General features: G+C 66.5%; 55 protein-coding genes, 2 tRNA genes and 1 pseudogene (2 of these 58 only partly in view). 42 read left to right on the forward strand and 16 right to left on the reverse strand.

Translation table 11 applies throughout. The features are described from left to right. From ACFXHA_RS01965 to ACFXHA_RS01975, 3 genes are all read left to right on the forward strand, one after another. Positions 1–316 carry the 3' portion of a PPOX class F420-dependent oxidoreductase gene (locus tag ACFXHA_RS01965; protein WP_379352138.1) on the forward strand. The gene continues 164 nt to the left of window position 1, outside the view, so 316 of the gene's 480 nt are visible here — the last part of the coding sequence; its start codon lies beyond the left edge, outside the window; the stop codon is at positions 314–316. Positions 317–422: 106 nt separating this feature from the next. Then, the gene (locus tag ACFXHA_RS01970; RefSeq protein WP_379352139.1) at positions 423–815 is read left to right on the forward strand and encodes a hypothetical protein; all 393 of its coding nucleotides are present in this window, start codon (positions 423–425) and stop codon (positions 813–815) included. A 90-nt stretch (positions 816–905) separates the two neighbouring features. Beyond that, positions 906–1541: a TetR/AcrR family transcriptional regulator gene (locus ACFXHA_RS01975; protein WP_379352140.1), complete on the forward strand. Its 636-nt coding sequence runs from the start codon at positions 906–908 to the stop codon at positions 1539–1541. A 31-nt stretch (positions 1542–1572) separates the two neighbouring features. Here the strand turns inward: ACFXHA_RS01975 and ACFXHA_RS01980 are convergent, their stop codons facing one another. Then, entirely contained in the window at positions 1573–1959 is a 387-nt protein-coding gene (locus tag ACFXHA_RS01980; protein WP_379352141.1) for a hypothetical protein, read from the reverse strand. 58 nt (positions 1960–2017) lie between these two features. Between ACFXHA_RS01980 and ACFXHA_RS01985 the strand changes: the two genes are divergently transcribed. From ACFXHA_RS01985 to ACFXHA_RS02035, 11 genes are all read left to right on the forward strand, one after another. Next, a complete protein-coding gene (locus ACFXHA_RS01985) occupies positions 2018–2623 on the forward strand; it encodes a class I SAM-dependent methyltransferase (protein WP_379352142.1) in 606 nt (201 codons plus the stop codon). Between the two features lie 87 nt (positions 2624–2710). Beyond that, positions 2711–4045: an alpha/beta hydrolase domain-containing protein gene (locus tag ACFXHA_RS01990; protein ID WP_379352143.1), complete on the forward strand. Its 1335-nt coding sequence runs from the start codon at positions 2711–2713 to the stop codon at positions 4043–4045. A gap of 314 nt (positions 4046–4359) precedes the next feature. After that, on the forward strand, positions 4360–5670 hold the full coding sequence (locus ACFXHA_RS01995; RefSeq protein ID WP_379352144.1) for a DegT/DnrJ/EryC1/StrS family aminotransferase: 1311 nt from the start codon (positions 4360–4362) through the stop codon (positions 5668–5670). After that, positions 5667–6839 carry an MFS transporter gene (locus ACFXHA_RS02000; protein ID WP_379352145.1) on the forward strand — a complete coding sequence of 391 codons (1173 nt, stop codon included), beginning with the start codon at positions 5667–5669 and terminating at the stop codon, positions 6837–6839. Before ACFXHA_RS01995 ends, ACFXHA_RS02000 begins: the two co-directional genes overlap by 4 nt. Then, positions 6836–7777, forward strand: coding sequence for a sulfotransferase (locus ACFXHA_RS02005; RefSeq protein ID WP_379352146.1), 942 nt, complete (start codon positions 6836–6838; stop codon positions 7775–7777). Before ACFXHA_RS02000 ends, ACFXHA_RS02005 begins: the two co-directional genes overlap by 4 nt. An 18-nt stretch (positions 7778–7795) precedes the next feature. Continuing rightward, a complete protein-coding gene (locus tag ACFXHA_RS02010) occupies positions 7796–8605 on the forward strand; it encodes an SDR family NAD(P)-dependent oxidoreductase (RefSeq protein WP_379352147.1) in 810 nt (269 codons plus the stop codon). Continuing rightward, on the forward strand, positions 8599–9474 hold the full coding sequence (locus ACFXHA_RS02015; RefSeq protein WP_379352148.1) for a family 3 encapsulin nanocompartment shell protein: 876 nt from the start codon (positions 8599–8601) through the stop codon (positions 9472–9474). The genes ACFXHA_RS02010 and ACFXHA_RS02015 overlap by 7 nt, the downstream gene beginning before the upstream one ends. 9 nt (positions 9475–9483) lie before the next feature. Then, entirely contained in the window at positions 9484–10773 is a 1290-nt protein-coding gene (locus ACFXHA_RS02020) for an NAD(P)/FAD-dependent oxidoreductase (RefSeq protein ID WP_379352149.1), read from the forward strand. 12 nt (positions 10774–10785) lie between these two features. Then, complete coding sequence (locus ACFXHA_RS02025) at positions 10786–11505, forward strand: aspartate/glutamate racemase family protein (protein ID WP_379352150.1); 720 nt, start codon at positions 10786–10788, stop codon at positions 11503–11505. A 390-nt stretch (positions 11506–11895) separates the two neighbouring features. Next, positions 11896–12921, forward strand: coding sequence for a hypothetical protein (locus ACFXHA_RS02030; RefSeq protein ID WP_379352151.1), 1026 nt, complete (start codon positions 11896–11898; stop codon positions 12919–12921). Between the two features lie 24 nt (positions 12922–12945). Beyond that, entirely contained in the window at positions 12946–13686 is a 741-nt protein-coding gene (locus ACFXHA_RS02035) for a nitroreductase family protein (RefSeq protein WP_379352152.1), read from the forward strand. 16 nt (positions 13687–13702) lie between these two features. On the opposite strand, the gene ACFXHA_RS02040 is transcribed toward ACFXHA_RS02035, so the two are convergent. Then, the gene (locus ACFXHA_RS02040) at positions 13703–14203 is read right to left on the reverse strand and encodes a hypothetical protein (RefSeq protein ID WP_379352153.1); all 501 of its coding nucleotides are present in this window, start codon (positions 14201–14203) and stop codon (positions 13703–13705) included. On the opposite strand from ACFXHA_RS02040, the gene ACFXHA_RS02045 reads away from it, so the two are divergent. From ACFXHA_RS02045 to ACFXHA_RS02070, 6 genes and pseudogenes are all read left to right on the forward strand, one after another. Then, on the forward strand, positions 14197–14799 hold the full coding sequence (locus tag ACFXHA_RS02045; RefSeq protein ID WP_379352154.1) for a TetR/AcrR family transcriptional regulator: 603 nt from the start codon (positions 14197–14199) through the stop codon (positions 14797–14799). The genes ACFXHA_RS02040 and ACFXHA_RS02045 overlap by 7 nt on opposite strands. A 797-nt stretch (positions 14800–15596) precedes the next feature. Then, positions 15597–16244 carry an MspA family porin gene (locus tag ACFXHA_RS02050; protein WP_379352155.1) on the forward strand — a complete coding sequence of 216 codons (648 nt, stop codon included), beginning with the start codon at positions 15597–15599 and terminating at the stop codon, positions 16242–16244. Between the two features lie 124 nt (positions 16245–16368). Next, the gene (locus ACFXHA_RS02055) at positions 16369–16587 is read left to right on the forward strand and encodes a hypothetical protein (RefSeq protein WP_379352156.1); all 219 of its coding nucleotides are present in this window, start codon (positions 16369–16371) and stop codon (positions 16585–16587) included. Between the two features lie 611 nt (positions 16588–17198). Further along, entirely contained in the window at positions 17199–17888 is a 690-nt protein-coding gene (locus ACFXHA_RS02060) for a hypothetical protein (RefSeq protein WP_379352157.1), read from the forward strand. Positions 17889–17915: 27 nt separating this feature from the next. Then, positions 17916–18551, forward strand: a complete 636-nt coding sequence (locus ACFXHA_RS02065) for a hypothetical protein (protein ID WP_379352158.1) — start codon at positions 17916–17918, stop codon at positions 18549–18551. Positions 18552–18696: 145 nt separating this feature from the next. Then, positions 18697–18810, forward strand: a pseudogene (locus tag ACFXHA_RS02070) (cytochrome P450); the annotation flags it as partial. A gap of 186 nt (positions 18811–18996) precedes the next feature. Here ACFXHA_RS02070 and ACFXHA_RS02075 read toward each other — a convergent pair. The 3 genes from ACFXHA_RS02075 to ACFXHA_RS02085 form a co-directional block, all read right to left on the reverse strand. Beyond that, positions 18997–19081 (reverse strand) — tRNA-Leu (locus ACFXHA_RS02075). Positions 19082–19174: 93 nt separating this feature from the next. Further along, positions 19175–19486, reverse strand: coding sequence for a hypothetical protein (locus ACFXHA_RS02080; protein ID WP_379352159.1), 312 nt, complete (start codon positions 19484–19486; stop codon positions 19175–19177). A 131-nt stretch (positions 19487–19617) separates the two neighbouring features. Continuing rightward, entirely contained in the window at positions 19618–20373 is a 756-nt protein-coding gene (locus tag ACFXHA_RS02085) for a tetratricopeptide repeat protein (RefSeq protein WP_379352160.1), read from the reverse strand. A 352-nt stretch (positions 20374–20725) separates the two neighbouring features. Between ACFXHA_RS02085 and mihF the strand changes: the two genes are divergently transcribed. Together mihF and ACFXHA_RS02095 are read left to right on the forward strand one after the other, a co-directional pair. Beyond that, positions 20726–21040, forward strand: coding sequence for an integration host factor, actinobacterial type (gene mihF / locus ACFXHA_RS02090; protein WP_379352161.1), 315 nt, complete (start codon positions 20726–20728; stop codon positions 21038–21040). A 142-nt stretch (positions 21041–21182) separates the two neighbouring features. Then, positions 21183–21267: transfer RNA gene (locus tag ACFXHA_RS02095), tRNA-Leu, on the forward strand. Positions 21268–21329: 62 nt separating this feature from the next. Here ACFXHA_RS02095 and ACFXHA_RS02100 read toward each other — a convergent pair. Next, on the reverse strand, positions 21330–24677 hold the full coding sequence (locus ACFXHA_RS02100) for a molybdopterin-dependent oxidoreductase (RefSeq protein ID WP_379352162.1): 3348 nt from the start codon (positions 24675–24677) through the stop codon (positions 21330–21332). A gap of 187 nt (positions 24678–24864) precedes the next feature. Between ACFXHA_RS02100 and xylA the strand changes: the two genes are divergently transcribed. From xylA to ACFXHA_RS02130, 6 genes are all read left to right on the forward strand, one after another. Then, the gene (gene xylA, locus ACFXHA_RS02105; protein WP_379352163.1) at positions 24865–26043 is read left to right on the forward strand and encodes a xylose isomerase; all 1179 of its coding nucleotides are present in this window, start codon (positions 24865–24867) and stop codon (positions 26041–26043) included. A gap of 4 nt (positions 26044–26047) precedes the next feature. Next, positions 26048–27439 (forward strand): xylulokinase, encoded by a 1392-nt coding sequence (locus ACFXHA_RS02110; protein ID WP_379352164.1) that lies wholly within the window; start codon positions 26048–26050, stop codon positions 27437–27439. Further along, on the forward strand, positions 27436–28635 hold the full coding sequence (locus tag ACFXHA_RS02115) for an ROK family protein (protein ID WP_379352165.1): 1200 nt from the start codon (positions 27436–27438) through the stop codon (positions 28633–28635). Before ACFXHA_RS02110 ends, ACFXHA_RS02115 begins: the two co-directional genes overlap by 4 nt. Positions 28636–28699: 64 nt before the next feature. After that, positions 28700–29488, forward strand: coding sequence for a maleylpyruvate isomerase family mycothiol-dependent enzyme (locus tag ACFXHA_RS02120; RefSeq protein WP_379352166.1), 789 nt, complete (start codon positions 28700–28702; stop codon positions 29486–29488). A gap of 90 nt (positions 29489–29578) precedes the next feature. Next, a complete protein-coding gene (locus ACFXHA_RS02125) occupies positions 29579–30481 on the forward strand; it encodes an alpha/beta fold hydrolase (RefSeq protein ID WP_379352167.1) in 903 nt (300 codons plus the stop codon). Then, a complete protein-coding gene (locus ACFXHA_RS02130) occupies positions 30478–31623 on the forward strand; it encodes a low temperature requirement protein A (protein WP_379352168.1) in 1146 nt (381 codons plus the stop codon). Before ACFXHA_RS02125 ends, ACFXHA_RS02130 begins: the two co-directional genes overlap by 4 nt. Before the next feature lie 7 nt (positions 31624–31630). Here ACFXHA_RS02130 and ACFXHA_RS02135 read toward each other — a convergent pair whose 3' ends face one another. After that, positions 31631–32452: an alpha/beta fold hydrolase gene (locus tag ACFXHA_RS02135; RefSeq protein WP_379352169.1), complete on the reverse strand. Its 822-nt coding sequence runs from the start codon at positions 32450–32452 to the stop codon at positions 31631–31633. A gap of 153 nt (positions 32453–32605) precedes the next feature. Here ACFXHA_RS02135 and ACFXHA_RS02140 point away from each other — a divergent pair, with 153 nt between their 5' ends. Further along, entirely contained in the window at positions 32606–33469 is an 864-nt protein-coding gene (locus ACFXHA_RS02140) for a heme-binding protein (protein WP_379352170.1), read from the forward strand. A 108-nt stretch (positions 33470–33577) separates the two neighbouring features. After that, entirely contained in the window at positions 33578–34114 is a 537-nt protein-coding gene (locus ACFXHA_RS02145) for a hypothetical protein (protein WP_379352171.1), read from the forward strand. Here the strand turns inward: ACFXHA_RS02145 and ACFXHA_RS02150 are convergent. After that, the gene (locus ACFXHA_RS02150) at positions 34099–34686 is read right to left on the reverse strand and encodes a dihydrofolate reductase family protein (RefSeq protein WP_379352172.1); all 588 of its coding nucleotides are present in this window, start codon (positions 34684–34686) and stop codon (positions 34099–34101) included. The genes ACFXHA_RS02145 and ACFXHA_RS02150 overlap by 16 nt on opposite strands. A gap of 160 nt (positions 34687–34846) precedes the next feature. Here ACFXHA_RS02150 and ACFXHA_RS02155 point away from each other — a divergent pair, with 160 nt between their 5' ends. Next, positions 34847–35824: a sigma-70 family RNA polymerase sigma factor gene (locus tag ACFXHA_RS02155; protein WP_379352173.1), complete on the forward strand. Its 978-nt coding sequence runs from the start codon at positions 34847–34849 to the stop codon at positions 35822–35824. Here the strand turns inward: ACFXHA_RS02155 and ACFXHA_RS02160 are convergent. After that, entirely contained in the window at positions 35821–36432 is a 612-nt protein-coding gene (locus ACFXHA_RS02160) for a TetR/AcrR family transcriptional regulator (protein ID WP_379352174.1), read from the reverse strand. The two genes, ACFXHA_RS02155 and ACFXHA_RS02160, sit on opposite strands and share 4 nt — an antisense overlap. 113 nt (positions 36433–36545) lie before the next feature. On the opposite strand from ACFXHA_RS02160, the gene ACFXHA_RS02165 reads away from it, so the two are divergent. From ACFXHA_RS02165 to ACFXHA_RS02175, 3 genes are read left to right on the forward strand one after another with little or no spacing between them, the layout of a single operon-like run. Beyond that, positions 36546–37520 (forward strand): oxidoreductase, encoded by a 975-nt coding sequence (locus ACFXHA_RS02165; RefSeq protein ID WP_379352175.1) that lies wholly within the window; start codon positions 36546–36548, stop codon positions 37518–37520. Positions 37521–37573: 53 nt separating this feature from the next. After that, complete coding sequence (locus tag ACFXHA_RS02170; protein ID WP_379352176.1) at positions 37574–38194, forward strand: hypothetical protein; 621 nt, start codon at positions 37574–37576, stop codon at positions 38192–38194. A gap of 22 nt (positions 38195–38216) precedes the next feature. After that, on the forward strand, positions 38217–39578 hold the full coding sequence (locus tag ACFXHA_RS02175; RefSeq protein WP_379352177.1) for a cytochrome P450: 1362 nt from the start codon (positions 38217–38219) through the stop codon (positions 39576–39578). A 22-nt stretch (positions 39579–39600) separates the two neighbouring features. Here the strand turns inward: ACFXHA_RS02175 and ACFXHA_RS02180 are convergent, their stop codons facing one another. Continuing rightward, positions 39601–40683 (reverse strand): hypothetical protein, encoded by a 1083-nt coding sequence (locus ACFXHA_RS02180; RefSeq protein WP_379352178.1) that lies wholly within the window; start codon positions 40681–40683, stop codon positions 39601–39603. A gap of 108 nt (positions 40684–40791) precedes the next feature. Here ACFXHA_RS02180 and ACFXHA_RS02185 point away from each other — a divergent pair, with 108 nt between their 5' ends. The 4 genes from ACFXHA_RS02185 (at position 40792) to ACFXHA_RS02200 (ending at position 45179) form a co-directional block, all read left to right on the forward strand. Continuing rightward, positions 40792–42024, forward strand: a complete 1233-nt coding sequence (locus ACFXHA_RS02185; protein WP_379352179.1) for a lipase family protein — start codon at positions 40792–40794, stop codon at positions 42022–42024. A gap of 134 nt (positions 42025–42158) precedes the next feature. Further along, entirely contained in the window at positions 42159–43121 is a 963-nt protein-coding gene (locus ACFXHA_RS02190; RefSeq protein ID WP_379353409.1) for an alpha/beta hydrolase, read from the forward strand. A gap of 122 nt (positions 43122–43243) precedes the next feature. Continuing rightward, positions 43244–44515: a lipase family protein gene (locus ACFXHA_RS02195; RefSeq protein ID WP_379352180.1), complete on the forward strand. Its 1272-nt coding sequence runs from the start codon at positions 43244–43246 to the stop codon at positions 44513–44515. A gap of 118 nt (positions 44516–44633) precedes the next feature. Continuing rightward, entirely contained in the window at positions 44634–45179 is a 546-nt protein-coding gene (locus tag ACFXHA_RS02200) for a hypothetical protein (protein WP_379352181.1), read from the forward strand. On the opposite strand, the gene ACFXHA_RS02205 is transcribed toward ACFXHA_RS02200, so the two are convergent. After that, positions 45126–46739: a PucR family transcriptional regulator gene (locus tag ACFXHA_RS02205; protein WP_379353411.1), complete on the reverse strand. Its 1614-nt coding sequence runs from the start codon at positions 46737–46739 to the stop codon at positions 45126–45128. The genes ACFXHA_RS02200 and ACFXHA_RS02205 overlap by 54 nt on opposite strands. 312 nt (positions 46740–47051) lie before the next feature. Here ACFXHA_RS02205 and pruA point away from each other — a divergent pair, with 312 nt between their 5' ends. Together pruA and ACFXHA_RS02215 are read left to right on the forward strand one after the other, a co-directional pair. Continuing rightward, positions 47052–48710, forward strand: a complete 1659-nt coding sequence (gene pruA, locus ACFXHA_RS02210) for an L-glutamate gamma-semialdehyde dehydrogenase (RefSeq protein ID WP_379352182.1) — start codon at positions 47052–47054, stop codon at positions 48708–48710. Further along, positions 48707–49669: a proline dehydrogenase family protein gene (locus ACFXHA_RS02215; RefSeq protein WP_379353413.1), complete on the forward strand. Its 963-nt coding sequence runs from the start codon at positions 48707–48709 to the stop codon at positions 49667–49669. The genes pruA and ACFXHA_RS02215 overlap by 4 nt, the downstream gene beginning before the upstream one ends. A 24-nt stretch (positions 49670–49693) precedes the next feature. On the opposite strand, the gene hsaA is transcribed toward ACFXHA_RS02215, so the two are convergent. After that, positions 49694–50884 (reverse strand): 3-hydroxy-9,10-secoandrosta-1,3,5(10)-triene-9,17-dione monooxygenase oxygenase subunit, encoded by a 1191-nt coding sequence (gene hsaA / locus ACFXHA_RS02220; protein ID WP_379353415.1) that lies wholly within the window; start codon positions 50882–50884, stop codon positions 49694–49696. Positions 50885–51203: 319 nt separating this feature from the next. On the opposite strand from hsaA, the gene ACFXHA_RS02225 reads away from it, so the two are divergent. Further along, positions 51204–52631 (forward strand): amino acid permease, encoded by a 1428-nt coding sequence (locus tag ACFXHA_RS02225; protein WP_379352183.1) that lies wholly within the window; start codon positions 51204–51206, stop codon positions 52629–52631. Positions 52632–52682: 51 nt separating this feature from the next. Here the strand turns inward: ACFXHA_RS02225 and ACFXHA_RS02230 are convergent, their stop codons facing one another. Both ACFXHA_RS02230 and ACFXHA_RS02235 read right to left on the reverse strand, forming a co-directional pair. Then, positions 52683–53153 carry a hypothetical protein gene (locus tag ACFXHA_RS02230; RefSeq protein ID WP_379352184.1) on the reverse strand — a complete coding sequence of 157 codons (471 nt, stop codon included), beginning with the start codon at positions 53151–53153 and terminating at the stop codon, positions 52683–52685. 141 nt (positions 53154–53294) lie between these two features. Beyond that, on the reverse strand, positions 53295–54668 hold the full coding sequence (locus tag ACFXHA_RS02235) for an FAD-dependent monooxygenase (protein WP_379352185.1): 1374 nt from the start codon (positions 54666–54668) through the stop codon (positions 53295–53297). Positions 54669–54703: 35 nt separating this feature from the next. Between ACFXHA_RS02235 and ACFXHA_RS02240 the strand changes: the two genes are divergently transcribed. Beyond that, positions 54704–55390: a TetR/AcrR family transcriptional regulator gene (locus tag ACFXHA_RS02240; RefSeq protein WP_379352186.1), complete on the forward strand. Its 687-nt coding sequence runs from the start codon at positions 54704–54706 to the stop codon at positions 55388–55390. A gap of 9 nt (positions 55391–55399) precedes the next feature. On the opposite strand, the gene ACFXHA_RS02245 is transcribed toward ACFXHA_RS02240, so the two are convergent. Both ACFXHA_RS02245 and ACFXHA_RS02250 read right to left on the reverse strand, forming a co-directional pair. Further along, positions 55400–56062 (reverse strand): HAD-IA family hydrolase, encoded by a 663-nt coding sequence (locus ACFXHA_RS02245; RefSeq protein WP_379352187.1) that lies wholly within the window; start codon positions 56060–56062, stop codon positions 55400–55402. Positions 56063–56129: 67 nt separating this feature from the next. Next, a protein-coding gene (locus ACFXHA_RS02250) for a mechanosensitive ion channel family protein (RefSeq protein ID WP_379352188.1) crosses the window boundary here: on the reverse strand, positions 56130–56773 show its 3' portion. Its footprint extends 400 nt past the window's final position; only the last 644 of its 1044 coding nucleotides appear in the window; the start codon falls outside the window, past its right edge — the gene reads right to left on this strand; it ends in the stop codon at positions 56130–56132.

Here is a 56773-nt window from a genome sequence, read left to right on the forward strand (position 1 = left end):
GGCGGTGCCTTCGCCGGTTTGGTTCGGGATCGACGGCGAGGGTGCCGCGTATGTCTTCACCGAGCGGAAGTCGGGGAAGGTCAAGCGGATTCGGAACGATTCGCGGGCGTTGATCGCACCATGCAATGCGCGGGGGAGGCCGCTCGGTCCGGCGGTGCGGGCTACCGCGCGGGTGCTGGACGAGTCCGAGTGGCCGCACGCGGAACAGGCCCGCAATTCGATATACCGACTGGTGCCTCGACTCTACGACCGGTTCTTCTTCGGCGGCGTACCGGAGGAGACGGTATACCTGGAAATCACCCCGCGCTCGTCCTGATCGCGAATTCTCGCCGAACAGCTTGCAGCCCTGAGTATTCTGGAACTTTGGCGACCGGATCCGGGACGCCCGGACGGTCGCTCACGTCGATCGGAAGGGGCTGTCGATGCCCGCCCTGCCCTGGTCCGCCGGACTCTACCAACCCCCTGACGGAACTCAGCTGCATGTACTGACCACCAACCTGCCGCTGACCCGCTACCGAGACATCCTCCGATTCCTGCGCTGGACCATCAAGATCCGCACCCAACTGAAATCCACCCCGGGCTGTGCCGGCTACACCATGGACGCACAACCATTCAGCAAAACGTTCTGGACCCTGTCCGCCTGGTCCGACAAGGAAGCCATGGAGGTCTTCGTCCACACCGGCACCCACGCCGCCATGCTGAAAGACATGGCCGGCCGCCTCGGCAACCCCCACTTCGCCGACTCCACAGCAACTCCCGCCGACCTCCCACTGTCCTGGTCCGAGGCCCACGCTCGCATAAAACGCGAGTCCTGACCTTTCGTTAGACCGGCTGCAGGCCATCAAGTGTGACGACAACCGTCGCAATAAGACCGACCGGTCGGACAGTTAGGCTAGATTGTTCACGTGACCACTGACGACGGCAGGAGACTGCGCGGGAACCGCACGCGGGAATCCGTGCTCGAGACGGCGCTCAATGCGGCCTCGATCGATGGATTGAACGGGTTGACGCTGGGTCGCCTTGCTACCGGGCTGGGAATTAGTAAGTCGGCGCTGTTCACCCATTGGCCTGATAAACAGGCACTCCAGCTCGCTGTTGTCGAGCAGGCGGCTCAGCAGTGGGAGGATCGGGTGGCGCGGCCCGCGCTCGAGGGCCGGGCGGGACTGGCCGCACTCTGGGCACTTCAGGAGTCTCGCCAGCAGTTCTACATCGACGCGGTATTGCCGGGCCGCTGTTTCTTCGTCACTACCCAGGCTGAGTTCGACGACCATCCGGGGCCGGTTCAGGACCGCCTGCGCACCCTGCTCGTCGAATGGGAGGCCTTGCAGGTCAACCTGATTCACGCCGGGATCCAGGCGGGGGAACTCCGCCCGGACACACCCGCCGCCGAATTGGCCTTCGAACTCGACGCACTGGGCCAAGCCGTCGTCACCCGTGCGCGCCTACTCGACGCGGACACGACTTTCGCTCATGCCCGCCGCGCCATCCTCGACCGCCTCCGCCATTACGCCCTCCAGCAGGACATCCTGCCCGCGAACTAGAAACGACGGCCCGGAGAAGGTTGCTGGCGCGCTATTTCGGTACGTCACCGCCCAGAATGCGTTGCCATTGTTCGGCGAAGACCGTGGGTAGGTCGGCGCGCGGGGACCGTATTCCGATCTCCGCATATCCACCGCCCCGAACCGGGTGCAGTCTGCCTGTCTTGTTCTTCCACGATTCCCAGCCGACTTTGCGATACCAGTCGCCAGGAAGGAAGGCCGTGCGTCCGGCCCGTCGTGTCTTGTCACGGACGATGAGACCCCGGCCGATGAGCTGCTCTTCGACAGCCTTGTGCTGCTTGGCATTCCAGCCGTTCCACGCCCGAACTTTGCGATCGGTGGGTTTGCGTATCGCGAGCAGTTCACTACCCGCGGGATAGCATTTACTGACGGTGATGCGTAATCGGCTGATACGATCCACAATTGGGCTCGTCGTATCGGATAGACCCTTCCTATCCCCACCGCTGATCGGGACTCTCATGTCCGACCTCGCCAGCCTGCCAACGCGGCCGGGTCCACCGCAGCGTCGTCGAAAGCCTCTGCGACTACCCTCGGCATTTCGGTACTACGAAGTGGAGCTGCCAGGTCGGCTGTCCGACAAGGCTGACCGCCTCACGACCGCCGGTCTCGTTCCGACCTGCGACCGCCGTCCGATCGATGCCGATCTCACCGGCGACTGGCACCAACTCGTCATCGACGCAGGACTGCGTACCGACGAACCGACGCTGTGGTTCGCCGAAGGGCTGATCCAATATCTGCCGAAGGAGCGGGCCCGAAACCTCTTCCACGACATGCACGCGCTGTCGGCCACGGGCTCGGCCGCTTGCGGAGACTTCGTCGACGGCGAGTTCTTCAGCGAGCCCGAACATCACCGAATGCTCAGTCGCATCGCAACCTTGGGACTCAGCATGACCAGCATCGACGATCCCATCCACTGGTTCGCACACGAAGGCTGGTCAGCGCAGATCTTTCGGCCGTCCGACCTGCTGGCAGGATCCCACCCGTTCCTGTCGATACCGATTCCGGAACGTCTCGCAGTACGGCGACCGGGTATCGGATACTTCCTCGCGAAATACCAGCCGTGACATACAAAATCAAACCTCCATCAACCAAGCACTTGTTAGGGTTCGAGGATGGGGCATTTCGGTCCGGTCGCTGGTTCTATCCATATGGTGTCGACGTTCTTCCCGCTGTCGGATGTCGGGTATGTCGCTGAGGAGTACTTCCTGTCCGGCACGGCGGAGTCCTATCGACTGCGTGGTTCGGCTGGTGACGACGGGGTTTGGGCGACCGAGGTGGACGGGAGTGCGCCGTTCACGACGCGGCTCGTGGTTTACCGGCCGGTGGAGGGCTACTCCGGAACGGCCGTCGTGGAATGGCTCAACGCGTCCTCCGGCGCGGATGCGCCGCCGATCTGGCTGTTGGCGCATCGGCAGTTGATCCGGGCTCGGATGGCCTGGGTCGGGGTCACCGCGCAGTATGCGCCGATCCACGGCGGCAGTGTCATGGCCGCGGCCGCGGAGGGGGACGAGAGCTGGAACTCGGTGCTGCTGCCGCCGTTGAAGCAGACGGATCCGGTTCGGTACGCGGATCTTTCGCATCCCGGGGATGGCTACAGCTATGACATCTACCGGCAGTCGGGGGAGTTGGTCGGCAAGCTGCTGAGCGGGACCCGTCAACTCCTCGCAGCGGGGCAGTCTCAGTCCGCGGCCACGCTGGTGACATTCGTGAATGCCATTGCGCCACATGGGTCCCCGTATGACGGGTACCTCATCGACGGGCGGCCGGGTCACCCTGCCACCCTGACCGGCTGGGGGGATCTGGAGGCGCTCGACGGCGGTATCCGGGTGCGTGCGGACTCCGCCGCACCGGTGCTGGTGCTCCAAACCGAAACCGACGTGGTCGGTTTCATGCGCTCGATCGACTCCCGCCAACCTGACTCCGATCGGTTTCGGCTCTGGGAACTGCCCGGCGCCGCGCACGCCGACTCCTACACCGTGGGCGCGTCGTTCACCGACTCGGGCGCCCTGACCCCGGCGGAACTGGTCGAGCGCATGGCGCCGCGCCGCAATCCACTCGGCGTCGATTTCCCCGAGCCGATCAATTCCGGGCCACAGCATCACTATGTCCTGCAACGAGCCATCGCCGCCCTGTCCCGCTGGGCCGAGGGCGGACCCGCTCCGGCACAGGCGGATCGGCTCGAGACATCGGCCGGTGAACTGGTGCTGGACCACCACGGCAACGCGCTGGGCGGCATCCGCACACCCTGGCTCGACGTACCCCTGGCGGTGCTGTCCGGGCTCGGCCAGGAGGGCGGCGGCCCCGCGGTCATGTTCGGTTGCACCCGACCACTTCCCGGACCGCCACCGGACAACTACCTCACCGCATTCCGGGCGGCCACCGACAAAACGGTCGCGGCAGGCTTCCTGCTGGCCGACGACGTCCCGGAGATCCTCGCAGCCGCAGCCGTGAACCACGCATCGAGCACCGAGGATGCATCACGCTAGACGGGTAGTTCAGTTCCGACCCGACCGCGTCAAGCGCGTGACGTAGGCCCAGCTGTCACATTGCTCCGGCCATCGCGTCGGCGGTGGCGAACTGATTCCGGCAACTAGTCAAGACCGAAGATCCGTTGGGGCACAACAGGTTGCGCGATGATCCGTTTCGGACGCGTGACCAAGATTTAACGACATTTCGGGCATGAGTCACGGAAATCGGCGTAGCGTGCCTTGAACATTCACCGAGGTTCCCCGCGATGAGAGCTTCGGCAGGCAAGCTGTCGCAACCGTCGGCCCGGTGTCGGCGAGTAGCCAGAAAAACGATGGCGGACAACGTGATTGATGATTCGACATCTGCCCCGACAACACCTGTCACGCTGGCGCTGTCCGGCGGGGATCCGGTGCGGCGCACCGCTTGGCCCACCTACGACCGGGGCGCGGTGTGCGTCCATCCCGAGGATGAGGAAGCGGCGTTGCGCGCCCTGCGCAGTCACCTCTACTTCCGATACGACCACCGCCCGCATCACGAGACCGAGTGCGCGCAATTCGAGGCGGAGGTGTGCCGCTACTTCGGATCCGGGTACGCGCTGGCCACTTCCAGCGGCACCACCGCCCTGACCCTCGCGGTCATGGCCGCCGGGATCGAACCTGGGAGTCTGATCGCTTGTCCCGGTTTCACTTTCGCCGCTACGCCCAGTTCCATCCTGCTTGCCGGGTGCACGCCGTTCCTAGTTGATGTCGACGAAAACCTGCACCTGGACGTGGCCGATCTGCGTAGCCGGTGGACCCCGCGGATCAAGGCGATCGTGGTGGTCCATATGCGCGGTTTCGCCGGAGACATGGGGGCATTGCTGCATTTCGCCGAAGAGCAGGGGGTACCGGTCTTCGAGGACGCGGTCCCGGCGCTCGGTGCGCAACTGGAGGGGCGCAAACTCGGCACCTTCGGCCTGGCCGGGGCATTCAGCACCCAGTCGGACAAGTCGCTCAACAGTGGCGAGGGCGGCTTCCTGATCACCGATGATGCCACCCTGTTCGCCCGTGCCACAGTACTTTCCGGCGCCTATGAGGGGCGGTTACGGCGGCACTTTCCCGACGGCGACCCGCCGATCCCGACCGATCTGGAGCTGCCGTTGTTCAGCTTCCGGATGGACGAGATCCGGGCCGCGCTGCTGCGGTCCGAACTGGGCCGGCTTCCACTGCGGCTGGCCGCCTTTCGCGAGAACTACGACTATGTCGCCGCGGCGCTGGCCGACCTCGACGGCATTATTGTCCGCAGACCGGTGGCCCCCGGCGCCTATCTCGGCGAGGCATTCATCTTCCGAGTCCTCGACGGCCGCGCGCAGTGGTTCGCGCGGGCGCTGTGCCGCGAGGGCGTCGACGCACGCAATCTCGGCTCGAACGACGACCACAATATTCGCGCCTTCTGGAACTGGCGATTCCTGTTCCGCGGCATGGAAACCGCCGCGATCAAGGCGTCTCTGCCGAACGCGACCCGTTATCTGCAACAGGCGGTGGACATTCCGCTGTCCTCGACCCTGACGCGGGCCGACTGCGACGATCTGATCGCCGCAGTGCGGAAGGTAGCGGCCGTACTCACCGCGGAATCGAATTCCTCGTGGACCGGCCACCGATGACGGCGCACTCCGAGACCGGAACGCTCCCGCGGCTCGCGCTCGCCGCAGTGTTCGGCGGATTGTTCTGCGGCTACCTGGGTCTGTCCGCGGCCATCCCGGTACTGCCGGACCACGTCCGAAACCAGTTCGGTGCGGGCGATCTCACGGTCGGGGTCGTGGTGACGGCCACGGCGCTGACCGCGCTGCTCACCCGGCCGGTCTTCGGCGGACTGGCCGACCGGCACGGCTACCGGTCGGTCATGCGGTTCGGCGCGCTCGCCCTCACCGTCGGCGGGCTGCTGTATTTCCTGCCGCTCGGCCTGGCCGGTCTGATCGCGGTACGGCTGCTGGTCGGCGTGGGCGAGGCCGCACTGTTCACCGCGGGAGCCGCCTGGACCGTCCTGCTCGCACCGCACAATCGGCGCGGGCAATTGATCGGGCTGTACGGCGTCGCTATGTGGGGTGGGATCTCGCTGGGAACGGCGCTCGGCGCTGCGCTGCGGCACTTCGGGATCGATGCGGTCTGGACACTGTGTGCCGCAATGCCTTTCGCCGGTCTTGCGCTGATCAGCATTGTCGCTCCCGAGCCGCAGGTGGCGCGGGCCGGCGGAGGTCGTGGACTGATGCTGCGACCGGCCGCGCTGCCCGGCCTGGCACTGGCACTCGCCGCCGCAGGGTACGTCGGACTGGCCGCGTTCATCATCCGCGACCTGCAGGTGCGTGGAATCGGATCCGGCGCAGTCGTATTGAGTGTCTTCAGCGCGGTCTACGCCGGTACGCGGCTGGTCATCGGGAAGCTGCCGGACCAGCTCGGGCCGCGCCGAGTCGGCACCTGGTCCGGTATCGGCGAGGCGGCCGGGCTGCTGATCGTCGCGTGGTCACCGAATCTGCCGGTGGCGGTGCTCGGCGTCGTCGTCATGGGGGTCGGGTTCTCATTGCTGCACCCGTCGCTGGCGCTGATGGTCATGAACAGCACCGACAGCACCAAACAGGGTGCGGCGCTGGGGGCTTACACCTCGTTCTGGGATCTGGGCCTGTTCGTCTGGGGCCCGGCGACCGGGGCCATCGCGAGCGGATTCGGCTACCCCGCCGTGTATCTCGTCGGCGCGTGCTGCGCGCTCACCGCGGCGGTCATGGCCGGGACGATTCGGCAGCCGGCCGCCCCGCTCGAGAAGGGAGTCGGCGGATGACGAGCGCATCGCCGGTCAAGGTCCTGTGCGTTATCGGATGGTGCCGCAACGGCAGCACCATCCTCGGCAATATCCTCAATGAGATTCCCGGCGTAGTCCATGTCGGGGAATTGCACTTCCTCTGGAAGAACGCGGCGGGCCGCGGCGTGAACGAGCTGTGCGGCTGCGGGCACAAGCTTGTCGACTGCCCGTTGTGGTCCACGATCCTGCCGGTCGGGCGGCCCGCTGGGACCACGCTGGAAGCCCACGCCGACATGGTCATTCGGCGCCAGCTCGGCTATGTCCGGACCAGGCACACCTGGCAGGTACTCGGGCGGGGTCTGCGCAATGGCGAGATCCGCGCACATGCCGACCTGCTGAGCGGGATCTACCGGGCCGTCGCGGAACGCAGCGATTCACGGGTGATCGTCGATACCTCGAAGATGCCGGGGGAGGCGGCTCTGCTGGCACGTATGGACGGCATCACGCCCTATTACGTCCATCTGGTGCGTGATCCGCGCGCCGTGGCCCAATCGTGGAGCAAGCCGAAGGACTACGTGTACGCCATGGGTGCGGGGAAGAGCACCGGCTACTGGACCGGCTTCAATCTCGCGTCGCATGCGATCGCCCGGCGTTATCCGCAACGGTCGATGTTCCTGCGCTACGAGGACTTCATCGCCGAGCCCGCGGCGACGGTCGACTCCCTGCTGCGGTGGTGCGAGATCGACCCGGCGGCCAATCCGATGACCGATCGAACTGTGGAGCTGCACGCCAATCACACGGTCACCGGCAATCCGGACCGTTTCAACACCGGTGTCACCGAGATCCGCCCGACCGACGACTCCTGGCGCAGCGCGCTGCCGGATTCGGCCAAGCGCACTGCCTCGCTGCTGTCCTGGCCGCTCTCGCTCCGGTACGGATACCTCAGCGGGGACCCGCAGGCCAACGGAAGGGGTTGAGCGGCAGTGGATCTCGGATTGACCGATAAGGTCGCACTGGTCGCCGGCGGATCCAGCGGCATCGGGCTGGCGATCGCTCGCGAGCTGGCCGCCGAGGGCGCGCATGTCGCCATCGGCGCGCGCGACCCGGGACGGCTCGCCATCGCCGAGCGGGCGATCAAAGCGGTGGCGCGCGGCCGGATCCATGCCACGCGCGTGGACATCACCGACGCCGCGGCAGTCCACCGCTGGGTCGACGAGGTGGCCGCCGAGTTCGGCGGACTCCATATCGTCGCCGTCAGCGGTGGCACGCCACCGACCGGTAGTGCGGCGACTTTTGCGTCGGTGGCTTACCGGGAGGCGGTCGACACGGTGCTGATGCCCGCGGTCGAACTGGCACTCGCGGCCGTGCCTCACCTGCGTGACGCGCACTGGGGCAGGCTGCTTTTCATAGCCTCGGAAACGGCCGCTGTTCCCATCAGCGGATTGGCCCTGTCCGGCGTGACCAGGGCGGCCCTCGTGCGATTCGCCCAATCACTCGCCGCCGACCTGGGCCCCGACGGCGTCACCGTCAATGTGATCGCACCCAGCGCGACCCGGACACCGCTGCTCGAACGAGTCCTGACGCAGGGATCCACCGACGGGATCGACGATCAGCTCGCGGCCGTCGGCCGGAAGACCGCCGTCGGCCGGGTCGCACTTCCCGACGAAATTGCCGCACTCGCAGCCTTTTTGGCCGGCGAACGGGCGGGCTACATCACCGGCACCGTTCAGCTGATCGACGGCGGCTCGAGCGTGCTCGGCGCGTCCTCATCGCACTACACCGTTTCCCAGGAGGGGACATGTTGAAGGCAGACACCGTCAAACCCACACTGGCGCAGGTCGTCGCCGACCGGAAGCAGGAGATGTCGCCGGGCCGCAGGTTTGTCGAGGCCTGCGCCGAGCACGGGCTGGATGCGGCGGTCGAGTACGACGTGACCATCACCGATTCGCTGACCAGCTCGCGACGCAAACCGCGCAATCCCGCCCGCACTATGCTCAGGACCGTCGACCTGTCGCGCGATCCGCGCCAATTCTATTGGCACGAAAGCGCTCCCGAGGCAGGCGACGCTCCGATCGAGGGTGCCGAGGTCCGACGCGAACTGGCCAGCCGATTCGGCAAATCACCGATTCCGGAGCTGCTCACCACCACGGCGTGGGTGCAGGTCCCGCCGGATCTGTGGAAGGATCCCGAAACCTTCGAGACCTTCATCAACTACCGCCTGATCGTCCGGCTCTGCACCGCCGAGAACGTCACGATCATCAGCGGCGAAGGCGGGCTGCTGAACCTGCCCGGGATCGAAAGGATGACGTCGCCGGGGCCGTTCGCGTCGGCAATCCTGCGCGCCTGCAACGAGATCGAGCAGATGGGCGGCACGGCGGACGGCATGATCATCAATCCGGTGGACTACTACCGCGCGATGGGTACCGGACGGCTGATGGACGATCTGGAACAGAACGGGGTGTTCATCGTCCGGACCCGCCTGGTCGAGCCCGGGTCCGCCATCGTCGGCGATTTCGGGCACGGTGCACAGCTTTTCGACGCCGGACGTTCGGTGATCCGCTTCGCCGAAGCACCCGAAGGGACGTTCACCGAGCCCGGTATCGCACTGAAGGCCGAGATCTACGAGCGGGTCGTGGTCAATCTGCCGACGAACTTCTTCGTCGTCAGCGTCTAGGCCGAAGTCGTGACACCCGAGCGGGAAACCCCCGAGCTCGATGACCCGGACGTCGTAGTCATCGGCGGGGGAGTCGTCGGACTGTGCTGTGCCCAGCAGTTGCGGCGGCGTGGGGCGACGGTCACGGTGCTCGAGCGCGGCGCGCTCGGCGGACCGCAGTCGTGTTCCTACGGCAACACGGGATTCGTCGGCACCCACGGCGCGGCACCGCTGGCCGAACCCGGCATGCGCGCGCTCGCCGTTCCCGGTGTGACCGAACCGGATTCACCCTGGTACATCACACCGTCGGCGGACGCCGAGTTGACGCGCTGGCTGGAGCATTTCCGGCGCGCCTGCTCGGCCGAGGCGGCCGCGTCCGGATTCCGGACGCTGATCGGTATGAAGAAGCGCAGCCTGCAGCTGCTGCTCGAGCTGTGCGCGACCGAGCGCATTGCCGCGACCCTCGCATCCCCGGGCATCGTACTGGCCTTCAAGACCGAGCGGGGTTTCGACGAGGCGAAACGGGGCGTCGAGCAGACCGTCGCCGGCGGTGTGCCACTGCGGGTGCTGGGTCCGGGCGAGCTCGACGAACTCGAGCCGAAGACCGTGTTCGATATCCATGGCGCGCTGTACAACCCGCAGGGCGCGTACCTTCACGTCCCCGAGTTCATCGTCGAGTTCGGCCGCGTCCTCAGAGAGTCGGGCGTGGAGATCCGTGAGCACACCGAGGTCACCGAGTTCGAAGTACGGGATCGAAATGTCCTGCGCCTCAAAACCACTCGTGGCGAGCTGCGTCCCGGCACCGTAGTCATCACCGCGGGCGCATGGTCGGGGGAGTGCGCACGCCTGGCGGGCATCGACCTGATGCTGCAACCCATCAAGGGACACAGCGTGACCGTGGCTATGCCACCGGGCGCGCCCGGTAGGCCGGTCCTGCTGAGCGAGGGCAAGGTGGCGATGGTCGCGCTCGGCGATCGGCTGCGGATCGGCGGGCAACTCGAGCTCACCGGGATGAGCACCGAGGTCTCCGAACATCGAGTGGGGTTGCTGCTGCGTACCGTGCGCGAATACCTTCCCGCACTGGAGGAAACGCCAACTCTGCAGACCTGGAGCGGATTACGGCCGTGCACTCCCGACAGCCTGCCCCTGATCGGTCCCGCGGGCGGTCTCCGCAACGTGCTCATCGCCGCCGGGCACGGCCACATCGGCATGGGACTCGCTCCCGCGAGCGGCGAACTCATCGGCCAGCTGATCGCAGGCGAACAACCACTCACCGACCCGATCCCCTTGCGGCCGAATCGATTCAGCACTTCCACCTGAAACGGCGACGACATGGCAGAACCAGCGGACATCAGGATCGGCGTCCTGTGTCTCGACACCGCTTTCACCAAGTTCCCCGGCCACATCCGCAATCCGGCGACCTTCGACTTCCCGATCACCTACCAGGTCGTCCACGGCGCAACCCCGCGCCGCGTAGTGACCGAAGCGGATCCGACACTGCTCGAACCGTTCATCGACGCGGCCCGAAAACTCGAATCCGAAGGCGTAGCGGCAATCACCACCGCCTGCGGATTCCTCGTCATCTTCCAGCAGCGCCTGGCCGCCGCCGTCCGCATCCCGCTCTACACCTCGAGCCTCATCCAATTACCGATGGTCCACCGCATGCTGGCCGCCTCTCGCCCAGTCGGCCTGCTGGTCGCCGACGAAAACTCCCTCACCCGCCGCCATCTGGCCGCGATCGGCGGCGAGACCGTGCCGATCCGCGTCGCCGGAATGTCCGCCCACCCAGAATTCCGCGAGGTCATCCTCGAAGGCGGCCGCAACAATCTCGACGCCGACCGCCTCGGCCGCGAGGTACTCACCGAGGTCGACCGACTAGCCAACCGCAGCCCCGAGATAGGCGCGCTGATCATCGAATGCACCGATCTGGTGCCCTACCGCCACACCATCCAACAACACCTCGGCATCCCCGTCTTCGACATAGTCACCCTCACCGAAATGGTCCACCGCACCCTCTCCCACCACCCCTTCGACGGCGGCCACAACGTCTGAAGGTTGGGATCGGGTTCAGCCGATCCAATGTCGTCCGCACCTCCGGCGTCGAATTCGGCTGGGCGGTGTTCAGGCTCTGGGAGAGTGCGGGCTACCCGGCCAGACAAGCATGGATCCTTCATGCGCTGGGTCTACTCGGTGATGACACGGTTGCCGAGCAGCTGCGGACGATGATTCAAGCATGGCCGACCGCGGGTGCCAGCACCCGCGCTGCGGACGGACTATCGGTTCTCGCGATGATCGGCAGCGATGTGGCCCTGGACCAGTTGCGAATAATCGCCCGCGAGAGCAAGTCCGGGCCGTTACGTAGACGAGCCACCGAGAAAATACGCGGGGCGAAGCCATTCGCCGTGCCATAGGCTGAGCCTCCGGGGACGAATGGGGGAGCGGATGCGGTGGTCGCTGTGGTGGCGGCGGACGTGGATTGCCGGGCTTACGGTGCTGGTGCTTGTCATCGCTGTGGTTGCGGGAATGGTGGTCGGGCTGCGGCTGGAGTATGCAGGGACGCCGACGGCGCGTACCAGGGGGCGGGACGCACTCTGGCTGGGGCACGAATGGATCGATGGCCGCAAAGACGAAAGTGACGTCGCCGCACTGAAGGCGCAGTTGGCTGACTCCGGCATCAAGGATCTTTACGTCTTCTCCGGTCCGCTCGACTCCGATGGAAGTCTTCCCGACGACCGGCATCCCAATGCGTCATGGTTCGTGGACGCCGTGCACCGCGAGATTCCCAACGCCCGGGTGCAGGCCTGGTTGGGAAACTTTGTCGCGCCGGACTACCCGGACGAATTGCATCTCGACGCCCCCGACGTGCGGGGAAACATTCTCGCGTCCACCGGACAGCTACTGGATCTCGGATTCGACGGCGTGCATTACGATTTCGAGCCGATCCGCTCGGACACCGCCGATTTCCTCACCCTGCTGGACCAAGCCCACGCCCTCACCACGGGCCGCCACGCCCTACTGTCGATCGCCGCTCCCCAAATAGACCCGCTACCTGGATTGCACGCCCCCTATCTCGTGGTAGTCGGACATGAAAAGTGGTGGTCGCAAGCGTATTTCGCCGCGGCGGCACATCGAGTGGATCAAATCGCCGTGATGTCCTACGACACGGGCATGCCCTACCAGTTCATGTACGGCGGCTATGTCGCTCAACAGACCACCCTCGCCCTCCAGGTCACGCCCGCATCCGTCGACTTGCTGATGGGCCTACCGGCCTACCAATGGGACAGCATCGCCCACCACAGCTCAGCGGAAACCGTCGACGTAGCAATCCGAGCCATCCGACTGGGCCTGGGCCGCACCGCTCCCACCCGCCCCGCCTTCGGTGTAGCCATCTTCGTCGACTACACCGCCACCCCCGCGGACTGGGCCGCCTACCGAGCCAATTGGGTGACCACCGCACCGACCAGTTGAACCAGCACGGGAGGATGAAATCCTTTGACCGACACCACGAAACAACCCGTACCCATCGGGGCGGACGCGCCCGTCTTCGAGGTCATGCGCACCATGCGCGCCATGCGCCGACTGAAATCGGACCCCGTCCCCGAGGAACTGCTCACCACTCTCGTCGAGGCCGCGACGTGGGCTCCCAGCGGAAGCAATACCCAAGGCTTCCATTTCGTCGTGGTCACCGACCGTGACCGGATCGCCGCCGTCGCACGACTCTGGGATGTCGTGGCCGGCTACTACTTCGACGGCATCGCCCGCGCCGTGCCACCGGGATCGACCGAGGACGAACACGAGAAGACCCGTCGAGCCCTGCGCTACCAGCGCGAGCACTTCGCCGAAACCCCGGCGTTGATCGTCGCCTGCTACGACCAGGGACCCTACTTGGCGAGGCTGCGTGAACAGGCCCGCCACATCGGCGTCGCCACCGTCCGTCTGGGTCCACGGCGCGCTGCCGCCGTGATGCGCAATACCCCGCGGTTCACCGCAATGGGGGAGGCCGCCAGCATCTACCCCTGCGTCCAGAACCTGCTGCTGGCCGCTCGAACCCTCGGCCTCGGCGCTACCCTCACCACCTGGCACCAGCTCCTGGAATCCGAATTCAAAGCAGCACTGGGCATTCCACGCAGGGTGAAGACCTACGCGATCATCCCCGTCGGGTGGCCGCAAGGACGTCTCGGCCCCGTCAGCCGACGCCCGGCCACCGACATCATCCACCGCGATCACTGGTAGGACGGGCAGCCCGGGCTCAGCGTGCGGGGCCGACGTAGCGCGTGGCGAGGGCCGCGCCGCGCATCAGCCATTTGAAGGCTCTACTCGTCGGTCCCGGCAGCATTCCCGCCAGTTGCACGGCGTCGATGAGGTCGTAGAGAGTCTCACCCTCGTACATGAGGTGGTCTGCGTTGAAGTGGTATCGGTCCACCGCGGTGCACTGGATGAAGGCACCGTTGCCGGGAATGGCGATGGCGTCGTCGGTGTAGAGCTCGTGGTTGTAGCTCATGTCCCGCGCTTGCCAACTCCACCAGTACTTCTTGGCCCAGTCGAGAGTCCACGCGATATCGAAACCGCGCGCGGCATAGAAGGCGATCTTGTGTTCGTATTCGACGAACCATGCCTCGGTCATCGCCGTCAAGGCTGGTTCGTCGAGCACCTCGACCGGGGTCGCGCGGTTGGTCAGGATGCTCGGGATCGGTTGCGACAGACGGGATCGCCGAAGCGCTTGCTGGAACTGGCCGTCGGGGCGTGTCAAGAAGCTATGGCGGACGCAGCTCCGTCGACCGGGCCACCGAACGCCGCGCCCGGCTCATCGATGCGGGATTCTCGATCGTCGGCACCGAAGGTGTTGCGGCACTGGGGATGCGGGCCGTGTGCCGCGAGGCGGGACTGAGCCAGAAGTTCTTCTACGAAAGCTTCACCGACATCGACGAATTGCTGCACGCGGTCTATGCCGCAGCGCTGTCCCGGCTGGAAGGAGTGGTCGCGTCCGCCGTCGGCGCACATGACCTGCCCGCGGTATTCGACGCTGCCGCACGGCTGATGGAGGCAGACCCGCGCGTATGCCGGATCCTGCTGATCGAACCCGTCGCCGACATCCGACTACGCCACCATGTCCGCGAAACCATTCCGGCGATCATGGCAACCGCGTTCGGCGACCTGGTCACCGTGGCACCCGAGGATCCTCAGATCAAAATGCACTTCTCCGCCGTGTTCGGCGCACTGATCTCACTGTTCGTGGAATGGATCGAAGGCAACCTCGGCACCGACCGCGACGCCTTCGTCCGCCACGCCTGCGATGTCACGACCCGACTGATCCCCACGACATTCCCAGCGACACAACGCCTCTGACGCGTCCGAGAAAATCCGGGCCCCAACCCGACCCTTCCCAAAAGACGCGGGTGGTCGTGACTGAAGCTTCAGTCACGACCACCCGCGTACTGCCTGTATCCGGAGGGGGACACGACCACTACGCACACGCCATCAACCGGCAGAAACGGTTTTGTATCGACGGCTAGGTCACGCGATTGCCGCCCTCGGGGCAGCACGTACGGCGTCTGCAACAACCCCGCACACTCATGTTGAGCTGCGGATTTCCGCTGACATTCCTGCCCTGGGATGCGGCGACGAGTGTCGCCCGTCGGCCAGTGTGGCGACGCGCGAGCGAGTGATCCACCGATCCAGGTATCCACTGTTGTTCGGCCATTGCCCAATGACTTTCGGGCCGTGTTGACGGGGTCACACTTGTTCACGAGTTACGGCGAGACCACCCGCAAACTCAACTCTGAATATCCGCCACAGAGTTGCCGAATGCGCTCGGCGAGCGCTTCACGGCATTGATCGCGGGTGGTTCACGGGGACGAATTCCAGGGCTCGCAGTGTCACTGTGGCGTGGATCACCCCCGGGTGATTCCGGTGTGATGATCCAGCCGTTACCTGCGTAAACCCCGGTATGACAGCGGGTTTACACGGCGGTGTGACAGCCCCGAGTGTTCCGTTTCCATCGGGGTTCCAGCTGTAGTTGCCGAGTCGAAGCGGGAACGAGTTTCGAATCTCCTTAACTCATCGCCGACACCATCGACCCCCGCTCGAACCTGCTCAACGCCGCCGGGTTCGGGCGGGTCTTCAAGAAGGGGGAAGGCGAGAACATGGTCGCCACACGCACCGCACTCACCACCGCGCTCACCGCACCCATCGCCGCGGTCCTGCTGGCCTGGGCCTCGGGCACCGCCGGCGCCGACACCGTGCCCGACAAGAACCGCATCGTCGAGACCGACGACGGCTGGCAACTCTCGATCACCAAGACCGCCGAAAACCTCGACCGCTATCCGAACCTCGCCGCCACCATGTTCACCCGCGAAGGGTTCGTCGCCTTGAAAGCCGTAGCCGAGGTCAACGGTGCAGGGCGCCAACCCATCTCGTCCGGCGCCCTCACACTGGGCTACCAGATCGGCTGCCAGGTCGACGTCTCCAGCGGTCTGACCCTCGGTATGGGCTTCTCCATCGGCCCCAACGCCTCGGTCACCATCTCCCAGTTCCCCGGCGTCACGATCGGCGGTCAAGCCTCGATCAACCCCAACATCTCCACCACCCTGCGCCCCGGCTCGATCGCCACCATCGACTTCGGCACCAAACCCCTAGCCACCAACCGCGCCTCCATCACCGCCGACCAGGTCGAAATCAAAATCGACGCCTGCATGGGCCCGGTCACCCTGCGCTCCTACGCCACCGCACGCATCTCCACCCCCACCGCCGACAACACCGTCACCGTCTACGGCGACCCCATCTGGCTGTGAAAGACGCAGTGCCTCAATGCATTAGGCGACAACCCATAGTGAGATCCGCCTAGGAAGGTTGACACCGATGAATGAATCGACCCCCACCACCGTAGGCCACCGAGCCACATCTTCTGTACAACCCGTGAACTCGACCGCTGTCGCGATCGGCGGGCTCGTGCTCGGTGTGCTGCTGTTGGTCATGGCGTTCGCGAACCTGAACCGAATGCCGGGCTGGGCCGACGACTACGGCGCGATTCTTGTGTATCTGGCGTTCTTCGGATACATGTCTGCCGCCGGACGACTCACCTGGTGGGCCATCGATACGCTGCGCGAGCAGATCCAGACTCGCCGGGAACGCTGATGAAATCCCGCATGGAACGTCCCCTCGGTCTCATCCTGGCTACGGCAGCTGTCGGTCTCGGGGTCGGCTTCCTCGCCCTGCCCGTAGCTCCGACGGCAATCGCGTATGGATATGTGCCGTGCGAACAGTGGCAGGCTATGCACCCTGGCTGGCCGTGTATCGATGTGCCGACACCGCCGCCCGGCGGCCCGCCGACGGTGCCGACACTGCCGCCCATGCCTTCACAGACTCCAGGGATGCCGTCGCAGCCTGGTAACGGCGTCGGTGCAGGCGCACTCACCCCGCCCGCTGTACCGCCCGGGAATGGGACACCCATCGTGCCGGTGCCAGGCACCGAAACCTCAGAATCGCCCGGGACCAACAACCAACCGTCGGCTCAGCAGCCGATACCACCGACCGCGCCAGGCTCACCGCTGCCAGCGACCGGCGATGCGGTACCACCACCGAGCACGTATGAATCCACGCCCCCACCGATCGCGACACAGACAGCACCCCTGCCCCCGTCTCCCTCGGAAGCGCCCGCCCCCGATGCGGTGACCTCGCCCAATGCGCCGCAGCAAACCGCGTCCAGCAGCGGCGATGGACCGCGCGATTCACGCCTACCATTGTTGATGACCTTCGCCGTCGCGGCGTTTGGTGCCGGTGGGTTGCTGTTCAACCGCCGATTCGCCAACGGCGGTACTGCCCTGACACCTTCGGCCATTGACGGTCTGCCCGGCGTTCCCCCGCCGATCCCACCCAACCCCAACAACGCGCCGACCGTGACCTCCCGGTTCGACATCACTCGCCTGTATCCGGGTGTCTATGCCCCACCTGGCTGGCTGTCGCGCAACTTTAATGAGAACCCAGGAATTCCGGGCGTCTACAGTCCCGGCACAGGCCCGTTCAGCGGCTACGGCGATACGATACGTCTCGACCCTGACACCACCCCTGGGGCAGTGGGTCCCTGGTCCGGCAACGTTCTCAAGCCGGACCCCATCACAGGCAAGACCGGAATCTCCATTCCCACCGGTGGAAATGGCCCCGACGATCGCAACAACAGCCTCGACATCGATGTCACCAAGCAAGTGCAGCTGCGGATCGTCGGCCTGAAACCGGAGGCCGTCTCGTCCTTCGATCTAAATGGCAACCCGACCCTAGCGGTCACCTACCAACCTATGTATCAGGTGCGAACCGCGTACAGCGGAATCGGCACCATGATCGTGGCGCAACCTACCGAATGGACCGATATCTCAATTGCCGATGTCCAGCAACTCGAACGAATGGGTGCCTTCGTTCCGCAGATTCCCGCAATGCCTTAGTGCAGCAACGTCAGGAGGGAAACAACGATGAACAACCATCGGCCAGGGCCAACTCGCAAAACAGCAGCCGCGCTACGCCTTTGCTTGCTGGTCGCGGCCACAGTCTCCGGGCTTGCTCTGACAGCGTGTGGCGGGCAGTCGTCCAGCTCCACCGATACACCGTCAACAGCTGCCGGGGCGGGCCCGCTTACCGAGGCCACCGCACAGGACCGAATCCGGCAGTACCTCACCGAAACCCTCAACGCACTGCCCCCAGGGGCCGCACTGTCGGCTCCGCCCTCCGAGGTCGACGGCAAGAAACCCGAAGTCGACCTCCGGAACCTACCCGCGGCCCCCTGCGATGGCGACCTCAACAACATCACCGGTCCGAAGAAGGCTCAAGTCTGGTACTGGCTCACCGGCGTCCCAGTCACCAAAACCGCTGACTACTTCAACGACATTGTCCGCATCTGGCGAGACCGATTGTGGAACGTGACACCGATCAAAGCCGGAGAGCAGTCAAACGCCGTCACCACCGACGGCTATCTGCTCGCGGTCATTCTCGGCAAAGCCAGCAACACCGACAGCGAGAATGGTCTCGCCTTGGCCGGAACCTCACCGTGTTTCCCGAACACTGCGACCGGGACGACCACACCCCTACCTGTGACCATCGAGCAGCGTTGACAAATCCACAGGCGGTGGGTTCGCATCCGCTCGGGTAGCTGATACCGGGCAACATGCAACAGCCGGTTCGACAACACCGCGCTGGGCGATTTCTTCGCGGCCCGCCGGAAGTCAATCGGCCGTGCCGATCTGGGCACCCGCGGTGGTGGACGAGGTCCTGCGCTTCGACCCACCCGTCCAGACGACCTGCCGCCGCGCCACCGCCCCCATCCACGTTGCGGGCCAACTCATCCCGGCCGGACACCGCATCATCCTGATGCTCGCCGCCGCCCTACCAAGCCAACACCATCCTGCGGGGCCCGCAGCAACTGCTCGTCACCTACGACCACATCATCGCCTGACGAACGAATCTTCCCTGGGGGAGCACATACCGTGGGGGTTCAATACGGTCACAGAAAAAGAGGCGCGAATTCCTTTGTGCAACAAAGAAATTCGCGCCTCGACGTGTCCGGAGGGGGACTTGAACCCCCACGCCCTAATACGGGCACTAGCACCTCAAGCTAGCGCGTCTGCCATTCCGCCACCCGGACCGGTGATGCTGGACAAGATTAGCGGAGAGGTTGGCGGAAAAGGAAATCGGGGCTTGGCCTGGCGAAATGGGGTGCGCCGGGAGGGGTTTGAGGTCAGTGGAGGATGCCGAGGAGGTTGGCGTTCTTGATGGGGGTGTCCTTGTTGGCTTGGACTTGGCAGAGGCTTTGGACGGCGGCCATGGAGAGGTCTACCTGGGTGCCGGGGGGTTCGTTGTCTTTGCCGGTTTGTTGCTTGATGAATTTGGTGATGGTGACGCGTTGGGTGTCAGCGTTCTGGGCGAGGTAGTCGCTGCACTTGGTGTCGCCGCCCTTGTTGAGGGCCTTCTCGACATCCGAGCAACCGGACAACAGGGTTACGGCGAGCGCGGCGGCCGCAACGGCCGTCCATCGCGCGGACTTCATCATGCGTGCGTTCCTCGTGGGGGTCGTGCGCGGTGGGGTGTCGACCGCGATCGACCGCCACTGTAGATGGGCGCGACCGTTCGGCAATCAGGGCTGGACCCGGAATTCAGGCCGAGGGTATGTGAGTTGGCTCACTATCCGGGGTGGGATTCGGCAGCGCTCGCCGCTCGCCAGACCCTGGCTTCGCTGGAGTTTCCGCGGCGGGTGAGGAGTTCGGCGAGGCCGGCCATGGCGCGAGGATCACCGTGGGAGGCGGCGGTGCGCCACCAGTGTTCGGCTTCCGAGAAATCGCCGCGCCGGTAGCGGACCACGCCCAGATCGTAGGCGGCAGCGAGATGACCGAATTCGGCTGCCTGCGTCCATAATTGGCACGCCTGGTCCTCCTCGCCGCGGCTCTGCATCGCCACCCCGAGCTCGTAGAGTGCGTTCTGATAGCGGCTCGCTTCGGTGGGCGGTTCGGGCGGGGGCGGGGTGAGCGCGAGAGTCAGTTCGACCACGAGTTCGCCGAAATCCGGTGGGCCGACGCCGGTGCTGCAGTGCAGCACGGTCCGGGTGGGTTCGCGGGTGACGAGCAACCCGTAGTTGCCGGCCCAGGACACGATGGCGTCGGTCTCGTCCACCCAGACGGGCGTGAGGGTGATGGCGGCGTCGGCTTCGGTGGGACGCACTTCGAGCTCGATGCCGCCCGTCATGGCGTCGCTCCAGACGTCAACCCCCCTGAGCTGGCGGCCCTCCAGCAACACGTGCCCACGCTCCACCGCGAGCCCGATGCCGAGGCTGCGCACGCCGGAGCGTGGCGAGACCGTGCGCAGGGCGAGACGGACGGTGGTGGGGGAGACGCCGATGGCCTCCGAATGCAGGGGGTAGACCTGAGCTCCGTTCCAGGTCACCGGGTCTGCGCTGGCGTATCGATCCGCTAGGGGTGGTTCGCTCGTGGCCGGTTCGGCGTACGAATACGACCCCTTCATCTGCCCCGCCTCTCGCCGGTGCCGTGTGATGTTCGGGCATACCGTAGTACCGATGCCGCCCGCTGCGTCCCGTATTTGCCAGCTCGGCCATCCCAGCAAACACCTGGTCGCTTGACCTGGGCCGAAAGTGCCCGCCAGCGGGTCCCGATGTCCGTATTTCGCCGGTCGCTCGACGTGTCGGCCACGTCCACGCGGTGTGTCGTACTTGCAGAGACGCCGGTGTCCTGTTGAATCGTCGGCGAAATACCAGCGAACGAGTGAAAGGTAAGGACATATGGCTCTGCCCACCATGACCCCCGAACAACGCTCCGAGGCGCTGGCCAAGGCCGCCGCGGTTCGTAAGGCCCGCTCGGAACTGATCGCGCAGGTCAAGAAGGGGTCGGTCAGCCTCGCCGACGTGCTCAAGCGCGCCGACGCGGAAGACTTGGTCAAGAAGACGAAGGTGGCGGCGGTCATCAAGGCGCTGCCGGGCATCGGCCCGGTGAAGGCGGCCAAGCTGATGGACGAGGCCGAGATCCCCGCGGACCGTCGCATCGGCGGCCTGGGTTCCCGGCAGCGCGCCGCGCTGCTGGAAGCACTGAAGGTCTAAGGATCGGGGGGGTGGCCTGCCGGGTCGCGAAATCGACCCGGCGGCAACCACTCCCACCGCCTTCGTTTGCCCGGCAAACACGCAGGACAACGGCCGATTTGGTCCAGGCGGTCCGATCCGATAACCTTGCTGAGCACCACCGGTCCGGGTGGCGGAATGGCAGACGCGCTAGCTTGAGGTGCTAGTGCCCGTATTAGGGCGTGGGGGTTCAAGTCCCCCTCCGGACACAAGAAGAGGAGCTCTCCCAGAATCTGGGAGAGCTCCTCTTTTTTCGTGGGCCCGGTTGGGTTCAGGCGTCGAGTTCGAGATCGGACGCGGGGACGGCTTGGCAGGTGAGGCAGGAGCCCTCGTCCAGGTGCTCGGTGCCGACGTGGTGGCTGACCTCGCCGGTGTGAACGTGGATTAGGCAGCTCTCGCATTGGCCGACGCGGCAGCCGCTGGGGAGGTCGAGTCCGGCGCGTTCGGCCAGTTGCAGGATGGTGCCGTCCTCGTCGGTCCAGACGAGTTCGCGGTCGGATCGACGGAAGCGGACGGTGTGGCGGTCGTTGCCGGGGCGCGGGGCGCTCGGTTCGGGCGCGGTGAAGCGTTCGGAGAAGATCTCCCACTTGGGTACTCCGCGTGCGCGAAGGTCGGCTGTGACCTCGGTGAGCATGGGTGTCGGGCCGCAGAGGTAGAAGCGGGCGCGGCGGTCGAGCAGACCGGGATCGATATCGGCGGCGGTGAGCCTGCCCCGGATGTCGAAGTCCCGGCCCGGCACGTCGGTGTCGAGGGGTTTGGAGTAGTGCGTGACGATGCGCAGCCGCGGGCCGATCGCGGTAGCCAACTCGCGCAGGCGATCCCGGAACGGGTGGTCTGCGGAATCGCGGACACCGTAGTGCAGCAGCACCTCTGCGACGGTGCCGCCGGTCGCGGCAAGGGTCTCCAGATAGGACAGGAACGGTGTGATGCCGATACCACAGGCGATCAGGACGACCGGGGCGTCGGTGTCGACCGGGATGACGAACGCACCGGCAGGATTGCTGATCTCGAGTCGCTCGCCCACCTTCAAGGTCTCGTGCACGTATCCGGAGAACTGCCCGTCCGGGATTCGGCGCACGGCCAGCCGGTAGCTCTCGCGGCCGTCGACGTCCGCGGGGCCGGTGAGCGAGTAACTGCGCGCGCAGGCCTCCCGGGCCGTCGATCGAACCGTAATGTGCTGTCCGGCAGAGTAATCCGCTAGCGGCTCACCGTCTTCCGGCACCAGGCGCAGGGCTCGGATGCCGGGGCTCACGGCATCGGAGGCCGCGACGCTGAAGGTGCGAGTGCCTTGCCAGGTGTGGTCGTCGGGCGCGGGAGTGACCTCACAGGTGAACGAGCGCAACGGGATCGAGCCGGAGAGCGGGTCGATGCGCTCGTCATCGATCAGCAGGTTGTAGTTGCTCCCAGCGGCTGCGAGCGGGTCCAGGTCGGGTAAGCCCAGGTCAGGAGCGCCCTGCCACCATCCGTATTCGGCGACGACGACGCTCGGGTGCAGGGTTTCGTCGATGCGGGCCCGCATTCGCACGCTCCCGTTGCGGGTGGCGAGTACCACCCGCTGTCCATCCGCGATCCCGCGCTCGGCGGCGGCCTCGGCGCTGAGATCGAGGCGCGGATCGCGGGAGCGGCGACGCAGCGAGCTGATCTGGCGGTCCTGGCTGTGCCGGAAGTATCCGTTCTTCGCACACGTCAGCACCAAGGGGAAGGACGTATCGGGCGCAAGCGGCGCCGTGAATTCGGGCACCGGTGAATAGCCGTGCGCGGCAAGTCTTTCGCTGTAGAACTCGACACGGCGAGTCGGGGTCGCAAAGCCCTTCGCAGCGTACGTGCGATGCTCCTGCGGCAGTGGCACCCGCACCCCGCCGGGCTGCTCGCGCAACTGGTCGACGGTCAGGCCGAGCGGCTGCAATTGGTGGTTCCATCCGGCCTCGACATCTCCGCCGAAGAACAGCTCGCTCATGCCAATTCGGGTGGCGAGGTCGAAGACCACTTCGGTGTCGGAGCGCGATTCCCCTGCCGGCTCGACCACGCGGGTGCGCAGTTGCACATGCTCCTGGGCGCGGTGATCGACCTCGAAGCCGATGCGCAGGGACTCCCGTTCCCATGGGCTGTCGGCCGGGAGCAGAATGTCGGCGTAGCGGGCGGTAGGGTTGTCGAACAGGTCGATGTGCACCTGAAACTCCAACTGTGCCAGCGCCTTCGCGGTGCGGGTCGAGTCAGGCTGGGAGATGAGCAGATTGGATCCGAAGCCGATCAGCGCACGAACCTGATAAGGGTCGTGATCCAGCATCGAACGGCAAAGATCGCGCGCCGTCACCCAGCCATTGGCGGCGGGCCCCAGCGGGCGTTCAGCCAGGCCGAGCGCCTTGTCACGCTGCTGCGGCGGCAGTAGCGCGGCGCGATTCGCGATGTTGTTCGTAGGTTGGGCCGGGAGCACCCTATTGCCGCCGGGCGCATCGAACGAACCGGTCAGCGCGAACAGCGTCGCGATGGCTCGATCCGTCTGCGCCGCGTTCGCATGCTGCCCGATCCCGGTCCAGCCGTAGTAGGACACCGACTCGGCCGCGGCGATTTCATTGGCGAGCGCCGTGATCCGGTGCGGCTCGATCCAGGTCTCCCGCGCCACCCGTTCCAGTGGCCATGCCCGGCATGCCCGTGTGTAATGCTCGAACGCGGGCGCGCACGTGCGAGCACCGTCCCGGGTCGCAATGCGATGCGCGCCGGCCAGCGCGAAACGTTGCGGCGTACTGACAGGGAACCGGGTGTCGTATGGTACTGGCGCGCAATCGATTTCATCCCAGGCGACGTATCCGGTCAGCTCCGGCCAGATCTCCTCGGCCCGCAGGAAGCGTCCGGTGTCCGCACGCACCAGCAGCGGGGCATTGCTCCACGCCCGCACGAACTGCTCGTCGAATCCACCGGTATCGAGCATCTGACCGGCCAGTCCAAGAGCGAGCGCGGCATCGGTGCCCGGTCGCACACGCAGCCAGTGATCCGCGTCCCGGGCGCTGGTGGAGCGTCGCGGGTCGATGACCGCGAGCCGGGCGCCGCGGGCCTTCGCCTCGGCCAACGCGGTGGACTGCGACAGCCAGGTCTTGGCCGGGTTGAACCCCCAGAGGATCGCTAGATCGGTGTTGGCGTAGTCCGGTACCGGCAGCCCGGTGCCGAAGGTGAACGAGTGCGCGACATCCTTGTGCCAGTTGCAGATCTCGGTGCTGAACACGACATTCGGGCTGCCGAACCCGTACACGAAGCGCTGGATCCACTCCATCCCGTCGGCCACACCGGTTCCCGAGGGCGTCGCCAGCGCGAACGCGACGCTTTCCGAGCCGCTCTCGCCCGCGATGGTGGTGAGCCGGGCGGCGATCTCGTCGAGGGCCTCGTCCCACCCGATGGGTTCCCAGCCCGGATCGGGATCGCCCTTCGGCCTGGTCCGCCGCAGCGGCCTGGTGAGCCGGCGCGAATTGTGCGCGATCTCGGCGGCGGATCGGCCTTTGGGGCACATGGACTGTCCGGTCGGGTGGTCCCCGTCCGGCCGGGCATCGACGATCCTGCCCTTCTCGACGGTGTAGACAGCGCCACACCGCGACTTGCACATCGTGCAGAACCCGGAGATCTCCACGTTTCGAAACTAACCGTCGCGACATCACTGAACCATGGACAGATGTCCCGCAGGTCGCGCCGGCAACGTGATGGCGATGAATTGCCTTACTGCACAGCATATTCAGGGAATCGAGCCGATCCTTGTGCGGGTGGCGGGTAGCCTTGGCACCACTTAGTTCAATGTCTGAACAAAGTGGAGGTTGATCATGGTGACGCCGACGGCCGCGGACAAGTTCTCGTTCGGATTGTGGACGGTGGGGTGGCAGGGGAGGGACCCGTTCGGGGATGCCACCAGGCCGGAGTTGGATGCGGTGGAGGCGGTGCATCGGCTCGCGGAGTTGGGGGCCTACGGGCTCAGCTTTCATGACGATGACCTGATTCCGTTCGGCGCGTCCGCGAGCGAGCGGGAGCGGCGGATCGAGCGGTTGCGAAAGGCGTTGGCCGAGACCGGGATGGTGGTGCCGATGGTCACCACGAATCTTTTCACTCATCCGGTGTTCAAGGACGGCGGGTTCACCAGCAACGATCGTGCTGTGCGGCGGTTCGCGCTGCGGAAGGTGCTGCGCAACATCGAGTTGGCGGCCGAGGTGGGTGCGCGGACGTATGTGCTGTGGGGCGGGCGCGAGGGCGCGGAGTACGACAGCGCCAAGGATGTGCGGGCGGCTTTGGACCGCTATCGCGAAAGTCTGGATCTACTGACCGAGTTCGTGCGTGACCGTGGCTATGACCTGCGTTTCGCGATCGAGCCCAAGCCCAATGAGCCGCGCGGGGACATTCTGCTGCCGACGGTCGGGCACGCGCTGGCCTTCATCACCACCCTCGCGCACCCGGAGCTGGTCGGGGTGAATCCCGAAGTGGGGCACGAGCAGATGGCGGGATTGAACTTCGCGCACGGTATCGCGCAGGCGCTGTGGCAGGGCAAGCTGTTCCACCTCGACCTCAACGGCCAGCGCGGCATCAAATACGACCAGGACCTGGTCTTCGGGCACGGCGATCTGATGAACGCGTTCAGCCTGGTCGACCTGCTGGAGAACGGCGGCCCGGACGGGACGCCCGCCTACGACGGTCCGCGGCACTTCGACTACAAGCCCTCGCGCACGGAAGATATGGCGGGCGTGTGGGATTCGGCGGCGGCCAATATGCGCACGTATCTGTTGTTGAAGGAACGCGCGCGGGCTTTCCGCGCGGATCCCGAAGTGCGGCAGGCATTGTCGGAGGCTGGAGTGGCAGACCTGCGTACTCCGACCTTGGCTGCGGGGGAAGGCTATGCGGACCTGCTGGCCGAGCCGGAACCCGATTTCGATCCGGATCGGGCCGGGGAGCGTGGGTACGGGTTCGTCCGGCTGAATCAGCTGGCGCTGGAACACCTGATCGGCGCGCGGTGATCGGATGAGGCTGGTTGCCGGGGTCGATTCCTCCACACAGTCGTGCAAGGTCGTCATTCGTGAGGCCGAGACCGGGAGGCTGGTGCGATCGGGGCGGGCGGCGCATCCGCCCGGCACCGAGGTGCATCCGCAGTACTGGTGGACCGCGCTGCTCGAGGCGCTCGCGGCCGCGGGCGGCCTCGAGGATGTCGCGGCGATCAGTGTCGCCGGGCAGCAGCACGGGCTGGTGTGCCTGGACGAGCACGGTCGGGTGGTGCGAGACGCGCTGCTGTGGAACGACACCCGGTCGGCCGGGGCTGCCGAGGATCTCGTCGGCGAACTCGGCGCGGCCACCTGGGCCGACCGCACCGGATCGGTCCCGGTGGCCTCGTTCACCGTCACCAAATTGCGCTGGCTGGCCGAGCATGAACCCGCCGATCTTGCCCGCACGGCGGCGGTCTGCCTGCCGCACGACTGGCTCACCTGGCGATTGCGCGGCAGTGGACTCGAACAGCTCACCACCGACCGCTCCGATGCGTCGGGGACCGGCTATTTCGATTCCCGCACCGATGAGTACTGCCGGGATCTGCTCGAATTGGCCTGCGGGCGTGGCGATCTGCTCCTGCCACGGGTGCTGCGTCCGAGCGAGTCGACGCCGTCCTCGGCCGGGCCGCTCCTGGCGGCCGGTGCGGGCGACAATGCCGCTGCCCGGCTGGGGCTGGCCGCGGGCACGGACGGGCTGGTGTCGCTGGGCACCTCGGGTGTGGTGTCGGCCGGCTCGGTCCAGCGCCCGGCCGACCCGACCGGCATCATCGCCGGTTTCGCCGCTGCCTCGGAACTCCATCTGCCGCTGGTCTGCACCCTCAATGCCGCACGGGTGCTGGACACGATCGCAGGCATGCTGGGTGTCGGACTTGCGAGGCTGAGCGAGCTCGCACTGTCGGCCGCGCCCGGGGCGGACGGTGTCGTACTGCTCCCGTACCTCGACGGGGAACGAACTCCCAACCTGCCCACCGCGACCGGGGCGCTACACGGCCTCACCACCGCGACCTCGACACCGGCCAATATCGCCCGGGCTGCCGTGGAAGGCATGCTGTGCGGAATCGCGGCCGGATTGGACGCCTTGACCGCCCACGGTATTTCGATCACCGCCGTGCGGTTGATCGGTGGCGCTGCCGCACTTCCGGCGGTCCGCGAGATCGCGCCCACGGTGTTCGGTGTACCGGTGTCGGTCCCCGAGCCCGGCGAGTATGTCGCCGACGGTGCGGCACGGCAGGCGGCGTGGGCATTGTCCGGCGATGTCGGGATACCGGAATGGCCTGAATCGCCGACCCCGCCGCAACGCTACGAGGCTTCTGCGGCGGTCTCGGTGCGGGAGCGCTATCGGGCGGCCCAGTCGAGGTATTTGGAGCGATGACACTGCCACCGGGTCCGGTCCACCTGCGCCAGGTGCGCACCGGCAATCTGCAGGCGCTGCTGCGGGCCATGCTCGAGGGCCCGGCCTCGCGGGCCGAGCTCGCGCAGCGCACCGGCCTGACCAAGGCCACCATTGCCAGCCTCGCGGAACCGCTGCTGCGGCAAGGGATTCTGACGGAGGATCCCGAGGTGAACACCGGGCGCGGGCGGCCGTCACGTCCGTTGCGCTTCTCGGATGCGGCTCCGGTGGCGATCGGCGCGGAGATCAATGTGCGGCATCTCGCCGTCAGCGTGCAGCGACTCGACGGGTCCACCGCGGCGACTCGACGCGTCGATCTCGACAACCGACGCCGCGGCGTCGACGATCTGATCGACCGGCTCGCCGCGCTCATCCGTGCCACGCTGGCCGAATCAGGGCTGGAGCCACTGGGTTTCGGGCTGGCCGTGCCCGGCATCGTGCACGACGGCACCGTGGTGCACGCGCCCAATGTGCCCGCTCTGACCGGTGTCCGGATCGGTGATCGCCTGGCCGCCGCACTGGCGGCACCGATGGTGGAGGTGGACAACGAAGCCAACCTCGCGGCCTTGGCGCACGTGTGGCCGCACCGGCTGGCCGGCGATGACTTCGTCTATGTCTCCGGCGATGTCGGTGTCGGCGCGGGAATCGTTCTCGGCGGCACCCTGTTTCGCGGTGGCAGCGGGTTCGCGGGCGAACTCGGGCACGTCATCATCGAGCGTGGCGGCCGTCCCTGCAGCTGCGGAAGCCACGGCTGCGTCGAGCAGTACGCGGGCCTGCAGGCGATCCTCGCCACCGCGGGCCATCAGCGCCTCGACCAGCTCCACAACGCGCTCCGCGACGGCGATACCCGCAGCCGCTCCGCCGTCAACTGCGCGGGCTCGGCTTTGGGTACCGCTCTGGCGTCCCTGATCAATATCTGCGATGTCGCGACCGTCTTGCTCGGCGGCAGCTACGCGACCGTTTTCGACGAATTCGCCCCGGGCGTGCGCGCCGAACTCGGCACCGGCGTCCTGGCCGCCGCCCGCCGCCCGGTCGCCCTGGCCGCCTCGCCGCTCGGCCGCGACGCCGTCACTCGCGGTGCGGCGGGCCTCATCACCCACCGCTATTGCCTTACGCCAGAACTCCTGTTGGAGTTCGACCCGAACGCGACTGTGGACGGACGAAGCACGACGGCGTGACCGATGAGTTCGACCGCCACGGCCCGTCATATCGAGCACAACGAACCTCAGGAAGGGTCGATCGATGAGCGAGCTGAACACGGAACGTGCCCGGCATGGGATCGTCGAACATACTCGGCGGCTGGCGGATTCGGCCGTCCTGGCCGGACCCGACGCCACCGTGCCGACAGCCCCCAAGTGGACGGTGACCGACCTGGTCGAGCATGTGGGCCAAACCCAGCACTGGGTCGCGGAGACCATCGAGCGGCGCGTCACCGACCCCACGCGGCTGCCGATGGAGATGGCGGTGCTCCCCGTTGACCCTGGGGAATGGCAGGCGTGGCCGGCGGACTCCGCGCAGCGGGTCGTGAATGCGTGCTCCGACGACGCACTCGACGCGCCGGTGTTCAATCCCGCCGGTGACGAGCGGTCCGGGACTCGATTCTGGGTTACCAGCCTGCTCAACGAGGCGGTCGTGCACGGCGTCGACGCCGCCGGCGCGGCGAACCGGCCCGCCGACATCGACGCCGACATCGCAGCCGCGCTCATCGAGAATCACTTCAGGATGCTCACCTCTCCCACCTGGGCGATGCAGCGGTCCGAGTCGGCCGCCGCCTTGCGCGGCACCGGGCAGACCCTGCAATGGCTGGCCACCGACGACGCCGATGACGCTTGGTTCCTCGAACGTCGGCCCGGCGGAGCGACGTGGCAGCGCGGAACCCGGTCGGCCGATGTGACGGTGAGCGGTCCTACCTGGTCGCTGCTGCTGGCCTTGACCCGACGACTCCCGCTCGACGCCACCGACATCCGCGTCGACGGTGACGTCGACTTGGCCCGGCACTGGCTCGACAACACCGCTCATGTGAGCGGCTGAACGCTGTTGTTGCTCAACGCATGAGCGCCGCCTCGATCTGATCCATCAGATGCCAGCGGCTTGCCAGTCGTGGCAGGGAGACTTGGCGGCGTGACTACGAACGACTTCTCGATGCCGACCTCGAATGCCGAACTGGCACAGTCATTGCCGGGGAATTTCCAGAGCCACCATGTCGAGGTGAATGGCGTTGTCCTGCACTATGTGGCAGGAGGGGAAGGGGAGCCGCTCGTCTTGTTGCCCGGGTGGCCGCAGACCTGGTGGCAGGCTCGGAAGGTCATGCCGTTGCTGGCGCGGCATTTCCGGGTGATCACCGTCGAGATCCGGGGGATGGGTTCTTCGGGCACTCCTGCGGGCGGTTATGACAAGAAGACCATGGCGGAGGACGTCCATGAGTTGATTCGGCATCTGGGCTACGGTTCCGCGTTCGTGGCGGGGCACGATATCGGGTCGATGGTGGCGTTCAGTTTGGCCGCCAATCACCCTGAATCCGTCCGCAGACTGGCGTTGCTGGAGGAACCTCACCCGGACGAATCACTGTATTCCTTTCCATTGCTTCCGAATTCCGGGGAGCGCGCGCGGCATCGTTGGTGGTTCGCTTTCAATCAGGTCGCCGAGGTTCCCGAAGACTTGCTCGAGGGTCGCGGCCGTGTCCTGATCGACTACCTGTGTCGCCGAAACCTGCGCAGCGCAACCGCTATCGACGAACACGCCCGCGAGATCTATGCGGCGGCCTATTCGCGGCGCGAGAACATCCGCGCTGCCACCGGCTGGTACCAAGCCTTCCCCGCCGACATCGAGGACGGCGCGAAATACGGTCGTCTCGAAATGCCGGTAGCAGCACTCTATTTCGCCGGCCACACCGATCTTCCCGACGCTCTCGTCACCCGCGCCGGCGATGTCACCCGCTACGAAATCCCCGGCACCGGCCACTATCTGGCCGAGGAACAGCCGGACGCGGTGGCCGGCCACCTGATCGAATTCTTCGGCCGGTGATCACTCCGCGCCGAGCCACCTGGTTCGAACTGTTCGGGGACTTGGTTTTCGCGGCCGCGATCGGACAGCTCACCCGCCTGGTCGGGGCGCATCCGACCCTCGAATCCATTGCCGCGGCGGCCGGACTGTTCGTGCCGGTGTGGTGGACCTGGGTGCTGTACGCGGTGCAGGCCAACCGCACCGATCGGGACACCGCGGCGCATCGCCTGATCGCCATGGCCGGGTGGGCCGGGGTCATCGCGATGGCGATGTGCGCCGACGGGGTGACCGGCTCGGCGGGCGCGGCGGCGGGCTTCGTGGGTGGATATCTTTGGGCGCGTGCCGGTGTCGCGGCACTCTATGCCTGGGATGCACGCGGCGGGACCGCGTTGCAGCCGGTGTTGCGCGCCTATGTGCGAGGTTCACTGTTCAGTGGTGCGGCATGGCTGGGTGGTCTGATCCTGGTGCACGGTGCGCCGCGCTATCTGGTGTGGACGGCCGCCATGATCTGCGAACTGCTGCTGCCCCTGGTCGCGGGCCGGTCCATCGCCCGGGTCTCGCATGAGGCCGAGCATCTGCGGGAGCGGTTCGGCGCCTTCACAATCATGGTGCTGGGTGAATCGGTGCTCGGCTTCACCGGCGGGCTGACACACGCACCCCTGACGCCCGCGGCCGCACTCACCGGTATCGCGGCGTTCGGGCTCACCGCCTGCCTGTGGTGGACCTACTTCAATGCCGGCGGCACTCGCCCCGGCGCGCACGCGGCGCTGAACCGGGGCGGAAAGCTGTTGCACGCCTATACCTTCGGCCACCTTCCACTCCAGCTCGGGCTGGCATTGACCGGAGCGACGATCGGTATCGCGGTCGCCGGCGGCAGTGCGCATCTCGACATCACCGCGGCCGCCTGCCTGCTCGGCGGGGTGATCATTTTCCTCGCCGCGAGCGCCCTGACCCGCGCCGCCTTCCTCGGGTTCGGCGAGGGCGTGGTGGTCCGCCGACTGCTCACCGCGGCCTTGCTCCTATCCCTGCTGCCATTGGCCCCGCACGTCCCCTTCACCGCCGTGCTAGTAGTGCTCACCGCCGTGCTCGCTGTCAGCGCAACCCTCGAAGCACCCGCCTACCGGATCGAGGAGAGTGTCGGACAGCGAGTCGACGGCGACTGAACTCGATTCAGCCCTTGATGAATTCGAGGATATCGGCATTCACCTGGGCGTAGTGGCTCTGGTAGAGACCGTGGCCGGCGTCGATGTACTCCTTCAGCACCGCATCGGGAGCGAGGTCGACGATGCGGCGGCTGCTGAGGTCGATCGGGATCGACTGGTCCTGCACACCGTGCAGCAGCAGGAGCGGAACCGTCAGTCCCGCGACGTCGGCGCGGGAGTCGGTGTAGGCGGTCGCGCGCTGGACTTCGATGGTGGCGACGATCGAGGTGCTCAGGCAGCGCCGGATCTCGTTGTCGATCGTGGCGGGCGTAACCCGGGTGCCCAGGTGAGTGGCGTAGTAACCCTGGGACAGATCGTTGAACCACCGCGCACGATCGGTTTTCAGCTCGTCGAGGGTGGCTTCGATGAGTTCGTCCGGAATGCCGATCGGGTTGTCCTCGGTCTGCCGCAGGAACGGCAGCGTGGCTGCCAGCAATGCGATTCGGGTGACCCGGTCCGCGCCGTGCCGCGCGAGGTAGCGCACCACCTCCGCGCCGCCGCCGGAGTGCGCGACCAGGATCGCGTCGCGCAGGTCCAGGAGCTCGATGAGGGCACCCAGGTCATCGGCGCGAGTGTCGGTGTCGTATCCGGCGGACGGTCGGTCCGAGCGGCCGTGACCGCGGCGGTCCAGCAGCACACAGCGGTAGCCGTGGTCGAGGAAGAAGGGCACCTGGCGCTCCCACTGATCGCAGGGCAGCGTCCACCCGGAGACGAAGACGATCGGTGTACCCGTGCCGTAGTCCTCGTAGGCGAGAGTCGTGCCGTCGGTGGGCGTCTGGAAAGTCGGCATAGCTGTTGCGCTCCTGCACTGTTGGCTGCAAGGCGGCCGGTCGGCCACGCCACGCACTATCGATGAGGGCGCTGGCAAGGAGCTGGCATCGCGTCCGCTCGCATTTCACGGGCGTGTCCGCGGGGGAGCTGGTAAACCTTTGAGGGGGAGAACATGTCAACTTTGGGGGGACATATGACCGAGCTTTTTCGTGCCGCGGCGCCGACGGCGACTTCGATCGCGGACCTCGGCCCGTTGCGGGATCTGCCCGGGACCTGGATGGGGTCGGGGTTCAGTTTGGTGGAATTGCCTGCGCGCAATGGGGATCCGTTTCGGCTGAAGTTCACTGCCACGCGGGAGACGGTGACGTTCACGGCGATCGGGTCACCGATTCCCAATCGGGGGAGCGCGCAGGACGACATCATTTTCCGCGGGGTGCACTATCTGCAGCACATCAGTGATGCGGAGACCAATGAGGCGGTGCACGTGGAGACGGGGATGTGGCTGTTCGTTCCGGCCACCACTCAGCCTGCGGCGGGGCCGACGGTCGTCCGCATGGCTACCATTCCGCACGGGGACGCCTTCATGGCGCAGGGTGCCGTGCTGCCGGATATCCCTGGGGCGCCGACCATTCCGGCGCTCAGCTCGGTGCCGACCGGATTCACCTTCGGCGGCGGCTACTTCCCGCCGCCGAACACCAAGCTTCCGGCCGGTATCCCCGAGGAAGCGCTCCAGGACCCCTCGGTCCTGCTCACCGCCGCGCTCAAGGAACAGACGGTGGTCAACACCACCACCCTCGATGTGCGGACCGGCGACGGCGATATCCGCAATATCGGTTTCGTCTCGGCCAATGCCGATGCGACTACGCTGCATTCGATCTTCTGGCTGGAGACGCTTCAAGGCCCGGACCAGTCCGAGTTGCTGCAGTTGCAGTACAGCCAGCAATCGATGCTGCGGTTCCCCGCGGGCCCGAACCCGGACCCGAGCAAGCCGATCGACTGGCCCCATCTTCAGGTTGCGACCCTACTCAAGCAGTAGCACAAGCGATTTCGAACACAGGCGATTTCGCCGAGACCGCCGATACGATACCTTCAGTATCGGAACTAATCGTTCCGATACTGAGTGGTTTCGAGATCGGAGAAGGTCATGTCCAGCAGACTCGAAAACGACGGTCATGCCCGACAGGGCTCGGTGAAGGCGGCGGTCGGTGTCGCAGAGGTCCCGGACAGCGCCCTCGCCCTGACGTCCCTGCCGGTGATCGACTACGCGGACCAGTTCACGCTCTCGACGAATCTTCGAGCGACACCGGAACAATGGGCGCGAGCCATGTTCGGCGATGTCCCCAGCATCGCCGAACGATTCATCTGGCAGGCGCTGCTCGGCCTGCGTCTGCTGCCCGGGCCGTCGCGCTCCGCCGTCGCGGGTTGGCGCATTGCCGACGGTGGATCGGATTGGATCCGTCTCGAGGCCTCCGGTCCGATGGTCGGAAACCTGGTGGTGCGCACGGCATCCGGGCAGGTGTCGCTGACCACGTTGATCCACTATGTGCGTGGACGGGGCCGGATGGTGTGGCCGCGGTTGTCGGCCGTGCACCGGCTGCTGGCTCCGGGTCTGCTCCGGGACGCCGCGACCGCGATCGCCACGCACCCGGAACCGGCCGGTACGGCTTATCCGAAGGTGTAGGTGTGGAACAGCAGTCCGTCACCGAGTTTTCGGGTGTCGAGTGGGTGCAGCGGCTGTTCGGCGGTGGTTTCGTCGAAGAGCCGCAAGCCCTTTCCCAGCACGGCTGGGAACACCACCAGTCGTAGTTCGTCGGCGAGGTGCTGCGCGATCAGGGTGCGGATGAGCTGGTAGCTGCCGTAGACGAGGATTTCCCCGGCCACCCGTCGCTTCAGCTCCGCAATCTCTTTTGCCGCATCACCGTTGAGGATCACGGTGTTGTTCCAGCGCGGATCCTCGAGCGTCGAGGACACCACGTATTTGGGGATGTTGTTCATCGTGTCCGCCCACTCGGGGCTGACACGGTCCGCCGCATCCTCGTTCATGCGCGAGGCGAACCACTCGGTGCTGCGTCTGCCCAGCAGTAGCGCGTCGGCACCCACTACTTCCGCCGTCTCCCGGACTGCCCAGGCCTCGAGGTCCCGGCGTCCCACGAATCGGTGGAACCAGCCACCGCATTCGAAGCCTTCCTCACCGTCCGGGTCCTGGACCACCCCGTCGAGGGTGGCGTTGGCGCTGATGACGATCTTTCCCATTTCCGTGCTCCTTGGACGATGTTGTCGGTAGCACTGGTTCAGACGCCGCAGCATCGGGAAAGGGGGCGCGCCCCCTTCGTAGTCCGGGCGGCGTCCATACAGCATGGAACTGCACACGAGGAATCACCTTGCGGGAGTGGCGTTGGCGCGAACGGATCTGATGTCGAGGGCGAAGGCAGGTGACGGCGAGGCGTTTCGGGCGCTGACCGAGCCGCATCGTCGCGAGCTGCAGGTGCACTGCTATCGGATGCTCGGCTCGTTCCAGGATGCCGAGGACGCGCTGCAGGACACGATGCTCGCCGCGTGGCGAGGTCTGGAAGGGTTCGACGGGCGCGCCGCACTGCGCACCTGGCTCTACCGCATTGCCACCAACCGTTGTCTGGATGTGTTGCGTGCCGCGCGCCGACGGCCGGCAAAGCAGTGGGACATCCCGGGAATCGAACCGCCGGAACCCACTCGGCTCGGTGAAATCCCTTGGCTGGAGCCCTATCCCGACGCTCTGCTGGAGGGTGCGATCAATGTGCCGCTGGGCCCGGAGGCGCGCTACGAGCAGACCGAATCGATTTCCCTGGCCTTCGTGACCGCCCTGCAGATCCTGCCGCCACGCCAGCTCACCGTCCTCATCCTGCGTGACGTGCTCGGATTCCACGCCGACGAAGTAGCCGAAATGCTCGAAACGACAGTCGAATCGGTCAAGAGCGCCCTCAAACGCGCACGGTCGGGAATGCAGCGCAGCCTGCCGGGAACCGGTGGCGAGCAACCGCCCGTCGGCGACTCACCGGCCGAGGACGCGCTGGTGGCGAAGTTCGTCAGCGCCTACGAATCCGCCGACATCAAGGCGCTGGTGGAGTTGCTGACCGGCGACGTGTTCATGTCGATGCCACCGATCCCGCTGGAATACCAGGGTCGAGACATCGTGGCCCGCTTCTGCGCACTGGTTTTCGCGTCGGCGCGAAGCTTCGTCCTCGTGCCGACACGAGCCAACGGTCAGCCCGCGTTCGGGGTCTACCAGCGCACGTCCGATGGAATCCACGGCACGGGTCTGTTGGTCATCACGCTCGCCGGTGACCAGGTCTCCGCCATGACCATTTTCGACGATACGGTTCTCCCCGCGTTCGGCTTGCCGTCGCAGTACTAGGCGTCCTCGGGCGGGACGACACCCGAGGACAGCGCATCGGTGACCATGTGCGCGATGGTCTGCGCGAGCAGCGGTGTGCGCGCGGGGTTTTCATCGAGCATGATCTGCCAGGTGAACAGCGGTCCGAGCAGGAGCCCGTGCACGAGCGCGGGGTCGGGGCGGCCGGGCAGTTCGCCGCGCTCCATGGCGCGGTCGATGACACCGGTGACAATGGACCGCTCGACCGCGAGATACGTGTCGGTGAACCGGGTTTGCAGCGCGGGGTCGGCGTAGATGTCGGCGAGCAGACCCACCATCACCCCGGCCTGGGTATGCACGAGCCGATCCCCGAACCATGCCGCGAGCGCCGTGACATCGCCCCGCAGCGACCCGGTGTCCGTGGGCGGCGTCTCGCCCATCCCGTGCAGGATCACCGCGAAGATCATCTCCTGCTTGCTCGAATAGCGCCGATAGATCGCCGCCTTACCCACCCCCGCCCGCGCGGCGACCGCGTCGACAGTGAGCGTTCCATACCCCTGCTCTGCCAACAGGGCCCGGACCGCGACGGCGATGGCCTGGTCCACCCGTCCATCGCGCGGCCGCCCGCCCGCCTGCCCCTGCTTCGCCATCCCGGCATCATACGAGACTGCCGGTATCGTTTCGATAGTTCGTACCGGTGCTTGCCTCGGCGCGCTAATGTCGTTGGTTTAGAACAAGATCGACAGTGGCAGGAAGACGCGCTATGGGTAAGAAGACTGTGCCGTGGACGGCCGACGATATCCCAGATCTCCACGGGCGCACCGCCATTGTGACCGGCGCGAATGCCGGTCTCGGGTTCGAGACCGCGCGGCAGTTGGCTGCCCACGGTGCACGGGTGGTGCTCGGCTGCCGCAATTCCACGAAGGCCGAGGCGGCGGTATCGGCCATTCGGGCGAGTGTGGCCGGGGCCGAATTGTCGTTCGTGGAACTGGATCTGGCGTCTCAGGAGTCGGTGCGCAAGGCGGCGACGCGACTGCACGACGAGTTCGAGCAGGTTGATCTGCTGGTGAACAATGCGGGCGCCTTGAACCGGCGGCGGGCGGTCACCGAGGACGGGATCGAAACCACATTCGCCACAAACCATTTGGGGCCGTTCACGTTCACCGGGCAGATCCTGGATCTGTTGCTGGCCGCTCCCGCGGCACGGGTGGTCACCGTCACCAGCGGTTCGGCCAAACAGCACCGCAATACGCTCGATCTCGATGACCTGTTCTTCGAACGACACAAATACCGGGGATTGGCGGCCTACGAGCAATCCAAGCTGGCCAACGCCCTGTTCGCGTTCGAGTTGCAGCGGCGACTCAACGGGACCGCGACGGGATTGGTCTCGGTGGCAGCGCATCCAGGCGCGGCCGAGTCTGATTTCGCGCAGAATCTCGGGCCGGCGGTGGCCTTCCTGTCGCGGCCGCCGATTCGGCGGGTGTTCCGGATTTTCATGCAGACGGTCGAAATGGGTGCGCTGCCGTCGTTGCGGGCGGCCACCGATCCGGGTGTGCGTGGTGGGGAGTTGTTCGGGCCCAGTGGCGTCAGCAAGGGACATCCGGTGATCAACAAGGTGGGAACGCAGGCGAGCGATCCCGCATTGGCCGCCGCACTGTGGGCGGAGTCCGAGCGGCTGACGGGAGTCACCTTCCGATTCGACGAGGTCGCGGACGAGCCTGTGGCCCAAGCGGATTAGACCCGTTGCGGTAGGGTTTCGACCCAGCGTAAATCAAGATCGGAGTGAGATTCATGGGTGGGGCAAACTTCTCGCGGAAGTGGGCGTGGATCGCGGGTGCCGGAGTAGTGGTCGTCGCCATCGCTGTCGCGGTTGCCGTGACGGTGCACAGTAAGTCGTCCGATTCCAAGGCGGTGGGACCGACCTACCCCAATCCGAGCGACGAGTGTGCACTGATCTCGACCGCCACGCTCAATCAGCTCGCGCCGGGGGCGGTGTGCAAACGCAGTCCCGGAACTCCGCTGAATCCCGACGAGATCGTCCGCACACCCAGTTGGACGGTGGAATCCTTCACTCGTCCGACGAGCATCCAGCTGACGCTGCAATTGGTTTCGAAGTCCGGGGCGCTGTATGACCGGACCAAGTCTTCGCTGACGAGCACCTACGAATCCCAGTTGACCAACCCGACCTCCACGGCCATCGCCGGAACCGATCTCGGTCCACAGGTGCAGGCGGGATTCATGATCAGCGGCGCCTCCAAGTCGATCACCGGGCGCAGCGATGCGCACCTGCTGCTCTGGTCGGGAAACGCGGTCGTCACCCTCTCCTTCAACGATTTCACCGATCCCGTCGCCATTGCGGCCGCCGCGAAAACGATCGCCACCGACATCGCCGTCAACCTGAAAAGTTCGTGATCGCCCGCAGGAGGGTTCTACTTTGCCCAGAACACAATTCGTCGCCGCACCTCCGGTCGGCAGCGATCTGAAACAGATCAGCGGACCGGCGACGAACTGGATCGCGCAACTCCTCCGGCAACGGCGCGATCCGGTCGCCGCCTCGCGCGAGGATGAGGCCACCTACGGTCCGGTGTTCGTGCTCAACATGTTCGGCAGCAAGTGGATCATCGCCAACGGTCCCGACGCCGCCCAGCAGATTCTGATGAACAAGGACCGGGTCTTCGCCAACGGTCCGGCCTGGGCTCCGCTCAACGGTCCGTTCTTCGAACGCGGTCTGCTGATGCTCGATTTCGACGAGCATCGCAGCCACCGTTCGATCATGCAGCAGGCGTTCGGCCGCAGTGCGCTGACCTCGTATCTCCGGTCACTGCACCGCATTGCCGAACGCCATGTCGGTGAGATTCCGGAAGGCAGTGTGGCCGAGGGCAATCCGGTGCTGATGCACAAGTATCTCGAGCGGCTGACCCTCGATGTCGCCCTGGAGGTCTTCATGGGCGTGAAGCTGCCGCGGGACGAGGCCACCGCGCTCAGCCGGACCATCATCGACACCCTGCACGCGGGCGGGTCCATGGTCCGCGTCGCGATCCCCGGCAACAAATGGTGGCGCGGCCTACGTGGACGTCGCACCCTGGAGGCCTTCCTCGGCGCGCGGATCACCGCGGCCCGCCAGGAGCAGGGCACCGACCTGCTGTCGATGCTGTGCCACGCCACCGGTGAGGACGGCACCCGCCTGACCGACCAGGACATCATCAACCACATGATCTTCCTGCTGGCGGCGGCCCACGACACCGCCACCGGCACCTTGACCAGCATGGTCTATTACATGGCCAAGTACCCCGAGTGGCAGAAGCGCACGCGGGAGCGCTCACTCGAGCTGCCCGATGAACTCGGCTTCGACGAACTGGCCGAACTCACCGAGCTGGAGTGGATTCTCAAGGAGACGACCCGGCTGCACACGCCGATCCAGATCGAGCCGCGCGCGGCCGTCGAGGACACGGAGGTGTGTGGCTACCACATTCCCAAGGGGTCGCTGGTCGTCGTTCCCACCGGGGCCAACCACTATCGCCCCGAGATCTTCTCCCGGCCCGAGGAATTCGACCCTGACCGGTTCTCCGACGATCGTGCCGAGCACAAGAGCCACCGGATGGCGTGGGCTCCGTTCGGCGCCGGGCCGCATAAATGCCTCGGCCAGCATTTCGCCGGGCTCGAGATCAAGATGGTGCTGCACCATCTGCTCCGGAAGTTCGAGTGGGAAGTCCCCGAGGACTACGTCATGCCGGTCGATATGAGCGCTACACCGCTGCCTGAGGACTCCTTGCCGATTACCCTGCGACGGCGCTGAACACCGCCGGGGTCGACCCGAGTTACGGCAGGGCGTGCAGCCAGAGTCTGCTGCGGTCATCATCGGTGGTGGCCAGCAGCAGACCCGACCGCAACGTGGTCATGCGCGCGCTGGGTGAGCTGACGGGCAGTGGAATCTGTTGCCAGTCGGTGCAATCGGTGGTCACGGACTGCAGTGCCACGGTGTGGTCGAGGGCGACCAGGCTCAATACTCGGGTGGCGGCGGGCATCACCTGCTGGACGTCGACGGCGGCGGCGCTCGGACCTGAGATCGGGTCGGCGGTGGGGGAGGCCCAGCACAGGACGTGCGGCGTCGCCCCGATGGCTTGACCGAAGACCGTGCACGCGGTAGCTCCGCACCCGACGCCGGTGGCGGCGGCGCTGCTGCCCGCCAGATCGTGACGCTGCCAGGCGACGCCGTCGGGTGAAGTCCATTGCAGCGGGTGGATGAGGGTGTCGCGCAGCGTTTCTCCGACGATCACGAAGCCGCCGGGTCCGGTGGTCACGGCCGCCGCGCCGGTCTGCTCACCGGGTTCCGAGGACAGCGCCGGGTCGTCGGCGTGGCGAACCCAGTCGGCACCGTTGCCGGAGGTCCAGAACGCCGCCCCGTAGCGGCCCCCGGGCCCGTCCCAATCGCCGATCAACAGATCGGTGCCTCGCAGTGCCGCTGCCGCACTCACCGCGATGGCGTGCGGGCCGCCGAACATCTCCATCGCCTGCGGGTATTCGGTGAGCCCACCCGCATCCCCGCTCCAGATGGTCATGCGCGGATTGGCGTGCGCACCACCGAAAGCCTGACCCAACACCACCGTCTGATCGCCGGCTCCGGCCGAGATGAGTTCCGCGAGTTTGGCATACGGGCTTTCCCCGCGGACCGGCACCGACTTCCAGTGGTTGCCGTCGGTGGTGGTCCAGGCAGCGGGAGTACGGCCGTCCGCGACGGGGATCGAGCCCAGGGCGAGCACCCCATCGGCGGTGGGTACGAATTCCAGGACGCGGGCGTCGTGCTGAGGTGCGGACAGTTCCCGCCAGGGTGAGTCGGGAGTGCGGGCGGCGCAGCCGGTGGTCAGCGCGAGAACCGCCACGAAGACGACCGACCACCTCATTCCGACACTGTGCCAGAACCACGCCCGTCGGTGCACCGAAACCCGGGCTATCGCCGCGCCGAGGCAAATCCGAAAGCATGACCGTTCGGTATGCGACGATCCGGAATCGTGACAATCCGGGCATTACGGATATGGATCTTCGCGGCACTGGCGAGCGTCCTGGTGCCCGCGTTCGCACAGGCCAATCCGTTGGTGGATCTCATAGCGCCGCAGCATGATCCGGCGGCCATCATGCCGACGCCGCGGACCGATCCGTTCTATACGCCCAAGCCGGGCTTCGAGGCGAAGCCGGCGGGGTCGATGCTGGCGGTTCGGGTGGCGGGCGGGCTGTTCCCGACAGCGCGTTCGCTCGAGCTGCTGGTGCGTTCCACCGACTCGCACGGTCAGCCGGTTCCGGTGGTCACCACGCTGCTGCTGCCGTACGCACCTTGGCGAGGGTCCGGCGCGAGACCGCTGGTGTCCTACAACATTCCGATCTCCTCGGTCGGGCATTCGTGCGCGCCCTCGACCGAGTTGAAGCGCGGCGTCTCGGCCGATCTGCTGGCGATTCAGTTGCTGCTGGCCAAGAACTACGCGGTCGTGATCCCCGACCATCAGGGCCCGCGGCAGGCGTACGCGGCCGGACTCATGGGCGGGCATGCCGTCCTCGATTCGATCAGGGCGGTGACCCGGACGCCGATGCCGGGGTTGAGTCCGGCGACGCCGGTGGTGCTGACCGGGTATTCCGGCGGCGCGATCGCGACCAGCTGGGCCGCGCAACTCGCTCCCGCCTATGCGCCGGAGATTCGCTTGGTGGGCGCGATGATCGGCGGCAATCCGGCGGATTACGAGTTGCTGCTGCCGCGCATGGACGGGGTGAATTTCGCGTCGGGTGTGCTGCTGGCGGCGGCATTGGGGCTCGGGCGCGAGTATCCGGAGTTGCTGGATCTGCTCAATGACAATGGCTGGCGGGTGGCGAAGTTGTTCCGCGACATCTGCATTTCGCAGGAGACCGCGCTCGGGGTGATCGCGCCGCTGCGGGCCGATCAGCTCTCGGATGTGCCGGATCCGACGAAACTGCCGATGGTGCAACAGATTATGCGGGAGAACCGGCCGGGTGCGGTCGCCCCGGCGGTTCCGGTGTTCCTGTTCCACGGGGTCAATGAGATCTGGATTCCGTTCGAGGGCGCACTGCATCTGTTCGACGAGTGGTGTGCGCGCGGGGCACGGGTGCGGTTGCAGCCGTTTCCGGGTGAGCATTTCCTGGTGGGCGCGTTGTCGATTCCGCTGACGAACGGCTGGGTCGAGCAGTTGCTGGCCGGGCGGCTGGTGCCGCCGGGCTGTACCGGACCCGGCCACTGACCGGTCACCGTGATATGGCTAACAGTTAGCTAAGTTCATGCGGCGTCGCTTCGATTGAGTCGAGTTCATTTCACTTAGCATCCGAAATGTTCGGACAGTCGGATCCTGATGAATGGACAGCGATGACCGCCGATATGCGCAGGACCGCGGCCGCGGCACTCACTTTGATGGCGTTGGTGATATCCGGGACCGGCATCGCAAGGGCTGATCCGCCAACCGAATCCACCATCGTGGATATGCGGGACGTAAGTCCGAACCGATCACAACTCACGGTGTATTCCGCGGCCATGGGCCGGACTGCCACGGTGGATGTGCTGCATCCCGCCGACAATGGGCCGCGACCCACTTACTACCTGCTCGACGGCGTGGACTCCGGTGCGGGGGAGACGAATTGGACGCAGAAGACCGATATCGTCCCGTTCTTCGCGGACAAGCGGGTGAATGTGGTGTTGCCGGTCGGAGGGCGCGGCAGTTTCTATTCCGACTGGGAGCGGCCCGATCCCGGGCTGGGCGGGGTGCAACGGTGGGAGACGTTCCTGACCCGGGAACTGCCGCCGCTGATCGACGCGCGTTTCGCGGGCAACGGTCGCAATGCCATCGGCGGGTTGTCGATGGGCGCGCTGTCGGCGGCCACGCTGACCACCCGGTATCCGGAGCTGTATCGGGGATTCGCGGCCTTCAGCGGCTGCTTGGACACTGTCAGCGCGAATGCCAAACTGGCCATTCGCAATTCGATCGGCTGGGTGGGCGGCAATCCGGACAATATGTGGGGTCCGGACGGTGATCCGGCGTGGGCCGAGCACGATCCGCTGGCTCGCGCGGCCGCGCTGCGCGGCAAGGCGGTGTACATCTCGGCGGGCAGCGGGACGCCCGGGCCGGAATCGCTGACCGACCCGCTCATGCCGCAGGCGGTGACTTTCGGCGCGGTGCTGGAGTATCTGGTGCGCGGCTGTACCGAGACCTTTCAGCAGCGGCTGCGGGAACTGGATGTGCCCGCGACGGTCGTCCTGCATCCGGAGGGCACGCATTCCTGGCCGTATTGGCAACAGGATCTGCACGATTCATGGCCGCTGCTGGAGTCCGCGCTGACGGATTGACGCGCAGGGACCTGTGCCGCCGAGGAATTATCGAGACTTTCGGCGTGTCGCAATCGGTCGCGCGGCCGGGAAGCCCGACAGTGCTATCGGCAACTTCGTAGCGACCCACTGGAGGTCCCGTGATGACCGCCGTGATTCGTCGCGGCGCGGCCGGTTCTCCCGTCCGCCGTCTGATCGCGCTCGGTGCACTGCTCGTCCTGCTCGGTGCACTGCTCGTCCTGCTCGGTGCACTGCCTGTCCCGCTGCTGGTCGCCCCCTCCGCGGGCGCGTCACCGCTCTATCCCACACCGGATCCCGATCCGTTCTACGAACCCCCGGCCGATATCGCGGCCAAGGCTAACGGCGACGTGCTGGCCGTGCGGACGATGCCGCCCCTACCGACCTTCCCGGGCGTCACCGTGACCCTGGTGAAGTTCCGTTCCACCAACTCCGCGGGCAACCCGATCGCCGCGACCACCACTCTGCTGCGCCCGGCCTCGGCCGTCCCCGGCGGGCCGCTGCTGTCGTATCAGCACATCATCAACGCGCTGGGCACCAAATGCGCTGTCTCCCATGTGCTCTACACGCAGGACCCGAATCTGGCGGTGCGGGAGGCCCCGATCCTCAACGGCCTGCTGTTGCGGGGATGGTCGATCGCGCTGCCCGATCATCTGGGCCCCACCATCGCCTACGGCGCGGCGCGACTGGGCGGCATGATCACCCTCGACGGCATTCGCGCCGTCCGCCGGGTCCGCGAACTCGGCCTGGATACGAGTCCGGTTGCGCTACTGGGCTATTCCGGCGGCGGCATGGCGACCGCCTGGGCGGCGGCCCTGCAACCCCGCTACGCACCCGAACTGCGGCTCGCCGGGGCGGCGGCGGGCGGGGTCCCGATGAACCTGGTCAAAATGATCGAAACCCTCGGCTACCAACATCATCCGGTGTTCGGCCTGGCCGCGGCCGCCGCGATCGGCCTGGAGCGCGAGTACCCCACCCAACTGCCCGTCAGCGACAATATGAACTCGGCCGGACTGACCCTGCGCAACGCCATCGCCAACGGCTGCACCAACGAGATCCTCGTCGCCGGTGCCGGCCACAGCGCCCTCGACTTCGCCGCTTCCACCTCGCTGATCCAGGATCCGATCGCCCGACATGTGGTGGAGGACAACAGCCTCGAACTCTCCGACGCCCTCCCCGCGACCCCGATCTTCGAATGGCATTCCCCGCAGGATGCCCTGATCCCGGTCGACGCCATCACCAACACGATGCACCGCTACTGTGCCGCCGGCGTCCCCGTACAGTCCGAATTGTTCCCCAGCCCCGACCACCTCACCACCGCGGTCCTGGGTGCCCCGGCAGCAGTCACCTGGATCGACGCCCGCTTCCGCGGCGACCCGCCCCCCTCGAACTGCTAGGCCGATTTCTGGGCGGGCTGATCGGTTCGGTGGGCGCCGAAGTGTCGGCGGCATAGCGTGGGGCATGCTGAATTTTCCGGTTCCGGGCGTTCCTGATGCGACGGAGGGTGTCGCGTGGTTGCGAGCGAATGTGGTGCGTTTCAGTGAGGGTGAGACCCACACGCGCAGGCGCGCTCTCGTCGAGAACGAGTTGCGGGGTGTGGATGTCGACTCGTTGCGGATCGGTGCGGGCAGTCCCACCGCGAAATTGGCGGTGGCACTGGGACTGTCACCGAGCGTCGAGGGCGACGTCGCTCTGGTCGCGCTGTCCTATCAGCCGCATATGAGTGTCACCGTCGAAGCGGATCTGGCGGTCGCGCGTTTGGTGGCCGCGTGTGGCGGGGTGGCCGATGAAGTGACGGCCAACCGGATAGGGCTGCTCGTGCAGGCGCATGCGGCGACCGCGGCGTTGATCGAGGGGCGCAATCCGCCGGTGCCCACTACTCGTCGGGTCGTGCCGTCGGGTGAGGTCGTGGAAGTGGACCTCACCGGCCGGCCGTTCGGCGAAGGCCGGCACGCCTGTCCGGGGCGATTGCACGCTATGGCCTTGGCGGACGCGGCGATTGCCGACCTAGGGCCGGGCGACGGTGCGGCGGTGGCGGGAGAGTTGGAGTTCCAGGAGTAGGCGGTCGGCGGGGTCGTCGAGGTCGATGCCGGTGATGTCCTGGGCGCGGCGGAGGCGGTAGCGCAGGGTGTTCGGGTGGATGTTGAGGGCGGTGGCGGCGGCTCGGACGTCGCCGTGGTGGCGGAGGTAGTGGGTGAGGGTGTCTTCGAGTTGGGCGGCGTGGGAGGTGTCGTAGTCGAACAGGGCGGTGAGGCGGGGGTCGTGGAGTTCGGGGCGGGCGGCGATCAGGTCGAGGATTTCGCCGAGCAGGACGGCGGTGCGGGATTCGGCGAGGGTGGTGACGCGGTCGCGGGGGAAGGTGGTGGCGGTGGAGTCCAGGACGCGGTCGACCTCGAGCCGGGCGCGGGCGACCGCGGCGAGGTCGGGGACGGGAATCGCGATGGCGGCACGCAGGATCAGGGCGCTGGCGGATTCGAGTTGCTCCACGAGCTGGCGGGTCCAGGCGGTGACGGCGCGCGCGGACTGGTAGCGCGGCAGCAGGATGTAGGCGCGGTCGCCGATGCGGGTGGCCAGGGAGTCGCGGCGAAATGCCCCGGCGCGCAGGCGAAGTGCGCTGCCGAGGGTGTCGCGGTCGCGGGCGGTGGGTGTGTCGCCGGTGAGTGCGAAGCCGATGACGGCGGCCGGGCCGGTGACGGGGATGCCGAGCGCGCCGGCCACCGAGGGCACGTCGACGCCGTCGCCGTGCGCGCCGAACAGTCGCTGGATCAGCAGTGCCTCGGTCGAGGGTGCGTCCAGACTGCGGGTGATGATGCGGGCCGCGATCGCGGACGCACCACGCAGCACCTCGGCCGCACCCGGTTTGAACGGTTGCTCACCCTCCTGCAACCAGATCGAGCCGAGCACACTGTCGTCCCCGGGCCGCCGAATCCCCACGGCCAGCCGATGTTTGATGTCGAGTTGAGCCGGGACATCGATCACTTCGTCGGTTTGCCGCAGGCGGTCGAAGACTCCCCACTGTTGCAGGATGCGCAGATAGTCGCGGGGTCCCTCCCGCCCGAGGATGGATTGGATCCGCATCCGATCGGCGGCCTCGTTCGACGCCGAGTAGGCCAGCACATGTGACCGCGCGTCCTCGATGCTCACCATGCCGCCCGCGTTCTGGGCGATGATCTGCGCCAGCCCGAAAAGATCCGTATCCGCGCCCAGCAGATCCTGATCCGCGCTGTCGCGCGCGCGGTCGGTGCGGTCGAGCATCCGCCGGATCAGCGGATACACATGATCCCAGCGCGCCCGCGGATGCACCGCGACGACGGCGACGCCCACTCGCGCCGCTGCCTGCTGGAATGCGTCCGATTCGGCGGCCGTCTTGGTCAGAACGACGCGTGGGCGCTGCCCGGGCGCCCGGCTCTCGACCTCGCCCAGCCAGCGCACCGCCTCCGCCTCGGCGATGCCCACCTGCAGATAGATGTCCGACATCGGTGCGTTCGCAACGGTTTCCGACGCCAGGTCCGAGCTGTCGACCAGCGCCACCGAACGCACGAGCACTTCATCCCCGAGGGGCGCGTGGATGAGTTCCACCAGGGTGGTGCCGAGCGCACCCACCAGATCCCGCAACGCCACGCCGGTCGGACCCGACGATGGAATGGGCTGAGCGCGCGATGGAGTGGGCTGAGCGCGCGCGGAATCGGACGGTGGCTTGCGAGCACTGCCCTGTTCGGTGTGGGTCACGATCTTGCCTCCGATGCTCCGGCCTGGTCGACGGGATGAGGATCCGGGCGCGGTGCTTCGGGCCTGGCGAGATCCGCCGTTCAGCCGAACGTACAACACATTGGGTGGGGCTTTGGCCGATCGGCTCAATATTCGCGGGCCGCTTCGGGGTTGACTCGGCGTCATCGCTGCGTGGCTCGGGCCACCTATCGCCAGGAGGATGTCATGGACGCTGTCACGGTCACTCCGACCCCGGTGAACGAACCGGTGGGGACATTCGCACCCGGGAGCGGGGAGAGAAAACGGCTACAGGGCAAGCTGGCCGAACTCGCCGGGACCGCGATCGAGATTCCGCACGTGATCGCGGGCAAGGAGCGGCGCAGTTCGGGGGAGGTGCTCGATGTGGTGCAGCCGCATCGACACTCGGCGGTGCTGGGGACGATCACGGTGGCCGAGGCGCGCGATACCGCCGAGGCGATCGAGGCGGCAACCGCGGCCGCACCGGGCTGGCGGGCGTTGTCGTTCGATGAGCGGGCGGCGGTGTTCTTGCGGGCGGCCGACCTGCTGTCGGGGCCGTGGCGGGAGACGATAGCCGCGGCGACCATGCTGGGGCAGTCGAAGACCGCGTATCAGGCCGAGATCGACGCACCGTGCGAGCTGGTGGATTTCTGGCGGTTCAACGTGCACTTCGCGCGCGAGATTCTGGCGGAGCAGCCGATCTCGGTGCCGGGAGTGTGGAATCGGGCGGAGTATCGGCCGCTGGAAGGGTTCGTGTACGCGGTCACGCCGTTCAATTTCACGGCGATCGCGGGGAATCTGCCGACCGCGCCCGCCTTGATGGGCAATACGGTGGTGTGGAAACCGTCTCCTACGCAGGCGTTTTCGGCGTACTTCACGATGCGGCTGCTGGAAGCGGCGGGGCTGCCGCCCGGCGTGATCAATCTGGTGCACGGGCACGGGCCGGAGGTGTCTGCGGTGGCGCTGGCCGATCGGCGACTGGCGGGGATCCATTTCACCGGGTCGACGGGGACGTTCCAGCATTTGTGGCGGTCGGTGGCGGAGAATATCGCCGGGTACGACACCTATCCGCGGCTGGTCGGGGAGACCGGCGGTAAGGATTTCGTGGTCGCGCACAGTTCGGCGGATCCGAAGGTGTTGAGTACCGCGCTGATTCGTGGTGCGTTCGACTATCAAGGCCAGAAGTGTTCGGCGGCGTCGCGCGCGTTCATCCCGAAGTCGGTGTGGTCGAAGATGTCCGGTGATTTCCTCGCGGCAGTGTCGGAGCTGAGCTACGGGGACGTCACCGATTTCACCAATTACGGTGGGGCGCTGATCGATCGACGCGCCTTCGACCGGAATGTGGCCGCGCTCGAGCGGGCCAAAGCGACACCGAGCCTTACCGTACTCACCGGTGGCCGCGCCGACGACAGTGTCGGCTGGTTCGTGGAGCCGACCGTGCTGCTGGGTGAGGATCCGAGCGACGAAGCCTTCCGCACCGAGTACTTCGGTCCGATTCTCGCCGTGCACGTGTACGACGATTCGACTCCGGACGGGTTCGAGAACGTCCTGGGTCTGGTCGACCGGGGCTCGCCCTACAGCCTCACGGGTGCCGTGATCGCGCAGGACCGGGCCGCCGTCGCCACCGCTTCCGAACGACTTCGTTTCGCGGCGGGCAATTTCTACATCAATGACAAGCCGACCGGCGCGGTGGTCGGGCAGCAGCCTTTCGGTGGCGCGCGGGCTTCGGGCACCAATGACAAGGCCGGGTCGCCGCAGAACCTGATGCGCTGGACCTCGACCCGGACGATCAAGGAGACCTTCGTGCCGCCGACCGACCACCGGTATCCGCATCAGGAGGTCGCGATGGAAGTGGGGGAGCGCTGATGTTCACCACCGTCATGCGTCCCGCCTTGCTGGCGGCCTCCCGCTCCCCGCGGGTGGAACGCACCGTCACCTCGATGGCGACGACCCGGAAGATGGTGCGGCGCTTCGTCGCCGGAGAGACCGAGGCGCAGGCGGCCGAGGTCACCGCCGACCTGCTCGGCTCGGGCCGGTACGCGAGCATCGACTATCTGGGCGAGGACACCACCGATATCGAGCGGGCGCGCGCGACCGTCTCGCACTATCTGGCCTTGCTGGGGACCCTGGAGGAGTTGCCGGGGTCGACGGGAACGGTGCGGCCGCTGGAGGTTTCGCTCAAACTCTCGGCGCTCGGCCAGTCGCTGCCCCGCGACGGGCACGCGATCGCTCTCGAACACGCCCACAAGATCTGCACCGCCGCGGCGGCCGCGGGCGTGTGGGTGACCGTGGATGCCGAGGACCACACCACGACCGATTCGACGCTGGGTGTCGTGCGGGCGCTGCGGGAGGATTTCCCGTGGGTGGGCACGGTGTTGCAGGCCTATCTGATGCGCACCGAGGGCGACTGCCGTGACTTCTCGGGGCCGGGATCGCGAATCCGCCTGTGCAAGGGCGCGTACAGGGAACCTGGCGAGGTGGCCTATCAGGATCGGGACGCGGTCGACGCGTCATATCTGCGCTGCCTCGACATCCTCATGGGCGGCCTGGGCTACCCGATGATCGCCACCCATGACCCGGTCATGCTCGAGGCAGCCGCCGGCTACCTGCGCTCCGGCCGTCGTGGCGTCGACGGGTTCGAATTCCAGATGCTCTACGGCATCCGCGATGACGAACAGCGGCGGCTCGTCGGCACCGGCGCGCACCTGCGCACCTATGTGCCCTACGGCGATCAGTGGTACGGCTATTTCATGCGCCGCCTCGCCGAGCGCCCGGCCAATCTCGCGTTCTTCCTGCGATCCTTCGGTCCGGGCGCACGACGTTAGGCCGTCACACCGTAATCGGCTGCGTCACACCATCATCAGGAGCGGGTCGAGGCCGAACTTGTACTTGCCGTACATGTCGTAGACCTTCTCCGCCTCGTTGGTGGCCTGCACGCGGGCCGCGCGGGCGTCCCGGAACAGTCGCTGCAGCGGCGTGCCCTTGGCCAGGGCCGCCGCACCGGCGGATTCCATGAACACGTCGATCGCGGCGACACAGCGCTGGGTGGCGCGCACCTGGTCACGGCGGGCGTCCAGGCGGGTGTCGATGGTGGGTTCGCCACCGGCGAGGATGGTTTCGTACTCCTCGACGATGTGACCCGAGAGCTGCCGCCACGAGGCGTCGATGTCACTGGTCACCCGGCCCACCCGCTCGGTGACGTACGGGTCGTTCTTGGCCTGCTCGCCCGCGAAGGCGATCCGCCAGCGCTCGCGCTGGTAGTCGATGTAGACATCGCGCGCGCCCTCGGCCATACCGAGTACCGGGGTGGAGATGCCGGTCGGCATGATGGTGCCCCACGGCATGCGGTAGACCGGTTCGGCATTGACCTGCACGCCCGGCATCGAGCCGTCGTTCATGGCCTGGAAGCTGAGGAACCGGTGTTCGGGGACGAAAACGTCCTGCACCATCAGCGTATTGGAGCCGGTGCCGGCCAAACCGAAGGTGTCCCACACGTTGTCGATCGTGAAGTCCGACTTGGGGATCAGGAAGCTGCCGAACAGCGGAAAGCCGTCGACCACGATGGGTGCGCCGTCGGCGAGCACCGGGCCGCCGACGAGAGCCCAGTCGGCGTGGTCGCAGCCCGAGGAGTAGCGCCACGCGCCGCTGAGGCGGAAGCCGCCTTCGACCTTCAGGCCCGCGCCCATCGGGGCGTAGGAGGAGCACACCAGGGCCTCCTGGTTCTCACCCCAAACCTCCTGCTGCGCTTGCTGATCGAACAGCGCGATATGCCACGGGTGGATGCCGAGCACGCTCGAGACCCAGCCGGTGGAGCCGCACGCCCGGGACAGGCGGCGGATGGCGTCGTAGACGATCACCGGCTCGGCGGCGAATCCGCCCCACTGGGTGGGCTGCATCAGCTTGAAGAAGCCGGTCGCGCGTAGGTCGGCGATCGTCTCGTCGGGGATGCGCCGCAGATCCTCGGTCTCCTGTGCGCGTTCGCGCAACACGGGTAGCAGCTTCTCGATTCGGTCGAGCACTTCGTGCTCGTACACGCCCAGGGTCACGTGGACTGAACCCCCACCTTGTCAATTCGAATAGAACACGTTTCGATTCGAAGGTTAGAGCACGCGTGCGGGCTTCGCCTACCGAAACCGCGCCGCCACAAGACGTTCCGCGCATGATCGCAGCTCCGGGGGCTACGCGACGCGCGGGACAGGCCGAGGGTGGGCGCTTTGGCCGGTCGGACAACGATTCTGAACTTTATTTAACCAATCGCCCGATCACAGCCGCATGCGTGGTCCGATTAGCTGATCTAGCTCGAGTGTGACCTGCGTTACTCGCATCGGCGCGGGACGCAGCGGAACGAAAGGATCCCGCATGTCCATTGCGGAACTGCGCGGCCAGATCTTGCGTCGCAAACCGATCGCGGAGATCGACGACGACACGCCCGCCGACGAACGGCTGTCCAAACACCTCGGCCTGTGGCAGCTGACGGCGATCGGGGTGGGCGGCATCATCGGCGCGGGCATCTTCGCGCTGGCCGGGTCGGTGGCCAACAAGACCACGGGGCCTTCGGTTCTCATCTCGTTCCTGATCGCCGGTGTGGCCAGCGCGTGTGCGGCCCTGTGCTACGCGGAATTCGCGGGCATGGTGCCGAAGGCCGGATCGGCCTACACCTACGGGTATGTGTCGCTCGGTGAACTGGCCGGATGGTTCATCGGGTGGGATCTGCTGCTCGAGTACGTGGCGGTGGCGGCGGTGGTCGCCATCGGGGTATCGGGGTACTTCAACTTCCTGTTGGATCAAATCGGAATCACGTTGCCGCACTGGATGCTCGGGGCGGCGGGGACCGGCGACGGGCACAAGGTCGACGTGTTCGCGATCCTGTTCTGTCTGGGCAGCGCGTGGGTGCTCTCGCGCGGGATCCGCAGTGTGGGACGGTTCGAGACGGTCGCGGTGGGAATCAAGGTGGCGATCGTGCTGCTGATCATCGTGCTCGGGGTGTTCAAGATCAATACCGCGAACTATCACCCCTACTTCCCGTACGGGACCGGTGCGGTGTGGACGGGTGCGGCGACGGTGTTCTTCGCGGTGTTCGGGTATGACGCCATGAGTACCGCGGCCGAGGAGTCCAAAGAGGCGAAAAAGCATCTGCCCAAGGCGATCATCTACTCCCTGGCGATCGCCATGGTGCTCTACGTGCTGGCCTGCCTGGTGCTGACCGGCATGCAGAAGTACACCGACATCAGCCCGACCAGTGGCTTCTCCACCGCGTTCAAATCCGCGGGGATGGGCAGCGTCGCGAACATCATCGCGATCGGCGCGATCGTCGGCATCATCACCGTGGTGCTCACCTTCATGCTGGGCGTGACCCGCGTCTGGTTCGCCATGAGCCGGGACGGGCTGCTGCCCGCCTGGTTCGCCAAGACCCACCCGGTCCGCAAGGTGCCCACCCGGGTGACCTGGATCGTCGGCATCGGCTCGGCCATCCTGGCCGGACTGCTGAAGATCAATGTCGTTGCGGAACTGACCAATATCGGCATTCTGATGGCGTTCATCGTGGTCAGCATCTCGGTGATCGTGCTGCGCTACACCCGCCCCGACGAACCGCGCGAATTCCGGCTGCCGCTCATGCCGGTCGTCCCGATCGTGGGTATCGGCTTCTCGATCTACCTGATCTGGTCGCTGCCCTGGGAGACCTGGGTGCGCTTCGCGGCCTGGCTGGTCATCGGCCTGGTCATCTACTTCGGCTACTCCCGCTTCCACTCCCGGCTGGCGCGCCCGGTCGGGGCCGAGAACGGCTGAGCCGCAACGACTCCGGGCGGCGCACCGACGCCGGCGCCGCCCGGGGACCTCTCAGTACTCGTGTTGCTTTCCCAGTAGCAGGATGATCGTCAGCAGGGGGAAGGGCAGGGACCGCGCGGTGAAGGCCAGGCTCGACGGGTGCGAGTAGTAGAACTCGTCGATCGGGATCGATGCGAGGGTCACCGCGAGTGCTTGTCCCGCCAGGACCAGGGCCGAGGTGCCGATCAGCAGGTAGCGGCCGTAAAGCAGTCGGCAGCAGAGCATTACGACCCCCACCCCCAGTGCGACGGAGATGAGCCCGAAGCACACCGCGACGATCTGCAGTACCTCCGTCGCCGTCCAGCCGAAATAGCGCATGTTGTCGAATTTGGGCTCGTCCGAGGTGAACAGGTCCACCATCGATTCCAGGCACCAGATGATCGCCCCGGCGCTCGCCAGCACAATCGCGAGACCCCGCCGCCATTCCCGCGTCGCCCGCCAGACCCCGCGCGATTCCCGCGGCAGTTGTTCGTTGTCGATCATGATCCCTCCCCGGTGGGCCGTCCTCCACGGCACCGGGAACGACAGTAGCGGCCGATTCGGCAGGGACTGCGGGAGAAATGCGGAGATCGTGTGGGGAACCGTGCGGCACTGCCATTGCGGGATGCCCTGGGCCACAGGGCGTTAGCTGTACGAGCTGCTCACGAATCCGTCGGGGCGGACCAGTAGCGTCCCATACGGCCAGCCGTCCACGAGATGGACCGGAACGTCGGCTTCCACGTCAAGATCGGCGGTGACTATGCACCAGCGTGATTCGACGAGATCCAGCGTGGACACGCCGTCGGCCACCCACAGGTGCGGTAGGCGGGAACCTGGCGAGCCGTCGAGTGCGAGAGCGACGTCCTCGGTGGAGGGGAGTTCCGCGCCACCGTAGCGATAACCCGTGTGCACCACCGGCGCATTGATCGCGCCCACCGCCTTGCGTGCCTCGGCCATGTCCTTTCCCCAGTGCAGCGACGGATCGTTGAAGCGCAGGCGCGCCTGCTCCATCGTCATGAGGGCTACCGGATGGCGTTCGGCGTGATAGGTCTCCAGCAGCTCGGGCCCGGCGTCACCGCGGAGGACGTGCGCGAGCTTCCAGGCCAGGTTGTGCGCGTCTGCGATGCCGGTGTTCAGCCCGAACGCGCCCAGCGGCGGGATCGCATGGGCTGCGTCGCCGACCAGGAAGACGCGTCCGACGGAGAGTCGATCGGCGACCTGGCCGCGTCCTCGGAATCGCAGCACGCTGCGGATCTCCACCTCGATCGACGGGTCGCCGAGCGCGGTGCGGAGGAGGTCGGGGGTCGGCTCGGTGTCGAGGTGGGTGAGGAACACCCATTCGCGGTCACCGTCGACGGTCACCAGCAGGCCGGTCGCGTCCGGATGGTCGATATTGCACATTGCGAACGGCTTTCGCGGCTGCAGCTCGGCATCGAACAGGACGCTGGTCGTCTCCCGGCCCATGACACCGGGGCCGGTGACGCCGACACCGAGGATCTCCCGAACTCGGCTGCGTACGCCGTCGGCGGCCACCAGATAGCGCGCCCGCACCACGCGCCCATCGGACAGGGTTGCCGTGACGCCGTCGGAATCCTGCTCGAAAGTGTCGAGCGCGACGCCGAATTCCACGTCGCCCGCCCGGGTGATCAGGACGCGGTCGAGTCTGTTCTGTGCGCAGGTGCCGCGGATCCGGGCCGGTGTGTAGGTCATCTCGGCGACGACTTTCGCTTTCCATTCCGCGGCGTCGGCGAAGTCGGCGTCGGCGAGGGTGCGACCTCGGATCTTCCCCGCTCGCAGGTCGACCGCGGCCTCGTTGACCGCCGGCTCCAGGCCGACCTCGCGCAGAATCTCCATCGATCGCGACCCGATGCCAGTGGCCCTGGGGTGCGGTGAGAGATCCGGCTTCGCTTCGACGACAAGGGTTTCGACGCCATGGTGGCGCAACAGCACCGCGAGCATCAGCCCGACGGATCCGCCGCCTGCGATCAGAACATCAGTGGATACAGTGTGCCCGTTCATGGGAACACTGTATCCATGTCTGTAGACTCCTGTCCATGTCGCTTATCTGGGAACGTGACCCCTACCGGCCGAAAAGCCAGGCCCTGAGCGTGGAGCGCATCGTGGACGCGTCCATTGCCCTCGCCGACGCCGAGGGGCTGGACGCGGTATCGATGCGTCGTGTCGCCGGCGAGCTCTCGACCGGCACGACCACCCTCTACCGTTACGTGGACAGCCGCGACGATCTGCTCGACCTCATGGCGGATGCGGTCCAGGACGACCACCCGGCACTGACCGGGGATTGGCGCGCGGACCTCGAGGCTTACGCCCACCACGAACGCGAGCTGTGGCTGCGGCACGGTTGGCTCGCCCCGCTATTGGCCACCCGGCCCTCACTCGGCCCGAACTGGCTGCGCGGCCTGGAACATGCGCTCGCCGCAGCCGCCCCACTCACCTCCGACATCGCAGCAGCAGCCTCGACCGTCGGGCTGATCAGGGACTACATCCGTGGCGCGGTCATGCGTGAACTCGCCGAGAAGGAGACCCAGCGGCGCACCGGCCAGACCGAAGACGAGTGGCGCGCCGCCGTCGCTCCCTACCTGCGCAAGATCATCGAGAGCGGCGCGTACCCCCGGGTCGCCCACATGACCGAAGCCGCCGATCTCAGCCCGGCAGAACAGTTTTCCCACGGCCTGGGCCGAATCCTCACCGGAATAGCGGACTCCCAGCCGACGTCGCCCTGAGCTGGCGGGTCAGGGGAGGACGTTGATGGTGATGAGGCCGGTGGGGGCGGCCTGGATTCGAATTTGAGTCAGGTCGCGGACGTGGGCTGTGGGGGTGAAGGCGATTGCTCGGGGGCCGACGCCGATGACGCGCATACCGGCGGATTTGGCGGCTTCGATGCCCGCTTCGGAGTCTTCGAAGACGATGCAGTCGTCGGGGGAGAGGCCGAGTTCGGCTGCGCCCTTGAGGAATCCCTCGGGGTGGGGCTTGCTGACCGAGACCGATTCGGCGGTGATCCGGATCGAGGGAAGAGGCAACCCCGCTGCGCCCATACGCTTTTCGGTGAGCGGGATGTTGGCGGAGGTCACCAGGGCATGCGGCAGGTCCGCCACGGCCGCCATGAATTCGGGGGCGCCGGGGACGGGGACGATGCCGTCGACGATGCCGGTTTCCTGCTCCAGCATTCGCGCGTTGTCGGCGTGATTGAGTTCCACCGGGCGGTCGGGCAGCAACGCGGCCATCGTCGCCCAGCCCTGGCGGCCGTGAGCGACGGCCAGCACCTCGGCGATCGGCAGGCCGTGTTCCTCGGCCCAGCCGCGCCACAGGAACTCCACCACGGCTTCCGAATTCACCAGGGTGCTGTCCATATCGAGCAGAAGTCCACGAGCCTCGAGCGTAGCGTCAGCCGTCATAGACTGGTTATAACCGGAATGGGCAGCAGGCACAAGATCGTCGATGGAGCAGCACTCCGCCGGGAAATCAGTGTTCGAGGGCCGGAATCGACGTCTCCCGGGTTACGGGCAGGGCCTCCGGGAGCTTTCGCGCAAAGTACTCCTGGAGCTCACCGCGGATCTCGGCGCACAGTTGACCCGAATCGATCGACTCGGCGACGGTGGCACTGATCTTCAAGCGCAGGAACGCCGCGTTCGGCTCGGATTCCGCGACCGTCACCGACCAGTCGAGCCGATCCCAGAGGGTCGATGCCTCGAGGATCTCCCGGACCTTCTCGCGCACCTGCGACACCGGGGTCGCCAGGTCGACATTCACGAAGGTCTCGGCCCGCACCCCCAGGTGGATACGCGACCAGTTCTCGAACGACTTGCTGGTGAAGAAGGTCACCGGCACGATCAATCGCCGGTAGTCCGGCCGCATCACCACGACATAGGTCAGCGCGATCTGCTCGACCGTGCCGGTCTGCCCGTCGACCACAACCGTGTCACCGATGCGGACGACATCACCGAAGGCGATCTGAAGTCCGGCGAAGAAGCTGCCCAGCATGCTCTGCGCAGCGATGCCGACCACCAGGCTGAGCAAGGTGGCCGAGGCGAACAGGCTGGTGGCGATCGGGCGAGTGGCCGGGAAGGACAGCAGGATGAAAATTCCGGTGGCCAGCCAGATGATCA

Origin of the sequence: Nocardia sp. NPDC059240 (genome assembly GCF_042753865.1) — a bacterium.
Taxonomy (GTDB): domain Bacteria; phylum Actinomycetota; class Actinomycetes; order Mycobacteriales; family Mycobacteriaceae; genus Nocardia.

Excerpts from the sequence above, each read along its gene's own strand:
- ACFXHA_RS02155 (WP_379352173.1), top strand. The coding sequence starts at position 34,847 with ATGTCGAGGGCGAAGGCAGGTGACGGCGAGGCGTTTCGGGCGCTGACC.
- ACFXHA_RS02060 (WP_379352157.1), top strand. The coding sequence starts at position 17,199 with ATGACCTTCGCCGTCGCGGCGTTTGGTGCCGGTGGGTTGCTGTTCAAC.
- ACFXHA_RS02240 (WP_379352186.1), top strand. The coding sequence starts at position 54,704 with ATGTCGCTTATCTGGGAACGTGACCCCTACCGGCCGAAAAGCCAGGCC.
- ACFXHA_RS02080 (WP_379352159.1), bottom strand. The coding sequence starts at position 19,486 with ATGATGAAGTCCGCGCGATGGACGGCCGTTGCGGCCGCCGCGCTCGCC.
- ACFXHA_RS02195 (WP_379352180.1), top strand. The coding sequence starts at position 43,244 with ATGACCGCCGTGATTCGTCGCGGCGCGGCCGGTTCTCCCGTCCGCCGT.
- ACFXHA_RS02140 (WP_379352170.1), top strand. The coding sequence starts at position 32,606 with ATGTCAACTTTGGGGGGACATATGACCGAGCTTTTTCGTGCCGCGGCG.
- ACFXHA_RS02065 (WP_379352158.1), top strand. The coding sequence starts at position 17,916 with ATGAACAACCATCGGCCAGGGCCAACTCGCAAAACAGCAGCCGCGCTA.
- pruA (WP_379352182.1), top strand. The coding sequence starts at position 47,052 with ATGGACGCTGTCACGGTCACTCCGACCCCGGTGAACGAACCGGTGGGG.
- xylA (WP_379352163.1), top strand. The coding sequence starts at position 24,865 with ATGGTGACGCCGACGGCCGCGGACAAGTTCTCGTTCGGATTGTGGACG.
- ACFXHA_RS02005 (WP_379352146.1), top strand. The coding sequence starts at position 6,836 with ATGACGAGCGCATCGCCGGTCAAGGTCCTGTGCGTTATCGGATGGTGC.
- ACFXHA_RS02245 (WP_379352187.1), bottom strand. The coding sequence starts at position 56,062 with ATGACGGCTGACGCTACGCTCGAGGCTCGTGGACTTCTGCTCGATATG.
- ACFXHA_RS02230 (WP_379352184.1), bottom strand. The coding sequence starts at position 53,153 with ATGATCGACAACGAACAACTGCCGCGGGAATCGCGCGGGGTCTGGCGG.
- ACFXHA_RS02110 (WP_379352164.1), top strand. The coding sequence starts at position 26,048 with ATGAGGCTGGTTGCCGGGGTCGATTCCTCCACACAGTCGTGCAAGGTC.
- mihF (WP_379352161.1), top strand. The coding sequence starts at position 20,726 with ATGGCTCTGCCCACCATGACCCCCGAACAACGCTCCGAGGCGCTGGCC.
- ACFXHA_RS02135 (WP_379352169.1), bottom strand. The coding sequence starts at position 32,452 with ATGCCGACTTTCCAGACGCCCACCGACGGCACGACTCTCGCCTACGAG.
- ACFXHA_RS02190 (WP_379353409.1), top strand. The coding sequence starts at position 42,159 with ATGCGCAGGACCGCGGCCGCGGCACTCACTTTGATGGCGTTGGTGATA.
- ACFXHA_RS02235 (WP_379352185.1), bottom strand. The coding sequence starts at position 54,668 with ATGAACGGGCACACTGTATCCACTGATGTTCTGATCGCAGGCGGCGGA.
- ACFXHA_RS02145 (WP_379352171.1), top strand. The coding sequence starts at position 33,578 with ATGTCCAGCAGACTCGAAAACGACGGTCATGCCCGACAGGGCTCGGTG.
- ACFXHA_RS02120 (WP_379352166.1), top strand. The coding sequence starts at position 28,700 with ATGAGCGAGCTGAACACGGAACGTGCCCGGCATGGGATCGTCGAACAT.
- ACFXHA_RS02115 (WP_379352165.1), top strand. The coding sequence starts at position 27,436 with ATGACACTGCCACCGGGTCCGGTCCACCTGCGCCAGGTGCGCACCGGC.
- ACFXHA_RS01970 (WP_379352139.1), top strand. The coding sequence starts at position 423 with ATGCCCGCCCTGCCCTGGTCCGCCGGACTCTACCAACCCCCTGACGGA.
- ACFXHA_RS02225 (WP_379352183.1), top strand. The coding sequence starts at position 51,204 with ATGTCCATTGCGGAACTGCGCGGCCAGATCTTGCGTCGCAAACCGATC.
- ACFXHA_RS02025 (WP_379352150.1), top strand. The coding sequence starts at position 10,786 with ATGGCAGAACCAGCGGACATCAGGATCGGCGTCCTGTGTCTCGACACC.
- ACFXHA_RS02165 (WP_379352175.1), top strand. The coding sequence starts at position 36,546 with ATGGGTAAGAAGACTGTGCCGTGGACGGCCGACGATATCCCAGATCTC.
- ACFXHA_RS02030 (WP_379352151.1), top strand. The coding sequence starts at position 11,896 with ATGCGGTGGTCGCTGTGGTGGCGGCGGACGTGGATTGCCGGGCTTACG.
- ACFXHA_RS02170 (WP_379352176.1), top strand. The coding sequence starts at position 37,574 with ATGGGTGGGGCAAACTTCTCGCGGAAGTGGGCGTGGATCGCGGGTGCC.
- ACFXHA_RS02050 (WP_379352155.1), top strand. The coding sequence starts at position 15,597 with ATGGTCGCCACACGCACCGCACTCACCACCGCGCTCACCGCACCCATC.
- ACFXHA_RS02160 (WP_379352174.1), bottom strand. The coding sequence starts at position 36,432 with ATGGCGAAGCAGGGGCAGGCGGGCGGGCGGCCGCGCGATGGACGGGTG.
- ACFXHA_RS01995 (WP_379352144.1), top strand. The coding sequence starts at position 4,360 with ATGGCGGACAACGTGATTGATGATTCGACATCTGCCCCGACAACACCT.
- ACFXHA_RS02015 (WP_379352148.1), top strand. The coding sequence starts at position 8,599 with ATGTTGAAGGCAGACACCGTCAAACCCACACTGGCGCAGGTCGTCGCC.
- ACFXHA_RS01985 (WP_379352142.1), top strand. The coding sequence starts at position 2,018 with ATGTCCGACCTCGCCAGCCTGCCAACGCGGCCGGGTCCACCGCAGCGT.
- ACFXHA_RS02150 (WP_379352172.1), bottom strand. The coding sequence starts at position 34,686 with ATGGGAAAGATCGTCATCAGCGCCAACGCCACCCTCGACGGGGTGGTC.
- ACFXHA_RS02180 (WP_379352178.1), bottom strand. The coding sequence starts at position 40,683 with ATGAGGTGGTCGGTCGTCTTCGTGGCGGTTCTCGCGCTGACCACCGGC.
- ACFXHA_RS02000 (WP_379352145.1), top strand. The coding sequence starts at position 5,667 with ATGACGGCGCACTCCGAGACCGGAACGCTCCCGCGGCTCGCGCTCGCC.